Below are 55,587 nucleotides of genomic sequence, written 5' to 3' on the forward strand. Positions count from 1 at the left end.
GCTTCAGGGCGGCAAGGATACCGACGTTCCCCCCGCCCATGCGCTCAAGCTCGTGAGCCATCTGGTATCCGATCCGGTGACCTTCACCCTCATCCCCGATGGCGACCACCGCCTGTCGCGCGATGCCGATCTCGATCTGCTGCGCCGCACGATCCTGGCGCTGATCTAGGACGTCGGGCGATGAACATCCGTCCCGCCACCCAAGACGATCTTCCCCAGATTCTCGAAATCCACAACGATGCGATCCGCCGGCTCGATGCGATCTGGACCGAGACCGAAGAAACCCTCGCGGACCGCAAGGCCTGGCTCAACGAGCGCAACGCCAATGGCTTTGCGGTGCTTGTCGCCGAACAGGACGGCATGATCCTTGGCCATGCGAGCTACGGCACCTATCGCTCCAAGCCCGGCTATCGCAAGACGGTGGAGCATTCGGTCTATCTGCGCGAAGACGCGCAAGGAAAGGGCGCGGGCAAGGCGCTGATGGGTGCGCTCATCGACGACGCCAGGGCCAAGGGGTTCCATCTGATGGTGGCGGTGATCGACGCGCGGAACGAAAACTCGATCGCCCTGCATCAACGGCTCGGGTTTTCGCTCGCCGGGCGCCTGCCCCAGGCCGGGTTCAAACATGGCCGCTGGCTCGATCAGGTCAATATGGTACTGCTGCTCAACGACGACCCGGCGCCTCCGCGCGGCTATTGAATACTCTAAAGTTGACGGATGGATGCCGAACGCGCATCCAGAAACAGGGAGTGATTCAAAAGTCGAGGGGGAAGCCATGCGGCTCGGGAGCTGTCACAATTTCCAGGATTTTCGCCGCATGGCCAGGCAGCGCCTGCCCGGACCGGTGTTCAACTATATCGACGGTGCCGCCGATGACGAAGTGACCTACAGGCGCAACACGGCGGCTTTCGAGACTGTCGATCTCATCCCCAACGTCCTTCGCGGGGTCGATGAGGTCGATATGTCGGTGACCGTATTGGGGCAAAAGCTCGCCATGCCGGTCTATTGCTCGCCCACCGCGCTCCAGCGCCTGTTCCATCACCAGGGCGAGCGGGCCGTTGCCGCCGCCGCGCATAAATACGGGACGATGTTCGGGGTGTCCTCGCTGGGCACAGTCAGTCTCGAGGAAGCGCGCCGGATCGCGCCGGGGCCACAGGTCTATCAATTCTATTTCCACAAGGATCGCGGCCTCAACCGCGAGATGATGGCACGGGCCAAATCGGCCGGTGTCGATGTGATGATGCTGACCGTCGATTCGATCACCGGCGGCAATCGCGAGCGCGACAAGCGGACGGGATTTTCGATTCCCTTCAAGCTCAACCTCGCCGGGATCAGCCAGTTCGCCATGCGGCCGGCCTGGGCGCTCAACTATCTCACGCATGAAAAATTTTCGCTGCCCCAGCTCGACGGCCATGTGGACATGGGCGGGGGCACGATGTCGATTTCGAAATATTTCACCGAAATGCTCGACCCCAGCCTGTCCTGGACCGATGTGGAACAGATGGTTTCGCAGTGGGGCGGGCAATTCTGCCTCAAGGGCGTGATGTCAGTGGCCGACGCTCGCAAGGCCGCCGATATCGGCTGCACAGGCATCGTGCTCTCCAATCACGGCGGCCGGCAATTGGACGGCTCGCGCACAGCGTTCGAGCAGCTCGGCGAGATCGTCGATGCGGTCGGCGACCGGCTCGACGTGATGATGGATGGCGGCGTGCAACGCGGCACTCATGTGCTCAAGGCACTCTCGATGGGGGCCAAGGCCGTGGGACTGGGCCGCTACTATCTCTTTCCGCTCGCCGCGGCCGGTCAGGCCGGGGTCGAGCGCGCGCTGGGCAATATGCAAATCGAGATCGAACGCGCCATGCGCCTGATGGGCGTAAGCCGGATCGAAGAGCTCGGGCGGGACAATCTCAAGATCCGCTGACCGGCGCGCTTCATAATATGATTGCACTGGTCAACTTCAGCTATTATGACCGAACCTCGAACCCAGGGTGCGTCGGCATGGACGGAGGTTTTGCCTCACTGGCATGAGCCCGGCCGGCATTGGCAATGAGGACGACATCGCGGCATGAGTGATCGTCTCGATAGCGGCACGGCCGCCGCGCGGCTCCAGGCCCTGGCCATCACCTCCGGCTATGACGGCCCGCCCGTCCTCTCGGAGGTTTCCCTCAGCGTTGCTCCGGGCAAGATGACCATATTGGTCGGCCCCAACGGATCGGGCAAATCGACCCTGCTCAAGACCATGGGCCGCATTCTCACCCCGAGCGCTGGTTCCGTGCTGCTGGACGGCAAATCGATCCACGCCACCAAAAGCCGTGAGGTCGCCCGCGCGCTGGGCCTCTTGCCTCAAGGCCCCATCGCCCCCGAAGGGCTGACTGTGCGCGAGCTTGTCGCCCAGGGGCGATTTCCCCATCAGGGCCTCATGCGGCAATGGACGCGCGACGATGAGGACGTCGTGGAGGCTGCCATGGCCACCGCCGCGGTCACCAATTTTGCCGACCGGCCCATCGATTCGCTCTCGGGCGGCCAGCGGCAGCGCTGCTGGATCGCCATGGCGCTCGCCCAGCAGACCGATCTGCTCTTGCTCGACGAACCCACGACCTTCCTCGACCTCAAGGTGCAGGTGGATCTCATGGAGCTTTTGGCCGATCTTGCCCATAGCGGCGGACGCACACTGGTCGTCGTGCTGCACGAACTCAGCCTCGCGGCCGCCTATGCCGATCATCTGGTGATGATGAAGGAGGGGAGGATCGTCTGCGCGGGCGCGCCCGATGCGATCTTTACCTCCGAACGGCTCAAGGATGTCTTCGATCTCAACGCCCATGTGATGCGCGACAAGACGACCGGCCATCTGGTCTGCGTGCCGCTGGGCGCGCATGCGAGCCGCAAGGCGGCGGTGCGCGTCGCATGAGCGCCACCGCGCCGACAGCCGGTTCCCGGCGTTTTGCCGCGACCGCCTCGGGCATTCCGGTGCTGCTCGGTGCAACGCTGGTGCTGTTCGCCCTCCATATCGCTGTCGGCGCCAAGGCGCTGCCGCTAAAAACGGTTTTCGACGCCCTCGTCGCGCGGGACCCGACGGTCTTCGACCACATGATCATCTGGGATCTGCGTCTTCCCCGCGCGCTAATCGCGCTCACGGTGGGTGCGGCGCTTTCGGTGGCCGGGGCGCTGATGCAGGGGGTGACGCGCAATCCGCTGGCCGATCCCGGCCTGTTGGGCCTGATGGCCGGCGCCTCGTTTGCCGTGGTCATGGCGTCCTTCCTCTTCGGCCCGGCCTCGCTCTACTGGCTGCCCTGGATCGCGGCGCTCGGAGCGCTGGCGACCGCGCTGGTGGTCTATTGCATCGCCCATTGGGCGCCGGGCGGGCCGACGCCCTTGACCCTGACGCTTTCGGGCGCCGCCATTTCCGCGTTCCTGGGCGCCATCATCTCGATTGCCCATCTTCTCAACGAAGACAGTTTCGACAATCTGCGCGTCTGGCTGTCCGGCTCGCTGGCCGGCCGCGATATCGAAATGCTCTATATCACCGGCCCGTGGATCATGATCGCGCTGCTTTTGGGCCTGGCGCTGGCCCGGCAGGTCACCGCGCTCGCCATGGGCGACGAGGTCGCCAAGGGGCTGGGGGTGCGCACCGGGCCGCTCAAGCTGCAATTGCTCGGCGTCGTCGTGGTGCTCACCGCCTGTTCGGTGGCATTGGTCGGGCCGATGGGCTTCGTCGGCCTGGTCATTCCCCATGTGGCAAGGCTGCTGGTGGGGTCAGACTATCGCTGGATCGTGCCCTATAGCGCGGTGATCGGCTCGGCCTATCTGTTGGGCATCGACATCATCGCCCGCATCGCCATCCCGCCGCGCGAAATCTCGACCGGGATCATCACCGCCATGGTGGGCGCGCCGGTCTTTGTTCAATTGGTGCGGATGCGGGCGCGATGAGCACGACGACCTCCGCCGAACGCCATTGGGTGTTGCGCTCGGGCAATGAGCGGGTCGCCCTGCGGCTTCCCACGCGCGGGCTGGTCGCCATCGCCATCCTCCTGCTGCTGCAATTGGCGATCCTCGCGGTCAGCCTGACGCTGGGCAGCTACGATATCGATCTCTCGACCCTGCTCGCCACCCTTTCGGGCAACACCGTTTCAGCGGCCATCGACAATGTCGTCTGGCAGTTCCGCCTGCCGCGCGCGCTCGTCGCCGCGCTGGCCGGCGCGATGATGGCGCTTTCGGGGGCGGCGATGCAGAACGTCACTCGCAACGGGCTCGCCGATCCCTCGCTGATCGGCATCAGCCAGGGCGCCGCGCTGGCTGTGGTTTCGGCGATCGTCGTCTTCCCCCAGCTCGGCTACGGCCTGCGCCCGGTCATCGCCTTCGGCGGCGCGCTTCTGGTCGCCGCCCTCGTCCAGGCCCTGAGCTTCCAGAGACGCGGCAACAACACCATCCGCTTCATTCTGCTCGGCATCGGGGTCTCGGCCTTCATCTCCTCGATCACCTCGGCCATGCTCACCTATGGCGATATTGACAGGGCCATGTCGGCGCTCTCCTGGCTGGCCGGCTCGGTCAACGCCGCCACATGGACCGACGTTCACGTCGTCACGCTCTGGTGCGTGGTGCTGGGTCCGCTGATGCTGATGCTCAGCCGCGTCATGTCGGTGATGCGCATGGGCGAGGGCACGGCCATCGGGCTGGGCGCCCCGGTCAAATGGGCGCGTTACGGGCTGATCGCGGTGGGGGTCGGCTTTGCCGCCGCGGCCACCGCCATCGTCGGGCCCCTGGGTTTCGTCGGCCTCATCGCCCCCCACGCCGCGCGGCGCATCGCGCGGACCGGATTGGGGCTCGGCACCATCCTTACGGCGCTTTGCGGTGCCGTGCTGGTTTCGGTCGCCGACCTGATCGGGCGCGCCGCCTTCGCCCCCATCCAACTGCCTGCCGGCCTCATCACCTCCATCATCGGCGTTCCGGTCTTCATCTATCTCCTGCAAAGGGCCTCCGCCAAATCGCATCTGTGAGCAATGCCATGAAACCCACTGCCCTCGTTCTCGCCGCAACCGTGCTGGCCGCACCGGCCATGGCCATCGCGCAGGACTTTCCGGTGACCATCGAGACCAATTACGGCACGACGGTCATCGACGAACGCCCCGTGCGCGTCGCCACCATCGACGCTTCGGGCGCCGATGACCTTTTGGCCCTCGGCGTCCAGCCGGTGGTGATCAAATACTGGTTCGGCGATTATCCGCGCGTGGTCTGGCCCTGGGCCGACGCGCTGCTCGAAGACGTGCCCGATTACGTGGTGCGCGGCGATCTCGATTTCGAGGCGATCCTGGCCGCCGACCCGGACGTCATCATCGCGCTCTGGTCCAACATCACCCAGGCCGATTTCGATCGGCTGAGCCAGATCGCCCCGGTCGTCGCGGTGCCGCCGGGCGTGGGCAATTACGATATGAGCTGGGACGACCGGGCGCTACGTCTCGGGCTGGCCCTCGGGCTCGAACAGGAGGCCGAGGAAAAGGTCGAAGCCATCCGCGATCAGCTCGCCGAGGTCGCCCAAAACCATCCCGAATGGGACGGGCTCACCGTTTCAGTCGCCGCGATCCGTGCCCAGGGCGATCCGGGCGCCTATACCTCGGGCGATATCCGCGCCCAGCTGCTGGCCGATATGGGGTTTGAAACCCCCGAGCCCATCGAGGCCCTGGCCACCGAGGACAGCCCCTATTGGGCGTCGCTGTCGCTCGAAGACCTCTCGGCCCTCGATGGGGATTTGATCGTCTGGCTTTCGTCGAGCGGAGAATTCGACGACGTCCTGGCGCTCACCGACCGGCCCTATCTCTCGGCGGTCGAAGAGGGACGCGAAATTCTCGCCGGCAAGGAGATGACCGGCGCCTTCTCGCACGCCACGCTCCTGAGCCTGCCCTATGTCATCGAGAACATCGTTCCCATGATCGAAACCGCCCTCGATGGCGATCCCGAAACCCACGCCGATGACCGCTGAGGACCAACGAAAATGACGCTTTTGAAATCGCTTGGCCGGGCGCTGGCCCTGATTTTCGTATCGACCTTGGCAATCCTTCCCGCTCACGGTCAGGACACCCGCCAGTTCACGGCGGACAACGGCACATTCGACATTCCCGCCGCTCCGCAACGCATCGTTGCGCTCAACGACCAGATCCTCACCCTGCCGCTCTATGAAATGGGCGCGCCGGTGGTGGGCAGCGCCGGCCGGCTCGATGCGGACGGCACCGCGTTCCTGCGCGGCGGCATGGATACACTGGGGATCGATTTTTCCAATACCGACATTCGATTCGTCGGGCTCTTCAACGATCTCGACGTCGAGGCCATCGCCGCGCTCGAACCCGATCTGATCATCGGCGGACTTTATACCGACGCGGCGGTTATCGATCAGCTCCAGACTATCGCGCCCACTCTGGTGATCGACAATGGGCAATTGGGGCTCATCGAGACAATGCGGACCCTGGCCGATGCGAGCGGCACGGCGGCGGTTTTCGAAGCGCGTTACCAGCGCTATCTCGACCATGTGGACCAGCTCAAAACCTTCATTGGCGATCCCTCCCAAATCTCGGTGTCGCTGACGTTCATGTTCCCCGAGGGCGAGGAGCTCTGGGTCTATCGCTCGGGACTGGGCGCCATCAGCCAGGTCCTGGCCGATATCGGCTTCGCCCAGCCCGAAGCCATCGCTTCGCTCGAAGAGCCCCAGATCAGCTACAGCCCCGAGTTGATCCAGGATCTGGACGCCGATTTCATTTTCGGCTTCTACCGCCAGCAGCCCGACGCCACCCCCCAAACCATCATGGCGGCCTATGAGAAATTCGCCCCCGGCTGGTGCCAGGCCCTGACGGCCTGCCAGAACGGGCAATTCCTCCTCCTGCCCGGCCCGGCCTTCGGTTCGGCCATGGCCTCGCTCGATCTCGCCCTCGAACTTGTCGAGGCCCATGTGGTCGGCCGCCCCTTCGCCCCATTGGCGGAAGCGGGGCAATAATGGCCAGCCACGTCTTTTGCCGCGATCTGTGCCTGGAAAGGGGCGAGCCGCATCAGGGCACCGGCGATGCGCCCCATCGCGTTCTGATGCTCGCCTGGCCGCGCGGCAAATGGCGCACGCCACGCTGGGAATCGGCGGATATGAGCCCCGAGCTCGCCAAAGCCATCCATGAGGCGACCAAGAGCAAGCTGCACGTCGCGCTGGTCGATCGCGTGGGCGAAACCGAGACCCTGCCCCGCCTCACCGCGCTGCCGGAATCGATTTCCGCCGATTTCGACAGCGAGGCGGAGCTGATCGCCGCGATCTCGAACTATGCTTCCGGCGAGGTCTTTGCCGGCCAATTCGATCCGCGCATCACGGTTCTGGTCTGTACCGATTCCCGCCGGGACGCGTGTTGCGCGCGATACGGCTTTTCCACCTACAAGGCGCTGGTCGCAATCGCCGACCCGGCCGAGTTCAACATCGTTCAGGCCACCCATCTGGGCGGTTGCCGCTTCGCCGCCTCGCTCGTCGTCATGCCCCAGCGCCAGCGCTATGGGCGCATGACCGCCGGGCAGGCGCCTGCCTTTCTCGAAACCCTTTCGCGCGGCGGCATTTTCCTGCCCGCCTATAAGGGCCGCACCGACGAGCCCGAGCCCCTTCAGGTGGCCGAACTCGCGGCGCTGCAATGGGCGGCGGACAATGACGCGGGGGCGGCGACGGTCCGGCTCATTCACGACGGGTTGCCCCAGACCTCGTCCGAGGGCGACGAGCTTTCCCTTACCGCCGATCTGGGCACCGACAGGCTCGCCATCACCCTGCGCGCCAGAACCTTCCACATCCAGGGCAATTGCGGCGTCGTCGCCAAGGGCGGCGGCAACCACGAGATCCGCTGGTGTCTTAAACATTTGTCCAAGGCATCGTGAACCGGCGTTGCGGCAGCCCGCACCTGCCGAGCACCGATTCAACCAACGACATAAACAGTCAGGATTTTTCCATGATACCCAATCCCCTTTTGATCACCGCCGCGCTCGCCCTCTCGATCGCGCCCGCCATGGCGCAGGAGACGCGTGATTATACCGACGGCACCGGCACGGAAGTGGCGGAGCCCGCCGAGCCGCAACGCGTTGTTTCGCTCCATGACACGTCGCTCACCGTGGCGCTGCTCGAACTGGGCATCGTTCCGGTGGGCAGCCATGGCCGCACGGCGGAAAACGCCGAACCCAATATCCGCTCGGGCAAGCTGATCACCGGCTATGATTTCGACAATTCGGGCATCGCCTTCGTCGGAAACCTGCCGGCCGATGTGGAGGCAGTCGCCGCGCTCGAACCGGATCTGATCCTGACGACCGACTGGCAGACCGCCGATGTGGGTCAGCTCCGCTCCATAGCGCCCACCTATGTCTTTCCCATCTCCACGATGGACGATTTCGAGGTCTATAGCACCGTCGCGGAAGTGACGGGCACGACCGATGTGCTCGGCATGCTGGAGGCCCGCTATCAGACCCAGCTCGATATGATCGATGCCCTGGTCGATCCGGAGACTGTCACGGTCAGCGTGATCCAGGCCAGCAATGGCGAACTGCATGTGTGGAACACCTACGGTTCGCTGGGTAAGGTTCTGCGCGATGCTGGCTTTGTGTTTCCGGCGGCCATCGATGCGATAACCGGCAATGAGCGGCAGATTTTCTCGGGCGAATCCTATCCCGAATTCGATGCCGATTTCATTTTCGTGACCTACGCCGCCGAGCGCGGTGAAAGCCCGGCCATGGCCCGTGCGGCGCTCGATGACGTGCTGCCCGGCTGGTGCGAGGTGATGCACGCCTGCCGCAACGGCCAGATCGTTTACGTCCCGCGCGAGATCGCCTCCTCGGCCACCTATGATTCACTGACCGCCCTCACCCAGATCGTCGCTTCCCACGTGGCCGGCCGCGATTACGTCGCGCTCGAGCAGTAAATTGAGATTGGGAGAAAAATCATGACCCTATCGAAGGCACTCATTGCCGTCGGCATAGCCGTCGCAACCACGCTTGCGATGCCCGCGCTTGCCCAACAAACCCGCGAATTTGTCGACGATGCCGGGCGCACCGTCGAAATTCCTGCCGACCCGCAGCGCATCGCGTCCCTGCACGACCTCTCGATCACCATTCCGCTGATCGAGCTCGGCGTCTATCCCGTCGCCAGCCACGGTCGCACGACGGAGGCTGGCGAGGGTTTCATCCGCTCGTCCAAGGTTCTGACCGGGGTGGATTTCGACAATTCGGACATCGAATTTTTGGGCAACCTCCCCGTCGATATCGAGGCAGTGGCGGCGGCCGAACCCGATCTCATCATCACCACGCCCTGGCAAACGGCGTCCGTCGAACAGCTCGAAGCGATCGCCCCCACCATCGTCCTCGACGATACGGCGCGCGGCGATTTCGGGATGTACGAGGCCTTGGCCGAACTCACCGGCACGACCGACACCCTCGCCATTCTCGAGGGCCGTTATGACAGTCAGATCGAGCAGATCAGGCGCCTGATCGATACCGAATCGATTTCGGTCAACGTCATCCAGGGCGTCGATGGGGAAGTTCTCTCCTGGCATACCTATGGCGGTCTGGGCCGCGTACTGCGCGACGCCGGCTTTGCCTTTCCCGAGCGGGTCGAAGCGATCGCCGAGGGCGAATTCGAGCGCATGAGCGCCGAAACCCTGCCCGAACTCGACGCCGATTTCCTGTTCGTCACCTATCGCACCGACACGCTGGAAACCCCCGCAGACGCGCTCGGACACCTCGAACAGGTCGTGCCCAATTTCTGCGAGTTCCTGCACGCCTGCAGGCAGAACCAGATGATCATCATGCCCCGTGAAGAGGCCTCGGCCGCCTCCTATTACGCGCTGGGCGTCATGGCCTATACGGTCATCTCCCACATCAGCGGCCGGCGTTTCGAGCCGATCGCCCAATAAAAATCCCGGCTTTCCGGGCGGGACTCTCGCCCGGAGGCCAACAAAGAAATAGCGCGCCCAGGCCATGGACGATATCCTTCACTGAGAATGAAGGATTGGAGCGCATGGCCCCACACCCTGACGTTACCGGCTTTTTCGAGCCGCGAACCTTCTCGATCCAATATGTGGTGGCCGATCCCGAAACGGGCAAATGCGCCATCATCGACCCCGTCCTCGACTATGACGAGAAATCTGGCGCGACCGATACTGTCCAGGCCGATCGGCTTTTAACCTTCGTGCGCGAGAAGGGTTATACGGTCCAATGGATTCTCGACACCCATCCCCACGCCGACCATTTCTCGGCCGCGCAATATCTCAGGGCCAGGACCGGCGCCCCCACCGCGATCGGCGAAAAGATCGTCGAGGTGCAAAAGCTCTGGAGAGCCATCTACAACTGGACCGATCTGCCCGCCGACGGCAGCCAGTGGGACAAGCTCTTTGCCGATGACGAAAAATTCAATATCGGTAACATCGATGCCAGGGTGATGCTTTCGCCCGGCCATACGCTGGCGTCGATCACCTATGTCGTCGGCGATGCGGCCTTCGTCCACGATACGCTGTTCATGCCCGATGGCGGCACGGCGCGGGCCGATTTCCCCGGCGGCAGCGCCGCCACGCTCTGGACCTCGATCCAGGCGATCCTCGCCCTTCCCGACCGAACGCGGGTCTTTACCGGCCACGACTACCAGCCCGAAGGCCGCGAGCCCCGATGGGAATCCACCGTCGCCGAGCAGAAGGCGGCCAATATCCATCTGTCGGAACCGCGAACCAGAGAGGCGTTCGTGGCCTTGCGCGAGGCCCGCGACAAGACGCTGCCCATGCCAAAGCTGATCCTGCATGCCCTGCAGATCAACATCAATGCCGGGCGCCTGCCCGAGCCCGAAGCCAACGGAACCCGCTACCTCAAGCTTCCGCTCAATGCCTTGAACGGCGCCACGTGGTGATCCAGCGGACGTTTTCCGGTCAGGCCGCGGGCGAGTCGATGACCCAAGTGACGCCGAAGCGGTCCTCGGTCAGGCCGAAGCCCTGCGACCAGGATTGCGGCTCAAACGGCATGAGCACGTTGCCCCCTTCGGACAGCGCTTCAAAGATGCGGCGGGCGTCCTCGACGGAATCGGCCGAGACGGTGACGCTATAGCCCTTGCGGCCGGAAAAATCCTGAATGTCCTGGCCCATCAGCGCCTGATCGCCGATATCGATCCAGGCGTGCATGATGCGATCGAGGCGATCCTCGGGAACGTCCTCGGCCATTTCGGGCATGTCGCTATGGCTGATCATGCCGCGAATTTCGCCGCCCAGAATCCGCGCATAGGCGGTGAAGGCCTCACGGCAATCGCCGTCGAAATCGATGTTGGCAACGACTTTCATGAACATTCCTCCCTCAGTTCATTCAACAAACCTAGCAAGGTTTTTGAACGAGAATGTGACCGGTTCAGGCGCCGGTTCAGCGGGCTTCATCGATCCTTGGCAGGAACCAGGCCAGCAGCCCTGCCAAAGGCAGGAAGGAACACAGTTGATAGACGGCTTCCACTCCGTAACTGTCGGCCAGCCCGCCCAGGATGGCCGCCGCGATACCGCCCAGGCCGAAATTGAGGCCGTAGAACAATCCGCCGATCAGGCCGATGCGGTTGGGCAGAAGTTCCATCGCATAGATCAGGATCGAAGCGAAGGCGCTGGCCATGACGAGGTTGATCGATATGGTCAGAACGCCCGTCCAGAACAGATCGACATAGGGCAGGATCAGCGTCAGCGGCAACGGTCCCAGGACCGAAATCCAGATGACGCGCTGACGCCCGATCCTGTCGCCCACCAGACCGCCGATCAGCACGCCCACGGCGGCGGCCAGGAGAAAGACGAAGAGCATCATCTGGGCGGAGGGGATCGAGAGGCCGAACCGCTCCATCAGATAGAAGGTGTAAAAGGAGCGAAAGCTCTCATTGTAGGCGTTCTTGGAAAACATCAGCAGCGTGAGGACGACGAGACCGACGCCGATGGTGAGGGGCGCGTGCCGGACGGCCGTGTGGCGGTCGTCCTTGGCTTTGGATCGAGCCGCCGCGAACTGGGCGCCGATATCGCGCTGCTTGCTGCCGATCCAGGTCAGCAGCATCATCGCCACCAGGGCTGCGACCGCGAACCAGGCAAGGCTCGGCTGACCCCACGGCACGATGACCAGTGCCGCGAAAACCGGGCCGAGCGCACCGCCCGCCTGCCCGCCGATCTGGAAGATACCCTGCGCCAGCCCCTGCCGTCCTCCGGCCGCGTAGCGGGCGGTGCGCGTGGCCTCGGGGTGGAAGATCGACGAACCGATGCCGATCAGCGCCACCGACACGAGGATCGCGCCATAGCTGTCGGCAAAGGCGAGGCTGACCAGCCCCGAGAGCGTGAACATCATGCCCACGACCGGCGAATAGGGTGCGGGGTGCCGGTCCGTTACCATGCCGATCACCGGTTGGAGCAGCGAGCCGGCGATCTGGAAGGTCATGGTGATCATGCCGATCTGCACGAAATCGAGAGCATAGGCATCGCGCAGGATCGGATAGGCGGCCGGGATCAGCGACTGCATCAGGTCGTTGAGCAGGTGGGTGAAACCAAGAATGACCAGCACGGCCATATGGGTTCTGGGGCGGTCGGCGGATAGGGTCGTCGTTGTCATGGGGAAAATCGTGGCTGGAATGGATGGCTGCATCGAGCCACGAAATGCAGCCAACGACTGAGCGGAACGATTTGAAGGTAGCGCTTCGGCGCCCAGGGCGCCAGAGGAGAGAGCGCAATAGCAAATGGCCGCCCCGAAGGGACGGCCATCTTTATCGTCTGCCAGAGGGGACGAACTATTCCACGAGGCCTGCGGCCTGGCAATCTTCAAGGGTAATGGCCTCGAGGTCGAGGGCGGCGCCCGCATCGGCCCCGGCTGCCGCGTCGCCAGCCGCCGCTGCATCGTCTGCGGGGGCTTCCGCGCCTGCTGCAGCATCGCCAGCAGCATCTGCCGCCGCACCGGCGGCAGCATCACCCGCGGCGTCCGCGGGAGCGGCAGCGTCGCCCGCCGCGTCTGCGGGGGCAGCGGCATCACCGGCACCTTCCTCGGCGAGCATCGTGCAATGTTCAGTCACGGCGGGCAGATCTTCATCGCTGACCTGCTGGTCGCCAACCGTGGTCTGGGCGAAGGCCGGAAAGCTCAGGGCCAGGGTGGCGGCAGCCGCGAGAGCAATAGGCGAGACAAGAGATTTGATGGTCATTTCGTTCCTCCTCGAACGGTTTTGATGAGCGTCGCGCTCAATCGTTAACCTTTCGAGGGGAATCGCGTTCCGAGCCGGGGCGGGTCCAATAACCCGCGTTAGGCCAGGCGGTCGCCCAAGCACGCCTCCCGGAAACCCACGCGGACGATTATTCCGCAGGCGTCGGTTTGTTCTCCAAAGCGTCGAGTTCATCGACCAGCCGCGCTTCCTCTTCGATGCGCGGTTTGCTGAAGCGCGCCAGAAGCAGATAGGCGACGGGGGTAAGGTATAGCGTCGCGACGGCTGCAAATCCGAGCCCCCCGACGATGACCCAGCCGAGAGCGATGCGCGCTTCGGCACCGGCGCCCGCCGCCAGCACCAGCGGCATGCCGCCCAGAATTGTGGCGATCATCGTCATCAACACGGGACGCAGCCGAATATTGGACGCTTCCTCGATAGCCTGAGCCACCGGCATGCCGCGGTCGCGCAATTGATTGGCGAATTCGACGATCAGGATGCCGTTCTTGGCCATGATGCCGACCACCAGGACAAGGCCGATCTGGCTGTAGATATTGAGGCTGCCCCCTGTCAGCAGGATGGCATAGAGCCCCGCCGCCACCCCGAAGGGAACCGTGGTCATCACGATTATGGCGCTCCAGAAGCTCTCGAACTGGGCGGCCAGAACCAGCAGGATGATGACGAGGGCAAAGCCGAAGGTCACCAGCAGCGCGTTGTTGGCCTCGCCCAGCGTCTTGGCCTCGGCCAGCGGGATGATCGAGGTGCCTTCGGGCAGGAGCGGGCCGGCGATGGCGAGCATCTCGGCATAGGCGTCGCCCAGGGCCAGGCCATCCTCGAGGCTGGCGGTGACCGGCACAGAGCGGCGTTGCTCTTCACGGCGCAGCGACGGCGAAACCGGCGCCTCGGTCAGCGTTGCGATGGTCGACATGGGCACGTAGCGCCCGTCGCCGGTGCGCACGAAAAGGCTTTCGAGGTCGCGCGGATCGTTGATCGGGTTGCTGGTCGAGAGCATGCGCACGCTGTAGCTCTCGTCGTTGATAAAGACGGTGCCCACATCGCTGCCATCGATCATGGCCTGCATGGTGGCCGCCAGCCCATTGATGTCGATGCCCAATGTATTGGCGCGCTGCCTGTCGACGGTCAGCGTCAGTTGTGGCTGGGTTGCGTCATAGCTGACCGAAGCCCTGCCGAAATTGCCGTTCTCTTCGAGCGCCGCGGCGATCTCGTTGGCCGTTTGCGCAAGCACTGTGTAGTCGGAACCGACCACGGCGAACTGCAAGCCCGATCCGCCGCCGCGAATCCCCAGGCTGTTGCCCTGGCCCACCGATGCGCGTACCCCCGGTACATTGGCCATGAGCGCGCTGATTTCCGAGGCGATCTCCTGCTGACTGCGCTCACGCTCGCCCCATGGCGCCAGCGTGAGGGTGAGCGAGCCGCCCGAGCCCCAACCGGAAAGCACGAAGATCGATTGGGCCTCGCCGCTCTCGAGATAGGGCTGGAGCATGGCTTCGACCTGGGTGAGGCGCGTCCGCGTGAAATCGAGGCTGACCGTGTTGGGTGCCTGAATCCGCAGGGAAATCTGCGCCCGGTCCTCGGACGGCGTGATCTCCTGGCGCAGATCGCCATAGACGAAAAAGGCCGAGGCCGCAAAAAGCAGCGCGGCCAGGACGACGACCAGCGGATTGCGCAGGGCGAGATTGAGCGACCCGCGATAGGCGGTTGCGAAAACACGCCCGATCCCCCCGAGCGGCCCGCCGGAATGATCGGAGGAGTTCGATTTGAGGAAGCGCGAGGCCATCATCGGCCCCAGCGTGAGCGCCACCACCGCCGATAGCATGACCGCGATCGCCAGGGTAAAGCCGAACTCGCGGAACAGCCTGCCCGTCTGGCCGCCGAGAAAAGAGAGCGGCACGAACACGGCGACCAGCGTCAGAGTCGTCGCGACCACGGCGAAGAACACCTCCTGGGTGCCCAGCACCGCGGCGGCGCGGGGGCCGGCGCCCATGGCCTTGCGCCGCATGATGTTTTCAAGCACCACGATGGCGTCGTCGACGACCAGCCCGGTGGCGAGAACGAGCGCCAGAAGCGTGAGGATGTTGAGCGAGAAACCGGCCAGATACATTCCCGCCACCGCCCCCAGCAGCGCGATCGGCATGGCGACGGCCGGCACGATGGTGGCGCGCCAGTCGAGCAGGAACACGTAGATGATGGCGATGACCGCCACGAGGGCAACGCCGAGCGCGATCTCGACCTCGTGCAGCGCGCCTTCGATGAACACCGCCTCATCGGAGGAAATGGCGATGGAAACCCCTTGAGGCAGCACCTGGTTGAGCGTTTCGACGGCAGCGTGGACGGCCTGGGAAATGGAAACCGAATTGGACTGCGCCTGCCGCACGATGCCCAGCCCGATACCGGGCTGGCCGTTGGAGCGAATCGAGGACGTGCTGGCCGCCGCATCGAACACGACGCTGGCCACATCGCCGAGCCGGGTGCGGCCGTTGATGATGATTTCGGCGAAGTCCTGGGGGGTGGTGACTTCGGAAATGGCGCGCACGGAAATGTTCTGATTGGGCCCGTTGATCGACCCCGCCGGAGCGTCGAGTGCGATGGTCGAGAGCGCCGTGCGGATATCGGCGACCGTCAGCCCGTGACTGGCCAGCCGCACCGGATCGACGTCGATCTCGAAGGCCGTCTCGCGGGTGCCATAAACCTGTACTTCCGCCACGCCTTCGACGGCGGCCAGCCGCTCTGAAATTGTGGTCTCGACCAGATCGCTGAGCTGGGCCGTGCTGAGCGTATCGGACGTCACGGCGAGTTGGATAACGGGCTGGGCGTCGCTGTCCGCCTTGAAAATGGTCGGTGCTTCGACGTCGTCGGGCAGGTTGCGATTGACCCGGCTCAAGGCATCGCGCACGTCGGAGGTTGCGATATCGAGATTGGTTTCCTCGCCGAATTCGAGCGTCACGCGGCTCTGGCCCACCGACGAGCTCGACGAAATGGCCGAAACCCCCTGCACGCGCGCCACAGCGCCTTCGATAACGGCTGTGACCTCGCGGTCGACGGTTTCGGCCGCCGCGCCGGGGAAACTCGTCGAAACGGAAATGACCGGGCTTTCCACCCGTGGCAGCTCGCGCACTTCGATGCCGAGCAGGGCGGCAAGCCCCGCCACCACGATCAGGGCGTTGATGACGATGGCCATCACGGGCCGGCGCACGAAAAGGGTGGCGATGGCCCCGCCCTGCTCGTTCTTTTTTGCAATCGACATCGCGGCCTCTTTTCTCAAGGAAAGCGAAAACGGGTTAGAGCATTTTCGCTTTTCTTCGAATCGCTCAATTGCTCCAAGTCTTTGTGGTCGCGCTTCCGAACCGCAAAAGTGGTATCCACTTCTGCTGGAAGCGCTCTAGTTCTGCACCTGCGCACTTTCGGCGCCCGATCCGTCGGGACCTTCAAGCAAATTGACCCGCGCGCCTTCGCTCAGTTGCAATATGCCCTCGGTGATGACAGCGTCGCCGCGGTCCAGATCGGCGCGCACCAGCACCCCGTCGCTGTTGCGCTGCACGATTTCGGCCATGACGCGGGTTGCGATGCCATCGTCGTATTTCCACACATAGGACCCTTCCGCCGACCACAGGATCGCCAGCGGATTGACGGCGGGATAGTCCTCACCGAGGAAATTCATCGTCACCGTGAAACTCATGCCGGCGCGCAGCGCCCTCTCCGGATTGGGAATTTCGGCCTGGACCTGCAGCGTGCGGCTGGCCGGGTCGATGCGGGAGTCGATCGCGGTGATATCCCCGGAAAAAGTCTGTCCCGGCAGCGCCACCGCCGCCACCGTAAGCGGCATGCCCAGCCGGATCTGCGCTGCATAGCGTTCGGGCACCCAGAAATCGATGAGGATCGAAGACGTGTCGTCGATGGTGGTGATGGTCGTCTGTGCCGGGAGGTAATTGCCCGGCGTAACGCGGATCAGCCCGACCGTCCCGGCAATCGGACTGGTGACGGTGCGGCGTGACAAAGCCACGGCTGCGTCGCGCAGGGCCAGTTCGGCATTGTCCGCCGCCAGCTGCGCCGCGGTCAGCGTCGTAGCGGGCACGAGGTTGCCGCCCGCGAGACTCTCGGTACGGGTGAGCGTGCTGCGCGCATCGCTTACCGCCAGTTCGGCGACATCGTATTCGATCTGCTCGGCGGCGCTGTCGAAACGGGCAATGGTCGCCCCCCGTTCAACCTCCTGGCCGGGCCGTACGGCGACGTCCGCGAGTTCACCCGCCGCAATCGCCGTGACTGTCACCGAACGGACGGGCGTCCCCTCCCCGATGGCGGTCAGCGTGTCGTTGATCCTCACGACGCTGACGTCAGTGGTGATGACATTGGTCGTCCTGCCACCGCCGCCGCCCGGACGTCCATTTCCCCCAACCGGACCGGTGGCCGTAACCGCCGCGGTTTCTGGCCCGAACGGCAGCGTAATACCCACTCGGGCAAGCGTTTCCGGCGCGCCGGGCGCCCAATAGAGCCAGGCGAAGAAGGCTGCAGCCAGGAGGACAATTGAAACGGTAATTTGCCTGAGCAAGCCGGACCTCACAGCCATTGGACGGTTCTGGTCAATACCAGCAGCAGTCGATCAGGATAAATTACAAACTCGTAATGCGAGCCGCCTCCCGATCGACAGTCAGCTTTTGCATGCCCAGTCATTTTTTAAAATGGTTACGAACCGCACTCAACACGTCTTTTCCCACCGGTCCCGCGACCATGAGCAACACATTTGAGTTACCGGGCCGTGGGCGGCACACCACCTTGTGGAATGCCCCCGGCTTTCGATAAGGTTGGCTGTAGGAGGAACGGCATTGTCCTGCATTGAAATATCGGCGAACGCGAGACGGGCTGGCGGTCGTCTCCTCGCGGCCCTTTTGATTCTCTTTGCGCTCATGGCGCCGGCGTATGCGCAGGATGAACCGACCCTGGTTCGGGGCACGATCAATTTCGCGCGGGACGGCGGCATGATAGGGCTCGTCATGGAAGTGACGACCGACCAACAGCAGACGGTCCATATCTATCTGGAGCGCGCTTTCAAAGTCATTCGGATCGAACCCGCCTCGCTCGACGGCATCGCCATTGGAGAGCGGGTTGCCGTATCGCCCCTCGACGGACAAGCCGGCGTCGTCTGGCGCCTCGCCGGGGGAGACCTGGCGGAAAATCAGGTACCGTGGCGCCTGCCCGATGGGGTTGAACTGGTCGCTGGCGAGGTCACGGCCCGCGCCGACAACACGTTTACGATTTCCACTTCGGCTGGCGAATTGACGGCGGAGATCGGCGCGGACACCGCCATTGTCGCCAGCGCAGAGGAAAGCAGTACCATGTCGTGGTTGCACGAGGGCCTGCCGGTCGTCGTTATGGCCGAAATCGGACAGGACGGCACGCTCAGCACCAGTCGCATATATGTTAGTCAATCGGCGCAATTGCCTCTTTAGGCAGGCCATCCCCAAAATCCATCACCGGCGAACTGCGGGGGATTCTATTGCAAGCCCCTCGGCGCGGGCTTTCAGAAACAGCTCCAGATCGACATAGTCTTGCGAGCCGGCCTCGAAGGGTTCGGCACGGACTGCCTCGTTGCACCAGGCGAACATGCGATGGGTGGAGGCCGGGCTGTTCCAAAGCAGACGGTATATGGGAAATCCGTTGATCTGACCTTGGCTGATCGGTTCGCCTCGCAGCCGATTACCCACATTTTCCACATGGCAGTTCCGGCACGACATATTGAGCTGGCCGATGCGCTGGTCGAACTGCGCTGCACCGCGTTCGTAGCTTTCGCGGGCCGGGCCATCGATATCGACGTCAACCGGCATGCCGTCCGACTGGGCGGTGACGTAAAGGGTCAGCGCCAGCAGAGCGTCGGACTCATAGGGGAGCGGCTCGAGCCCCTGGCGCTCTGAGCGGCATTGGTTGATCTGCTGTTCGAGATTGATGACATGGCCGATCTCGGGATCGAAGGCGGGGTAACGCGCCGCGACGCCGGCCATCGAAGCTTCGGCATCGTCATGGCACGAAGCACAGGACGGCTGGCTCTGAGGCCCGGCCGCGGACCAGAGCTCTTCGCCCTGCCCCAGCCACAAGGTGCCGGGATTGGAAAACTCATCGTCTTGCAAGGCCTGCAATTCGGGGCCCAGGAAAGTGTAGCCCGAACGCGGCGGCTGCTCGGACCCCAGCTCCTGGGCGGCCCAGGCGGAGCTGAAGACGGCGAGGAGGCCAAAGAGGGGGATGAGAACCGGTTTCATGGCGCCTCGTCCGTCAGGGTTTGCAGGAAGGCGACGAGATCTTCCACCTGTTGGGCCGAAAGAATGGGCTGTCCGGCGAAGCGATCCGCGACGCGCTCGAGCCCTTCGGTGCGGTGATAGGGCGGCATGACCGTGGCCGGATTGATGGCGCTGGAATCAACGATCCGCAACCGCAGCTGGCCTTCATCGAGCCGGTTGCCCACGCCTGCCAGCGACGGGCCGACACTGCCGAAGGCGCCGGCGGGAACGCCGGGCAGGGGGATTTGATGGCAGATGATGCAATTGCCCATTTCGGTGTTGGCGGCCACCGTCATGCCCCGCCGTATATCGCCGGGTTCATCTGTGAGAGGGGCCGGCAGGGCATCCTCCCTCACCTCCTGACCGGATGCGCTGGCGAGCGGGAAAACAGCGGCGCCCAGCGCGATCGCGAAGATGGATAGGATCCGCACGCCATCCTCCGTAAAGGAGCGGCGGGTTGACCGCCGCTCCGAAGACTTGGTTACGACCAGGTCAGGTCCGCCGTGCGGAACGGCAGGCTGCGGATGCGTTTGCCGATGGCCGCGTAGATGGCGTTGCCGATGGCGGGACCCACGGGGCCGACCGGTGGCTCGCCGATCTCGTTGATGCGTTCATGGCCCGAGGTGCCGTCCAGATGGACGCGGATGTTGGTGGGCACATCAGCCATGCGCAGCATCGGGTAGCGATGGAAATTGTCGCTGACCACGGCGCCGTTCTCGATCTCGAGCTCTTCCATCAGGGACATGTTGAGCCCGAAGATGGTGCCGCCCTGAATCTGTGCGAGAACCGCATCGGGATTGACGATGGTGCCCACATCGCAGGTGGCGTCGATCTGCAGGATCTCGAGCTGGCCTTCGGGGCTGACTTCGACGCGCACGACGGCCGCGGCCGTGGTGCCGTAGAACGGACGCCCGCCGCCGCCCCAGTTGGAGACGGCAAGCCCCATGCCCTGCCCGCGCGGCAGGCTTTCGCCCCAGCCGGCACGCTCTGCGACGGTTTCAAGCGCCTTGACCCAGCCCTTGTCTTCCCAGGGCTCCATGAGCTTGATGCGGTATTCGAGCGGGTCGATGCCGGCTTCATGGGCCAATTCGTCCACAAAGGATTCCATGATGAACGAATTGACGTTGTAGCTGGGGCCGCGATAGGGGCCGGTCATGAAGTTGAGCGGCAGGATGTGCTCTTCGATCTGCACGGCGGGGATGCCCTTGCCCGCCACATAGGCGGTATCGGAAAACACGTTGATGCCCTGCCCGCGTCCCGCGTGACGAACCACCATTGCTGTCGGATAGCCATCCTCGCCCAGGCTTGCCTTGAGCTTGGCCCCGATCATCGCCCGGAAGCGGCCCTGGCGCATGGATTCTTCGCGCGACCACATCACATGGACCGGCTTGCCGGGATATTTCTTGGCGACAGCCACCACCATGCGGGTATCGTCGCCGAAGACGCGACGGCCGAAACCGCCACCCACGAAGGTCTGGTGCACATAGACGTTTTCGGGCGGAAGGCCGGCTTCCTCGGCAGCGACCATATGGCTCTGCTGGGTATGCTGGGTCGGCATCCAGACATCGGCCCGCTCGTCGGTGACGAGAGCCGTGCCGTTCAGCGGTTCCATGTTCACATGATCGGCGTAGCCGGTGAAATAATCAGCTTCCACGACACGATCGGCATTGGCGACGATTTCGCCGGCATCACCTTCCGAAACGGTGATATCGCCTTCGTTCTGGACGGCGTCCATGACGGTCTGGCGAATCTGGGCATTGTCGGTCCACTGCACGCCGTCGCCCAGATCCCATTCGATGGGGAGAGCTTCGAGTGCGGTCTTGGCCTGCCAATAATGCTCGGCGATGACCGCCACCGCCGCCTGGGGCGCCGCGGCGCCGATCGGGAACGGCGGAGGAGAGGGCAGGGGCTCGCGCGGTTCGTCGGGATCGACGACCACGACATCGAGCACGCCGGGCATGCCCATGACCGCCTCACGATCGACATTGGCCAGACGGCCGCCCTGCACCGGCACCTGCCGGAGCGCGGCATAGACCTTGCCGGGGAGCTGGACGTCGATACCGAAAATCGCCTGCCCGTTGACGAGCATGGGATTTTGCAGCTTGGGGCGGGAAACCTTGCCCAGCGTCGTCCATTCGGAACGTGGCTTGAGCGTTACGTCGCCGTCGAGTTCGACGGTTGCCGCCGCTTCCGCGACTTCGCCATAGGTGAGCGTTTCATCGCTTCCCGTGCGTGAAAGGACGCTGTTTTCGGCGGTAACCTCGCTGACCGGCACGCCCCAGCGTTCGGCTGCGGCCTTTTTGAGCCGTTCGCGCGCCGTCGCCCCGACCATGAGCGCGGTTTCCATGCGCTCGGGACCCGTCGACCGTCCGCTGAAATAGGCCAGAGGACCGCCGACATTGCCGTAGATATTGTCTTCGCGATAATTGCGGTTGGTATCGGCGAATTCGGCCCGAACCATCGACCAATCGGCTTGGAGTTCCTCGTTGAGGTTCATGGCGATCTGGGTCATCACGCCATTGCCGATATCGGGGGGCGTGACGCGGACGATGATTTCGCCATTGGCCAGAATCGACAGCCAGGGGCTGAATTCCGGCCCGGCGATCTCACCGGCCCAGGGTTCGGGGTTTAGCGCGGCAGCCGCCATGGCCGGGCGCGAAATACCGATGGCCATGCCACCGGCAAGCGCCATCGCGCCGATGACGAAGCCGCGGCGTGTGATCATCAACTCGTTCATGTCATCCTCCCTCAGGCGCTCTGCGCCTCGGCTGCCGCGTGAATGGCTTCGCGCACCCGCAGATAGGTGCCGCAGCGGCAGATGTTGCTGACGCGGGCGTCGATGTCCGCATCGGTGGGGTTGGGATTTTCCTCGAGCAGCGCCGCCGCCGCCATCAGCATGCCGGACTGGCAATAGCCGCACTGGGGCACGGCCTTTTCGAGCCAGGCGACCTGCAGGGGGTGGGAGTTGTCGTCCGACAGCCCTTCGATGGTCGTCACTTGCCCTTCGCCCACCGACTGGATGGGGAACGAGCAGGACCGGGTGGCACGGCCATCCACCATGACGGTGCAGGCGCCGCACTGGGCGATGCCGCAACCGAATTTGGTGCCGGTCATGCCGAGATAATCGCGGATGACCCAAAGCAGCGGGGTCGTACCGTCGACATCGACGGTTTTCGACTCGCCATTGATCGTGAGGTTGAATTCAGCCATGCCCCTCCTCCTCGAGTGGGTGTGTTCAAGAATACAGCGTCCCGATTTTGCGCACCCGCTCCAGATCTCCGAGCGGCAAAGAGGACAATGATCGCCAAAGTTGAATACCCCCCGACGATGGCACCTCAGATTCACCGCGTCAATTATTTTGGAGTGCCCCTTTATCTTTCCGACCGGGCTCGGCTAGTCTGCCGGTGGCGAGGAGTGAGACAATGCATATGAAACTGGCAGCGCTTGTCCTTTTGGCCTGTGCGGCGCCGACAGGCGCATTTGCCCAGGTCTCCTGCTCTGTGGCGATCGATGCGCAGGCCTGTTCGAGTTGCCATGGCACTGACGATCAATCGAGCATCCCCCGGCTGATGGGCATGGATCGCGATGCTTTCGTCGCGGCGATGGAAGCCTTCCAATCGGGTGAGCGGGACAGCACGATCATGGGCCGGCTGGCGGCCGCCTATTCGGCCGAGGATGTGGAGGCGCTGGCGGATTATTTCGCTGCGGACGGACAATGCCTATGATCGAGATGACGCGCCGGACGGCGATCAAGCTCACCGCCGCGGCCCTTGTTTCCGCTCCGGCCGTACTGCGCGCGCAGGAAACGGGACGCGTGGTGATCGTGGGCGGGGGATTTGGCGGGGCGAGCCTGGCGCGCCGGCTCCGTGCGATTGCGCCCGATATCTCGGTTACGCTGATCGAAAAACAGCCCAAATTCGTCACCTGCCCGTTCAGCAATGCCGTCCTGGGCGGGCTGCGCGACCTCGCGAGCATCAGCTTTGGATATGACACGCTGATTGCCGAGGGCGTGGAATTGATCGCCGGCGAGGCTGTCGAAATCGACCCCGAGGCGCGGAGCGTCACGCTGGCCGATGGCGAAAGCGTAAGCTACGACCGGCTGGTGCTTTCGCCGGGCGTACAGATGATCTGGGACGCAATCGAGGGCTATGACGCCGCAGCGGCCGAGATCATGCCCCATGCGTGGGAAGCCGGACCCCAGACCCAGTTGCTGTCGGACCAATTGCAGGCGATGGACGATGGGGGCGTGGTGCTGATCGCCTCTCCGCCCAATCCGTTCCGCTGCCCTCCCGGCCCCTATGAGCGCGCATCGCTCATTGCGCACTATCTGAGCACGCACAAGCCGCGCTCCAAAATCCTCATCGTCGATGCCAAGGACAGTTTTTCCAAGCAGCCCCAGTTCGAGGAGGCCTGGGCCGAGCTCTACCCTGACATGATCGAATGGATACCGGCGGGAATGACCGGACGCATCGCGAGCGTCGATCCGCAGGCCATGACCCTTTCGACCGATTTCGACAAATTCACCGCCGATGTCGCCAACGTCATCCCCCCGCAAAAAGCCGGCGCCATAGCGCTGGCGCTGGGGCTGGACGAAGGGCGTGGCTATTGCAGCGTGGACCCGCTGACGTTCGAATCAACTGTGGTTCCAAACATTCATATTCTGGGCGATGCCGCCATCATGGGCGCCATGCCCAAATCGGGGTTCAGCGCCAACAGTCAGGCCAAGGCCTGCGCCCATGCTCTCGTCGCCTTGCTCAAAAACGAGGACATCGCCAATCCGGTTTTGCTCAACACCTGCTATTCGCTGGTCGGCCCCGACTACGGGATTTCGGTTTCGGGCGCCTATCGCGGGTTGGCGGAGATCGAGGGAACCGGCGGGGCGAGCCCCTTGGGCGCGGGCGGCGAAATGCACGAGCAGGAAGCCCGGGATGCCGTAAGCTGGTATGCGACCATAACGCGGGAAATGTTCGGGGCTTGAGAAATTCGCTAGAAAACGAGGCCCGGCCATGAACCCGTTGCTCTTTACGCGGCGACATTTTCTCGCGACAGGCGGCGCCCTGGCGCTGACGGCCGCAACGCCGGGCTTGGCGAGCGCAGCGATCGCGCCGCTCGATGCTGGGGCGATTGCCGAGCTTATAGCGGAGCGGCTTGGGGACGTTTCACCGGTTTCGGGCGCATTGAACCTCACTCTCCCCGCTCTAGCGGAAAGCGGCAATTCGGTGCCCATGAGCGTCGGCATCGATACCGAGCAATTGGGCGGCGATCGCGTGCGGCGCATTCTGGTCATCGCGACGCGCAATCCGCGCCCCATGGTGCTCGACGCCCATTTCGGCCCGCGCTCGGCGCTGCCGGAAATCACCACCAATGTGCGGCTGGCGGAGACCCAGACCATCCGCGCCCTGGCACAACTTGAATCGGGCACCATCTGGGAGGCGCAGGCCGATATCGAAGTGACGATCGGCGCCTGTCAGATTCTCGATTTCCGGTATTGAGGCCCGGCGATGGCAACCACCCGCATCAATGTCCCCTCACCCGTCGCGCGCGGCGAGATCATCGAGATCAAGACCATCATCATGCATCCCATGGAAAGCGGATTCCGCTATGATTCCATGGGCAGCCGCTACCCCAAGCGGATCATCCATACGTTCGAGTGTCTGTATAACGGCGAAGAGGTGATCACCATCGACCTCAACACCGGCGTCGCTTCCAATCCGCTGATCACTTTTTTTACCGAGGCGACGGAGTCCGGAACGTTCACCTTTCGCTGGCATGACGACGACGGCAGTATCTATGAGGAAACGGCCGATATCGAAGTGACCGACGCCTAGTTCGTTCCAGCGCGTCGGAAATCATCCATCGTATCGAAATCGGCGAGACTTTCCGGTGCCGCCTCAACCGTTTCGGCGTCGACCAGCAGCGCACGTGCGCCCGTGTCGCCTGACATCATGAGAAGTTCGGGAAAGACCGCCGCGCTGAAAACCGCAGGCGGGGTGATCCAGCCTTCGAGGCCGGATGCCCGTGATGCCATGACGGGGGGGCAACCAGCGTCCAACCATCTGCCACAGAGCCGTTCCAGATGCACGAGAGGCACGAAGGGCATATCGGCAAGACAGATGACAAGACCGTCCAAACCGGCGTTGACCGCGTGGCGGACAGCGAGCTTGACGGAACCGGACAGCCCTTCATCGGGATGGCGGTTATCGATTACCTGGAGACCACGAGCGGCAAAAATGGCTGCCGCCCCACTGTTGGGCCCACATATGGCAAATTTCAAGTTCGCAGCAAAGGTTGCGGCTGTTTGAGCGATATGATCGCACAGGGGGCGCTCGGCCAGCGGTGCCATCAGTTTGTCGTCCGGTCCGAACCGACGCGATAGGCCTGCAGCAAGTATGGCCAAGCCGATATTTGCGGTCATCAGAGTCCCGGCAGGAGGGCGCGCTCCTGAGCGATTTCAGCAAGGATCGAGATGGCGAGGGTTCCCGGATCACGGGCCGGCGAAATGAGGCCGACCGGTCCTTTGATCCGATTTAGGTCGGCCTCCGTCACGCCATGCGCCAAAAGCTTTTCGCGGCGCTGGCGGTGGGTCTTGGGACTGCCCAAGGCGCCGATATAAAAGCCATCGGCGGCCAAGGCCTTCTGGAGAACGCGGAACTCCCAATCATGGTCGTGGAACAGAAGGACAGTCGCCGTCCATCGGTCGATCGGCAATGACCAGTTCTGTTCGGGGCTGGTCAGGGCAATCGTTGGAATGGGCAAGGACGCGAGGACAGCCAGGCTCTCGGACGAAGGGCTGCCGACATGCAGATCGAGCCCAGCCGCATGAGCGGTTCGCGCCGTCGCCTCGAGTTCCTGGCCGCGACCGATCAGAAGCGCTCGGGTTCGAGGGGCGAAGCGGCGCATAAAAACGCCGTCATGCCATCCGGTCATGGTGCCGGGCTCCAGCGTGATCCCGGTCCGGCCATTGGGGTGCTGCGCGAGGGCGAACAAGCGCCGCTCGGCGATAAGTCCAAGTGCCTGCTCAAGAACGGAAGGCTCGGGCGCGACATGGACCAGAACCTCGACGCCCCCTCCACACGGAAACTGAATGTCTATGGCCTTCGCGCCGCGTCCAAGCCGCAATATGGCATCCCGACCGCCGGCAATGACGCCCATGACTTCGGCGGCGATCGCCGGTTCGACACAGCCGCCCGATATCTGTCCCTCGAACCTTCCGTCGGCCAGCACCGCCATCTGGGTTCCCACCGGCCGCGGAGCACCACCCTCGATGCCGACGATGGTGACCAGGGCGCGGGGATGCCGCGACGCATGTGATCGAGCAACCAGGCGAGTGGCGCTTCCTCAATATCGGCGAGCCCTGTCGAATGGAACGGCGCGGACGGCAGTTCGAGCGATGCAGTCACAGATTTCCTCCCCTGTGCTCATCGAATTAGTAAATGCATCGAGACGATCGTCAAGGGCACCCTTCCGGTATCGGACGGTCGGGTTCGGGCAACGCCTTCGCATGGCAGCCACATCGAGGCGTCCAGCAATGCGCTTGACTCGATTGTCCAATTTGTACATTTGTACAAATAAATCGTACGAGTGTACGTGTGGAGGATCCCTTGTCTCGAGCCAATGTGCGTGAAGCGCTGCTTTCCGCTGCGGTCAGGCTGTTTTCGTCGAACGGCTACAATGCCGTTTCCATGCGCGAGATCGCCAAGACCGCCGGCGCCAATGTCGGCAGTCTCACCTATCATTTCGGCTCCAAGGCCGTGCTGCTGCGCGAGATCTATCAGCGCCACACCGAGCCCATGAACCATCGGCGTATGGAATTGCTGGGGGAAGCCCGCCGCATCCAGGATGCCGACGAGCGCCTCATGGCCATTCTTCGCGCCTATGTGATCCCGGCGTTTTCCTCGTCATCGGATTTCGACGGCGGCGGGGCCGAGTTCACCCGCATGCGGGCCGTTCTTTCGGCCGAAGGCAATGGGGATGCCCGTGCGATCATCGCCGGCGCCTTCGATGCCACCAGCCGCGCCTTTCTCGATGCCATCGCCGAATGCCTTCCCGATGCCGATCGCGAGGGCCTTGTCTGGCGCAGCCAGTTTTTGCTCGGAGCGCTCTACTACGCTCTGATCAACCCCGAACGCGTCACCCGCCTTTCGGACGGCGCGGTTGACGGAAACGACCGCGACGCGGCGGTCAACCAGATTGTGGAAGCCAGTTTTGCCAGTTTTCGCGCTCTGGCCAAGCACGGCCACGACAAGAAGTCTGGCCACGCGGCATAGTGCCGCCAACCCTGAACTTGGGAGGTTCAAACAAAATGCAGCTAGTCAAAATGCTCGCGGGTGTCGGGCTCACGCTTGGCCTCATGGCCACGCCAACCCTCGCCCAGGAGCGTATTTCCATCGGCACCGGGGGCACCGGCGGCCTGTTCTACATCATCGGAGCCGGTATGGCCGAAGTGATCAACCAGAACATGGAAAACGCCACGGCACGCGCCGAGGTGACCGGGGCATCGGTGGAAAATATCCGCCGCGTCGCCGCCGACCAGATGACCTTCGGTTTCTCCTCGTCCTCGACGCTCTATGAAGCAAGCGTGGGCGAAGGCCCGTTCGAAGAGCCCTTGCCCGTCGCGGCCATGGCCTATCTCTACCCGGCCGTGCTCCAGATCGCGACGACCGCCGATACCGGCATCGCCACAATGGCGGACCTGGCCGGCAAGCGCATCAATATGGGCCCTCCGGGTTCCAACTCGGCCGTTCTGATGCAGCGCCTGATGGAAGCCTATGGCGTTTTCGATCCGGCCAATGCGCAGTTCCTTTCCTACAATGAAGGCACGGCCGCGCTGATGAACGGCCAGCTCGATGCGACAGTGGTGCTGGCCGGCGCGCCGACCGCCGCCCTGATCGACCTGGGCGCCCAGCGCGAGCTGGAGCTTATCCCGGTCGACGAGGAGACCGTCGGGCCACTGCTCGCCGATTATCCGTTCTACCAGCTCTATACGATGCCGGCCGGCACCTATGAGGGCCAGGAAGAGGACGTGTTGGTGATCAACGATCCGGCCACGATCTTTACCAGCCAGTTCGCGACCGACGAGACGGTCTATGCCATCACCAAGGCGCTGTTCGACAATCTCGACCAGCTCGCCCAGGTCCATCCCGAAGCGGGCAATATCGCCGTCGAAACCGCTGTCAACGCGCCGATCCCGCTCCATCAGGGTGCTCAGCTCTATTTCGACGAGCTGGCGCGCTGACACCCAAAACCTCTCCGCTCACGGCCAGGCGCCGTGAGCGGTTCCGGTATTTTGATTTCGCGCTTGGGCCAGCCTCTGCCCCAAGCGCTTCGGGAGAACTCATCCGATGTCGTTTCTGACCGACCTCACGAGCAAACTCGCGCTGCCTAACGAGCATGCTACGCATAAGGAAACGATCGCCGTTTCCATGCTTTATGCCGTGCTCGCTGTCGGCGTTACCGCCATCGTCATCCACGGCGCTTATTTCGGCTCCATAACCGCGCTGATCCTGCGCTCGACCTTCTTTTCGATGGCCGCTTCAGCCGGCCTTCTGGCCATAGCGTTGCAGACGCGCGCCACATGGGCGCGGCTGGTGCTTTATCTTCTGGCGCTCGTCGCGCTGGTCCCCGGTCCGCATCTGTGGACCTCCTACTACGACATCATCATGCGCGGCGCGCTTTCGACCGGGATCGACCAGGTGATCTTCGTCGGGCTGGTCGCCGTCACACTGGTGCTGGTGCGCAAATCGCTGGGCTGGGCCCTGCTGATCCTGGCCGTGCTGTCGCTGCTTTATGCCTATTTCGGCTATCTCATTCCCGGCAAATACGGCCATGGCGGCTATGATCTCGCCCGCCTGACTTCGACCCTTTTCCTGTCGACCGAAGGCTTCTTCGGCGTGCCGATGGGCGTTGCGGTCGAATACATCTTCCTTTTCGCCCTTCTGGGCACGATCCTGATGAAAATGGGCACGGGCGAGGTGTTCGTGGACATCGCGCGCGGGCTGACCGGGCGCGTGCAGGGCGGGCCCGGCCTTTCGGCCGCCGTGTCGAGCGCGTTGATGGGCACCATCAACGGCAGTGCTGTCGCCAATGTGGTGACCACGGGCACCTTCACCATTCCGCTCATGAAACGGGTAGGGTATTCGGCCAAGCTGGCCGGCGCGATTGAAGCGGCAGCCTCCTCGGCGGGACAAATCCTGCCGCCGGTGATGGGCGCCGCGGCGTTTCTGATGGCCGAGATCATCGGCGTGCCCTATTCGACCATCGCGCTGGCCGCGCTGGCGCCGGGGCTGCTCTACGTCTTCGCGCTGATGATCGCGGTGCGGTTGGAGGCAGGCAAACTGAACCTCGCACGCGATACGGCCGGGGGCATGGCGTTCCTGTGGGAAACGCTCAAGACCCGCGGCTACCTCCTGATCCCGCTAATCGGCATCATCGTGCTGATGAGCTTCGGCATGACCCCAACCCGGGCCGCAGTGTTCTGTATCGTCCTGGCGCTGTTGATCAGCCCCTGGCGCAAGGATACGCGGCTGGGCCCGATCAGCCTCGTGCTCGTGTGCCGTGACACGCTGATCTCGACGGTTCCCATCATCGCCGCCGTGGCGGCGGCGGGGATCGTGATCGGGGTGCTCAATCTGACCGGCCTGGGGCTGATGCTCTCGAGCCTGATCCTCGAGGTTGGTGCGGGCAATATCTGGCTGATCCTGATCCTGACCGCACTGGCCTCTTTCGTGCTCGGAATGGGCCTGCCGACATCGGCAGCCTATCTGCTGCTCGCCGTGCTGATCGCACCGGCGCTCACCCAGCTCGGCCTGCCGGCTATCTCCGCCCATATGTTCATCTTCTATTTTGGGCTCGTTTCGGCCATCACCCCGCCCGTGGCGCTGGCAGCCTATGCCGCCGCCTCGATCTCGGGGGCCGACGCCAACGAAACGGCCGTGGAATCGATCAGGCTGGGGTTCGTCAAACTCCTCGTGCCGTTCCTGTTCGTCACCATGCCGGGCATATTGATGATCGGCACGCCGATCCAGATCGCGCTCGGCATCGTGTTCGCGACGATTGCCGTGGGCGTGCTTTCGGTGGCGTTCGCGGGCTGGCTGGTGCGGCCGATGAGCTGGCTCGAACGCGGCCTGCTGATCGTGGGCGCGCTGCTGGTGTGCTGGCCGACCCCGGTCGATGCCTTCGATCCGGTGACGCTGGGCGCGCGGGTCATCGGGATCGCGCTTGCGGCAGTAACGATGTTCCGCATGGTCACCGCCACTCCCCGCCCGGCCATCGAAGCCCAGACAAACTAAGCCACTTCCAGTCGCGTTTATAGAGCGGCAAGGCGGTTCCCGGTCCATGTGGCCGGGAACCGGCCTGCCAGACTATCGAGAAAGACCCCTATATGTCGCACAATCTTCCTCCCCATCCCAATCCCAAAAAGCCCGACCTGGTTCTTCCCGAGGGCGCATGCGACGCCCATTGCCATGTGTTCGGGCCGGGCGAAGTATTCCCCTATTCGGCTTCGGCGACCTATCGGCCGGAAGACGCGCCCAAGGAAAAGCTGTTCGCGCTGCATCGGCATCTGGGCCTGTCGCGCTCGGTAATCGTGCAGGCAAGCTGCCACGGCACCGACAATCGCGCCATGGTCGATGCGCTCCAGGCGGGCGGCGGCGCCTATCGCGGCATTGCCATGGTCGAGCGGGACGTGAACGACGAGCAATTGCAGGCGCTCCATGAGGCCGGCGTGCGTGGGGTCCGGTTCAACTTCGTAGCCCATCTGGGCGAAGCTGCCGACAAGGACGCGGTTCGCACGATTGTCGAGAAGATCAAACCGCTCGGCTGGCACATCGTCGTCCACTTCGATTCTCACTGGCTCGAAGATCTCGCCCCGTTCCTCAAGGACCTCGATATCGTCACCGTCATCGACCACATGGGGCGGGTCGATGCGAGCGCAGGCGTGGAGCAGCAGGCTTTCCAATTGCTGCTCCAGCTCATGGAAGACGCGCGCTTCTGGGTAAAGGTTTGCGGCTCCGAACGCATCTCCCGTGCGGGCCCGCCATTCCATGATGCAGCCGAATATGGGCGCCTGCTTGTCGAGAAATTTCCCGACCGGGTCCTTTGGGGCACCGATTGGCCGCATCCCAATATCAAGAAGAACATGCCCGACGATGGCGAGCTGGTCGACCTGCTCAAGATCATCGCTCCCGGCGCCGACCAGCTCGAAGCGCTGCTCGTCACCAACCCGACGCGACTTTACTGGCCGGAAACTCTGTGAAAGCGTGAAGGGGCGGGTGCGGTCGGCCCGCCCCTTTTTTCAAGAAAGGCCTGGCAAACAGATTGGTCATCCCGGAGCTGAACCTGCGGCATCTGCGGCTGATGCTGGCCGTTACCCAAACCGGTTCGATCACCACGGCCGCCGCGCGATGCAACATCAGCCAACCGGCCGCGACCCAAGCGCTCAAGAAGCTGGAGGCGACTTTCGCCCAGCCGCTTTTCGAGCGCACCACCAAAGGCATTTTCCCGACCTCGAGCGGCGCTGCGCTCGCCGCCCGCATCGAACGTGCGCTCGGCCTGCTCGACGCGGCTGCAAATCCGTTCGGGTCCCGCCTGCACCTCACGGCAAGCACCGCCCGTCTCAAGGCCCTGATCGAAGTGGCCCATAGCCAGAACTTCAGCCTGGCAGCGCGCAGTCTGGGCATTGCGCAACCCACCGTGCATCGCGCCATAACCCAGCTCGAACAGGACCTCGGCCGCCCGTTGTTTCGTCGCACGCAGTTTGGGATTGTTCCCACGCGTGTGGGGCACCAACTCGCGCAAGCCGCACAGCTGGCCTTCGCCGAGCTCGCCCAGGGGCAAATGGAGCTTGAGGAGACAGGCGGAAACGCCCGTTTGACCATCACAATCGGCGGCATGCCGCTCTCGCGAGCCTTTCTGCTGCCCAAGGCCATGGCCCAGTTCCAGCGCCGATACCCCCAGGTCAACTTCAGGATCGTCGAAGGGCCATATGAAACACTCCTCGCGGGGCTGTTGCGGGCCGAGATCGATCTTCTGCTCGGCGCCTTGCGGACGCCGCCGCCCGTCGCCGACATCGTCCAGGAATACCTCTTTGAGGACGAGGTGGTCATCGTCTCCGCGTCGGGTCATCAACTGGCCAGGGAGATCCGGCCCGATCTGCGTCGGGCGCTGGATTTTCCATGGGTGATCCCCTTTTCGGGCACTCCGGCCCGCCGGCACTTCGATGCCGAGATCGAGCGGGCCGGCCTTCCGCCGCCCTTCACCGTGGTCGAAACCAGTTCGATGATCCTGATGCGAGAGCTGCTGCATCAGGGGCCGTATCTCGGTGTCGTTTCGCGCCTTCAGGCGATCGGTGAAATCGAAAACGGTTTAATGACCGCGCTGCCCATCCCGATCGAGGATAGCCGGCGCGCCATCGGGCTTACAATGCGCAGCAACTGGCGCCCGACGCCCATGCAGAAGCAATTCCTCGATTCCGTGCGCGGAGAGTTCGGCCACCGGGCATCACCCGCAATCGAAAACAGCTAGAACGCGGTCCCATCCATGAGCTTGCGCGCCGTGCGCAGAACGCCGGCCGATGCGAGCTCACCGTTTGCGTCGAGCCGCGCAATCACCGTGAACTCTCCTGTGGGATGCTCCACGGAGATTGTCTTGTTCATCCCCGCTTCGATCTTGCCATATCGGGCGGCAGGTCCTTGGGGCAAAAGGCACGCACTGGCGACGCTGACGGCGGCCAAAACGCCGATCGCATCATGGCATTTGTGGGGAATAAAGCTGCGGGTCGAAAGCGCGCCGCCATTGGCCGCCGGGCTCACCAGGGTCATCTTGGGAACCGATTTTTCCGAAACATCGCCCAGATTCATCATCGGTCCTACGGCCAGGCGAATCTCTTCCAGTCGCGCCTTCAACATCTGGTCGGCATCGAGCTCGGCCGGCGTCTCGGTCCCGGTGATGCCGAAATCGGCCGCATCGAGAACGACGCAGGGCATGCCATTGTCGATCAGCGTCAGCTCGACGCCGTTGACGGTATCGACGGCATTGCCGGTGGGCAGCAGCGCGCCACAACTCGAACCCGCCGTATCCTCAAAGACGATCGGAACAGGTGCCGCCGTGCCGGGCACGCCGTCGATCCTGGCCTCACCGGCATATTCGACGACGCCGCCGGGCGTCGAAACACTGGCCGTGGCGATCTGTCCGGTGTTTTCCATGAAAATGCGAACATCGGTCGAGCCGGCCTTGGCCGCAACCAGGCCGCGTTCGATGGCGAATGGCCCGACCCCGGCAAGAATATTGCCGCAGTTCTGCGCATCGGTGACAATCGCCTTGTCGACGAAAACCTGCAGGAACAGGTAATCGATATCGACTCCCTCCCGCGTCGATGGCTTGACCACCGCAATTTTGGAGGTAAGCGGATTGGCTCCGCCCATGCCGTCGATCTGGCGCGGATCGGGCGAGCCCATGATCCCGAGCAGCAACGCATCGCGCGCGGCGGTATCGGTGGGCAGGTCCGAGGCGAGGAAATAGCCGCCCTTGGACGTCCCGCCCCGCATCCACATAACGCGCGTACCGGCCTCAGACATATTTGAGGCCTTTTTCCTTCAGCCGCTCGCGCATGGCGTAGATATCGAGGCCCAGCTCGCCGGCGGCCAGGCGTTTGCGCTTGGCCTCCTCGTTCTCGACGCGCTTGCGGGAGGCTTCGAGCACTTGCGCCGCTTCCTCGCGGCGCACCACGCAAACCCCGTCGTCGTCAGCGACGATGATATCGCCGGGATTGACCAGCTCATTGGCGCACACGATCGGCACATTGACCGACCCCAGCGTCTCCTTGACCGTGCCTTGCGCAAAGATCGCCTTGGACCAGACGGGAAACTTCATATCCGTCAAATCCGCCACGTCGCGCACGCCGGCATCGATGATCAATCCCTTGCACCCTCTCGCCAACGCGGAAGTCGCCAGAAGATCGCCGAAATAGCCGGCATCGGAGGGCGAGGTCGGCGCAAGCACCAGAATGTCGCCGTCCTTGATCTGCTCGATAGCCACGTGAACCATCCAGTTGTCGCAAGGCGGCGCGGAAATGGTAATCGCGGACGCCGCAAGGCGGGCACCCGAATAGATCGGCCGCATATAGGCTGCCAAAAGCCCCTTGCGCCCTTGCGCTTCATGCACTGTGGCAACGCCGCATTCGGCCAATCCGGCGATGATCGCGGGATCGGCCCGCTCGATGTTCTGGACGACGACGCCCATCAGAGTTCGTCCACTGTACGCGGGAAGATCGACTGGAAGCCTTCGGCATATTGGGCCTTGCGGCCGCCCGACTGACCGCCCGAGTTGCGCATGAAATGATTGGCGCGGTTCTGTGCCACGTTCTCATAATAGTGCCAGAGATGTTCCTGGCCCTGCATGCACTGGATCGCCGCCCATTTCTTGTCCCAGACAGGGGTGATGTCGAGGAAGGTATCGGGCTTCCACTCCATCTGCTCGGTCTGATGGGGCTCGAAAAGATAGACCTGGGGCGCGCCCAGGACCTTTTCGCCCGGATTGTGTCCCCAGGCCTGGGCAATGGCGCGGCATTCCAGTGTCCACTGCGACACATACATATGGTCGGTGTTGTAGGGATCGTATTTGGAATGCGTCATCATGAAGGACGGCTGCACCGAGCGCATGACGCCGACCAGCCGATCCTTGGCCTCGCGCGTCATCTCCAGCGGATAATCGCCCAGGTCGAAGAACTCGATATTGTGGACGTCGAGCGCCTTGGCCGCCTTCTCCGCTTCCTTGCGGCGCTCCGACTTCACAACATCGAGCGTCATGCCCTCGTTCTTCCAAAGCTTGGCGCTCTCTCCGCGTTCGCCGTAGGAAAGGCAAACAACCGTAACGTCATAGCCAAGCGAAGCATGCAGCGCGATCGCCCCACCGCAGCGCCACACGAAATCGGCCGAATGCGCGGAAACAACTAAAGCAGTTTTGTTCATCTCGTCTCGTACCTCGTACCTGCACAGATCAGCAGGCGAGCCGAGCGCCTGCGCAAAAATTCAGACACACGCTAGGGAAAGAGGCCAGGATGGGGAAATAGAATAGCGTCCCGCCCCCATAAACCCAAGCTATAGCGGGCTGGCGCAACGTGCCGAGGTCGCTAGATTCGCATCATGAGATTGAAGCCGGGAATAGCCGCAAATGCCGGTCCGCCGCTTGCGGCATAGAAATGGCGCGCCGGTCAGAATAAAACTGCGAACTTATATCTTATTGAAATAACAAGATAATTTAGTCGCTATCAGGATAAATGTCCGCTTTGCGCCCCATCTCGGTCGTTCAGGCTGGGCTTCACATTTCCCACAAGCTGCCGTTCACTTGCTGTCACGACGTAGCGAAAAAATACGTCTGATTTGTATCGACCAAAAAGCACTTGATCTTCGAAGTCGTTGGTTTGCATCCTCATCGTGTCAGCCAATGCCGCCGCCATCCTACCCGGCCCTTGATGCAATTCGCTGTTCCGACCGCGCCAACTCTCTTGCCAGAAACGGCGCGGTCTGACTGTGTTTGACCTCTGCGATGTCTTGGGGAGTGCCAGTCGCAACGATGCGGCCACCGGCCTCGCCCGCACCCGGCCCCACATCGATCACCCAGTCCGCTTGCGCCACCGCGCGCATGTCGTGCTCGATCATCACCACTGTGTTCCCGGCATCGACCAGACGTTGCAACTGCACCAGCAACCGATCGGCGTCCGCCGCGTGCAATCCAGTGGTGGGCTCGTCCAGGACATAGAGCGTGCGACCGCGCTGGTTACGCTGCAATTCGGTGGCCAGCTTGATGCGCTGTGCTTCACCGCCCGAAAGCTCGGTCGCCGGCTGGCCAAGACGCAGGTAGCCGAGCCCGATCTCGCGCAACACTTGCAGCGGCCGCGCCACCGCGTCCTCGCCGTCAAAGAAGCCGTGGGCCTCATCGACTGTCATCGAGAGCACCTCGGCGATGTTGCGGTCCTTCCAGCGCACTTTCAGCGTCGCCTCGTTATAGCGCGCCCCGTAACAGGTCGGGCATGGGGCGTAGACGCTGGGCATGAACAGCAGTTCCACGCTCACAAATCCCTCGCCCTCACACGTCTCGCACCGTCCCTTTGGCACATTGAACGAAAATTGCCCGACGTCGTAACGGCGGCGCCGGGCTTCGGGGGTGGCAGCGAACAGCTTGCGCACATGGTCGAAAAGGCCCGTATAGGTGGCGAGGTTCGAACGGGGTGTCCGCCCGATCGGCTTCTGGTCGACCTGTATCAGGCGCCGCACCGCATCCACGTCACCGGCCAGATGGCCGCGGGTCGTTTCGATGGGTTCTGCCCCCTCGCCAGGTTCGCTTTCGGAGCCATTATCTTCAGGCTCGTGGCCCAGATGCAGCAGCACGAGTTCAGGCAGGGCCTGACCCACGAGGCTAGATTTGCCGGACCCGGAAATGCCGGTGACCGCCGTCAAAACGCCAAGGGGTATGCGCGCATCCACGCCGTGAAGGTTATGGCGATGGATGCCTTCCAGCTCCAGCCACCCGGACGGATCGCGCCCCCGGCCCGTTGGTGTAGGCGTTTGGTCGAACAGGTATCGCGCCGTCTGCGACGCCTCGACCGCGCGTAAGCCCTCCGGCTCACCGCTATAGAGCACGTGGCCGCCATACTCGCCGGCATCGGGCCCCACATCCACCAGCCATTGCGCGCGGCGCATCAGGTCCAAATCGTGTTCGACGACGAATACCGAATTGCCCGCGTCCCGCAGCCGATCAAGCGCATCGTAGAGGGAATGACTGTCGGCGGGGTGGAGACCCGCCGAGGGCTCATCGAGCACATAGACGACGCCGAACAACAACGAACTCAGTTGTGTGGCCAGCCGCAGCCGTTGCAGCTCGCCAGCCGAAAGGGTCGGTGTGGCGCGGTCAAGAGTGAGATAACCCAGCCCCAGGCCAAGCAATTGGGTGAGCCGCGCCATCACGCTGCCCGCGAGGCGCTGCGCTGCAAGGCGCTTTTCTTCCGAGAGCGCCGAGGTGCGCCGGACATCGGGAGAGACTGCATGGGTGGCACGCCCGGTTGCGGCCCGTTCGACCCGATCGCGCTCGGTCGCCCCCCGATCGGTCACTGTTCCTGCCGCTTGCGCGGTGAAGTCGCCGCGAACGATGGGTTCAAGAACAGACGCCAGTTGATCGAGCGGCATTTGCATGAAGTCGCCGATATCCAGGCCAGCAAAGGTCACGGCCAGCGCTTCAGGCTTGAGACGCTTGCCGTGGCAGGTGGGACAAGGCAGGCCTTCCATAAAGCGCGACACACGTTTGCGCATCAGTGCACTCTGAGTGTTGGCAAAGGTATGCAAAACGTAGCGCCTGGCCCCAGTGAACGTGCCCATATAGCTTGGCTGCAGCTTGCGTTTGAGCGCCGCCTGAGTTTCCGCAGGGGAGAAACCGGCATAGACCGGTACCGTGGGCGTGTCTTCTGTATAGAGAATCCAGTCGCGGTCCTTTTGCGGCAGGTCTTTCCACGGCCTGTCGACGTCGTATCCCATGCTGACAAGAATATCGCGCAGGTTTTGGCCTTGCCAGGCCGGCGGCCAGGAGGCGATTGCCTTTTCGCGGATGGTCAAACTGGGATCGGGCACCATGATGGCCTCAGTCACTTCATAGACGCGTCCCAGCCCGTGGCAGGTCGGACATGCCCCTTGCGGGGTGTTGGGTGAAAAATCCTCGGCGTAAAGCATCGGTTGGTCGGCTGGATAGGCTCCGGAGCGCGAATACATCATGCGCACGAGGCTCGAAAGTGTTGTGACGCTGCCCACTGACGAGCGCGCATTGCTGGCCCCGCGCTGCTGTTTCAAGGCAATTGCCGGCGGCAATCCATCGATCGCATCGACATCGGGCACGCCTGCCTGGTCGATCAGGCGCCGTGCGTAGGGCGCCACGGACTCGAAATAACGCCGCTGCGCTTCGGCATATAAGGTGCCAAACGCGAGGGACGACTTGCCCGAGCCCGAAATGCCCGAGAACACGACCAGCGCGTTCCGAGGAATGGAAAGAGACACGTCCTTCAGATTGTGCTCACGGGCACCGCGCACCTCCACAAAGCCGCGGCCGGCACGGGAAGTTTCGCCGACAGGAGTGTGCGGCATCGTTTCGTTCTTCTTCCGTCGTCGTTAGGAGGGGAGGCCGTTTGCAGCCCTAGTATTTAGCGAGCGCAGCCAGACCGCTTGATTGCCGAGATTTCTCCGCGCGATACCTCGTTAACTTCGTTTCGACAGCTTCGTTCCGAAATTTGGGATATCGGGGCCGACTGGGCTCGCAAAGGCGGCTAGAGCAGCAATTCGAACAGACGATAGGCTCTGTCCCAATCCTGAGTCGTCGGATTCTTTAGCTTCGGGTCCAGGAGCTTGAAGGATTCCGCAAGAGCAAGGCACAACCCCCCGGCAATTTCAGAAAACCGGGCCAGCGTTTCATCGCCGATCGCCAGATCGCTCGGGGGCAACCCGATGAGCCTGCTGAAGTAATCCGTGAGCTGAAGGTCCGCGTTGACCTGGCGGAACCGGTGGATCGTTTCCTGGAGCCCTTTGGTGATCGGCAGGTCCCAAGGCTGGATCACGTCCCGGTTGTTGGCCTTGGCGTTCGCTTCACCGCGAACAACAAGGTCCTCGACCTTTCCATTGAGAAAATCCTCAAGCCTTTTTAGATCGCTCTTGTCGAGAACGAGATCGCCCGTCCGGCGAAACAACTTCTCCAACCTATGAATCGTCGCCATTGCGCACCTCTCCTGCAGAGCGGTCAAAATGATTCAACCCCTGCGGTCGCGCCTTGACGTTTGTCAGGGCGGGCCTCTTTGGGGCGGTGCCGCGCTCCATGCAACGCCCTCTTGGGTGCCCTTCTTCTGCTTGGCACTCAATCTCTCGGCGCTGACGGACGTCAGTTGAGACCGATCGCTGCGGTCCTAAGGTCGTTTGAGGGCGGTCCAGGCGGCCTGGCCATTCCTCCATGAGGCTGAAAAATGAACGAGGCAACGACGATTACACGCTCCCCAGTTGCTGAACAGACGCTGGATACGGAGATGCTGTTTAAGCCATACCGGCTTGGCCCGTTCAACCTGCCGCATCGTATCGTCATGGCGCCGCTGACGCGCTCGCGGGCGCGCCAACCGGGCAATGTGCCCAATTCCCTCGCCGCCTGTTACTACGCGCAGCGCGCATCTGCGGCTTTGATCGTGAGCGAGGCAACACAGGTTTCGATGCAGGGGCAGGGCTATGCATGGACGCCCGGCATTCACAGCCGAGAGCAGGTCCAGTCCTGGCACCGGGTGACCCAAGCGGTGCATCAGTCTGGTGGGCTGATGTTCAACCAGCTTTGGCATGTCGGGCGCATTTCTCATCCCGCGCTGCAGCCCGATAACATGCTTCCGGTTGCGCCTTCCGCCATCGTGCCTGAGGGACAGGCTTTCATCGAGAACGAGCGTGGCGAAGGCCAACTTGTTCCTTTTGTGCGACCGCGCGCGCTCGATATCGAGGAGATGCCCTATATTGTGGCGCAATATGAGCGCGCCGCCAGAAACGCCCAGGCAGCCGGTTTCGATGGCGTCGAAATTCACGCCGCCAACGGCTATCTGCTCGATCAGTTCTTGGAGACCGGCACCAACCGCCGCACAGATTCTTACGGCGGTCCGGTCGAGAACCGAACTCGCTTGTTGATGGAGGTCGCGGAGGCCGTGATGCGGATTTGGGGTCCGGATCGCATCGGCGTGCGGGTGTCGCCCATGTCCAAGGCGAACGATATCCACGATGACCAGCCCGAAGCGACTTTTGGCTATGTCGCGGAGCGCCTCAACGACTTCCGCTTTGCCTATCTGCACATCGTCAACCCCGCGATTGAGCAGATGCAACAGGGCAAAGAGCCAGATTCCGCAGCGCTGAAAATGGTCGATACGATCCGGACCAAATTCCAGGGCACCCTGGTCGTGGCAGGCGGCTTCCAGCCTGGAACGGCGGCGCAGTGGATCCGCGATGGCAAGGCGGATCTGATCGCTTTCGGCCGCAACTTCCTCGCCAATCCCGATCTGCCCGAACGGTTCCGCACGGGCGCTCCGCTCAATGCGGACGATCCAACGACGTATTACGGCGGCGGCCAGAAGGGGTACACCGACTATCCGTCCCTGGCACAGGAGCGCGGCGAACAATCGAGGGCCTGCGTCGACCAACGCTGGCGGTAGGCCCAACGCCCGCACCTAAACGCGCGTGCTCACATCGCACCGACGGCAAACGGCTCCAAGCCGTTGGCGCAGCTTCATTCTTCCGGCCTTAAATTTCCTCGACGACGCGCCCGCATCTGCCATCGAGGCCGGCCTGCAGTGGCGGAAGCGGCCATCTCAAAAATCACGAACAGATATCTTGACGACCGAAGGACGAAGGCGTAATTAATGACAAACTGAAGCGCTTCAGATTGTATTTTTGGCGGTAATATAGGCAAAATTACTGGAGGAGCGAAGCGTTTCAGATTGGAGGAAAATCATGCATGAAGTTGACGTCGCCCCCGCGGCAACGAAGTCTGCTGGCTCACTTCGCCGCGTCGTCTCGGCGCATACCGAAGAGTTTCTGCTGGCCGGCGTTATAGTCGCGCTTATCGCGGTGGGTGGGTTTCTCTCGCCGGTCTTTCTCAGCCAATACAACATCACCTCAGTCGCCCGGCAGGTGTCGTTCGACGTGATGCCTGCGTTGGGGCAGCTGCTCGCCGTGCTGGCGGCAGGAATCGACCTCTCGATCGGGGCGGTGATCCGGCTGGCGCAGATGGTTTCGATCCTTCTTGTCGAGCGCGTTCCTCTCCCGGTCGCCTTTCTGCTCGTCATGACCTGTGGCGCAGCGGTCGGGCTCGTCAACGGATTGCTGGTGGTAAAGGGGCGGCTCGAGCCGTTCATCGTGACCCTCGGAACATGGACCATCCTTGACGGCCTTAGCCTTCTGGTGACCGGCGGTCGTGGCATCGCCGCCAATGTGCCGGACGCCTTTGCCTATCTGGGACGGGGCACGGTGGTGGGCATTCCGGTACCGACCCTGATCGCCGCACTCGTCGTCATTATCATGAGCGTCGTTATTCATCGCTCCTCGTTCGGACGTCAGTTGTTCAGCGTCGGCAGCAACGACCTTGCCGCCCATTACGCCGGTATCAAGGTGGCGCGCGTCCGGGTAACCGTCTTCATGCTGGCCAGCAGCCTTGCGGCGCTCACCGGTTTCATCATGGCGGCGCGCACAGGCGCCTTCCAGCCGACCACGATTTCGAGTGGCGGGGCAGGGACCGAGCTGGCGACCATCGCGGCCGTCGTGGTCGGTGGTGCTCGCCTTTCCGGTGGGCGGGGCACTGTCATCGGCGCCTTGCTCGGTGCGACCCTCACTGGTGTCTTGTTCAGCATTCTCGTTCTCGCCGGCATCGACCCCTACGTCCAGTCGCTGATCCTTGGGCTGATCATCCTTGGCGCCCTGCTGCTGTCCGCATCCCGTCGGAGTAAATCATGATGTCCACGGCCATTGAGCTTCAGGCGCTGACCAAGCGCTTCGGTATCACCAAGGCGCTGTCGGACGTCTCGTTCTCCATCCGGCAGGGATCGGTCCATGCTCTCGTCGGAGAGAACGGTGCAGGCAAGTCCAGCCTCATCAAGATCCTCTCCGGTGTCCACCAGCCCGATGGCGGTGCCGTGCGGCTGTTCGGACAGGATTTTGCACCCAAGGACCCCGCGGCAGCACAGCTTTCGGGTGTGTCCACGATGTTTCAGGAGAGCCAGCAGGTTTCCAACCTCTCGGTCGCCGAAAACATCTATCTGGGCATGGAGCCGCGCATCGGTCCATTCCTCGATTGGTCTAGATTGATGAAACAGGCGGGCGACCTGCTCGACCGCCTGGGCATCGAGATCGAGCCTGGCCGACCGATGGCCACACTGAGCCCGTCCGAGGCCAAGCTGATTGAAATGGGACGGGCGGTAAGCCGCAACGCGAAGGTGCTCATCATGGATGAGCCGACCGCCAACCTCAATCAGGCGGAGCAACAGATCCTGTTTCGCGTGCTCAAGCAGCTCAACGAGAAGGAAGGCGTCACCGTCATCTACATCTCGCATCACATGCAGGAAGTCTTCGATCTGTGCGATCATGTCACTGTCTTGCGTGACGGCCAGCATGTCGCAACGCTTGATGTTGCCGACACCGAGACCGACGGGCTTGTGCGGCTGATGATCGGGCGGCAGATGGAGGCCTATTTTCCAACCATTGCAGCGCCTGCCCAAGGAGAGCCGCGCCTCGTGGTGTCTGATCTCGCCCATCCCGCCCGTGGACTGGACGGAGCCTCGTTCGAGGTGGCACGCGGCGAAATCTTCGGCATCTACGGGCTCGCCGACAGCGGTCGCACGGCGCTGGTCAATGCTCTGTTCGGAATTCAGACCGGTTTTGCCGGCGCTGTAAGGCTTGATGGTGCTCCCTTCGCGCCGACCAGTCCCACTGCTGCGATCGAGGCCGGGGTCGTTCTCGTTCCCGAGGATCGCAAGCTGCAAGGCCTGATGCTCGAGCTCGATCTGCTACACAATTTCAGCGTGGGAAATTTGGGCCGTTTCGTCAGCAACGGCCTGTTCGAGAAAAAGACGGCTCTCGAGGCCGCAAACGCCCATATCCAGCGCCTCCGGGTCAAGCCCAACAATGCCTATGCCCTCGTTAAGGGGTTGAGCGGCGGCAACCAGCAGAAGGTGGCCATCGGTAAATGGCTGAACCGGGATTTCCGGCTCGCCATCTTCCAGGAGCCGACGCGTGGCATCGATGTCAGCGCCAAGATGGAAGTCTATGAAGTCATCAAATCGCTGAGCGAAGCCGGCGTCGCGATCCTCGTTCTCTCATCCGAGGTGCTCGAACTCATGGGGCTCTGTCACCGCGTCGGCGTTCTGTCCGGTGGCAGGATGACGGCGACAATCGAGCGCGCCGATTTCTCCGAACACGCGATCGTATCTGCGGCCCTGCCGCGAAGGAGGGCCTGATGAACGGTCTCAGCACATTGCGCAACAACCTGCCGATCCTGATCCTGGCGGCTCTGGTTGTCGTCGCTTCACTTCTCTCGCCATCGTTCCTGACCTGGAACAACATCATCAATCTCGTGCAGTATAATGCCGAATTGGCGCTGGTTTGCCTGGGGCTCACGCTGGTCATCATTTCCGGCAATGGCGGAATCGATCTCTCGGTCGGCGCGACCTTGGGGCTCTCTGGCGTCGTCGTGGCCATGTATGGCGAGTTTCTGGGGCTACCGGGCTCGCTCATAGTGGCCCTGGCGGTCGGCGCTCTTGTGGGGTTGGCCAATGGCCTGGCCGTCACCAAGGGCAAGCTCGAACCCTTTATCGCCACCTTCATCATGGCCAGCATTGTCACGGCCATCACGCTCCTGTTCACAGGCGGCGGGCCGGTGCTGCGGTCCATACCGGACGCCGTTGAGGCCATTGCCGGCACCCGTCTGTCCGGCATTCCGCTGCCAGCGATCTATTTCGTCCTCACCTTTCTGGTCGGCGTCGTCATTCTGCGCATGACCCCCTATGGCCGCCATCTCTATGCCATGGGCGCCAGCAGCGAGACGGTGCGCTTTGCGGGTATCCGCACCGACCGTCTGCGGATTGCGACCTATATGCTCTGCGGAGCCCTTGCCGGCCTTGCGGGCCTTCTGACCACCGCGCGGCTGGGAATGGGTGAGCCCCGGTCCGGCATCGGCATGGAGTTGACCGCGATCTCCGCCGTGGTGGTCGGAGGGGTCAGTCTCTATGGCGGCCGCGGCACGATGACAGGCGCCTTCGTCGGCATTCTCATCTTCGCCGTGGTGCTCAATTTGATGAACATCCTCAATCTCTCGGCCTTCTATCAGCCGATCGCTCAGGGCAGCATCGTCATCCTGGCCGGACTGCTGCTGAGCCGCCGAAAGTCGATGTTCCTCAAGGTCGCCTAGGGTCAACAAACGATCAGGAGGATCACCGTAGACCAAGCCAAATCAACGCAACGATTATTGACCTGAACCATCCCCACTTGATCCGTGACGAATGACAGTCTGCCAACAGTGTTGGGCGGGCAGCGGGGATCCTTTTGTCTGAGCGTACAACCAGATGCGCTAGGGAGTGAGAAATGACTAAAGTGTTCAAGATGTCTGCCGTAGTCGCCGCAATGCTCATGACGACAACCGCAGTCCATGCGCAAACCTACCAATACAACACCGTCCCCGAGGGAGACATCACGCTGTGCTTCTCGCAGGTGGTGATGAACCATCCGTTCCGTGTCGCGATGGTGGAGTCTTTTGAGCAGGTCGTGGCCGGCATGGAAGGCGTCACCGGCGTGGTGACCGACGCGCAGGGCGACGCCACCCGCGAGATCGCCAATATCGAGAGCCTCATCGCTCGGGGCTGCAACGCGATCATCGTCTCCAGCCTCTCCGGGCGTGCCATCTACCCCGCTTACCGCGAAGTCGCCGATGCTGGCATCCCGCTGATCATCGCCGCCTCCGGTGTGCCCGAAGAAGAAGGCATCCCCTACGTCTCGTTCGTTTCGACCGAAGAAGTGTCGATGGGCGAGCGTGCATTCGACTACATCGCCGCCCGTCTCGGCGGCGAGGGCAACATCGTCCAGCTGCAGGGTGTTCCGGAATCGACCAACTCGATCCTTCGTCGCGAAGGGTTCAACGCGCAGGCTCAATATTGGCCCAACATCGTGACGGTCGCCGACCAGAGCGGACAGTGGCTGCGGCTCCCCGCACGCCAGGTCATGGCCAACATCCTTCAGGCCAATTCCGATATCGATGCCGTGTTCGCCTACAACGACGAGATGGCATTGGGCGCGATCCAGGCGCTTGAGGACGCTGGCCGCACCGACGTCTTCGTGGTCGGCATGGACGGCCAGAAGGAGTCGCTCGAGGTCATCCAGAGCGGCGATCTGTTCGCCATGACCATCGCCAATGAATGGCGCATGGACACGGCCATCGAAACCGCAGTGGCAGCCGTACGCGGTGAAGCCGTGCCCCAGCGGGTCGTGCTGCGCGTGCCCATGATCACCGATGACAACATCGACGCGCACTACGACCCGGAAGCGGTTTTTTAAGGGACGGCACTCGTCTCCACTCCAATATACACAAGAGGAAAATATGATTAAACGTGGTGTCTACGATGTGCTCCAGGACATTCCGGTTTCGGAGTACCAGGATCGCGTCGCCCGTACGCGGGAAGAAATGAAAAAGGCGGGGTATGATGCCCTGATCCTGTTCAGCGATCCTGCCCGCATGGTCAACGTTCGCTGGATTGCCAATTACCGGTCCTTCGACGGTGTCTATCCCAACCCGGCGCTCGTCTTCCTTCCGCTTGAAGGTGATTTGGTCCTGTTCGCCGGGTCCGACCTGCTCCCTTACGCCAAGGACGAGAGCTGGATCGGCGACGTTCGCGGCGCCCGGCAGGAGCTGGGCAAGGTGCTGCGCGACTTCGAAACGACCAAGAAGCCTAGCAAGATCGGCATCGTTGGCTACCAGTACCTCGATCTTGAATTCTACCTGATCATCAAGGACGCGCTGCAATCGACCCCCATCGAGAAGACGACGATTGTGGATCGTTTGAAGTCGATCAAGTCCGAGACCGAGATTGGCCTTATGAAGATCGCCGGCCGCCTGGCCGACGGTGGGCTTGCGGACCTGCGCGACAATCTCAAGGAAGGCATGACCGAGCGTGAAGCCGTTCGGATCTGCTACACCTCGATGTTCTCGAACGGTGCCGACAGCCAGGCCTTTGACATGATGGTCCAGTCTGGCGAGAATTCCGCCAAGTACTTCCTGGCCCGGCCGCGCGACAAGGTTATCCGCAAGGGCGAACTCCTCCTCGTGGACATCGGTTGCCGGTTTAACGGTTACGCATCGGACATGGCGCGTGGCGTGGCCTTCGGTGAAGTCAGCGCCAAGCAGCAGGAACTGCTCGATGTGACGCTGGAAGCATGGCTGGCCGGCACAAAGCACCTCAAGGCCGGCAACAAAGCCTCCGCACCGGACAAGTATATCAATGAAGTCCTCGAACAGCGCGGATATCTGCATGGCAATGGCGAGGGCCGCTCATGCGGCCATGGCACCGGCATGGATCCCGAGGAAGAAATCCCGTCCATGGGTTCGGATGTGATCCTCGAGGAAAACATGAGCGTGTCGTACGAAGTGACGGTCCAGATCCCGGGCGTCGGCGGTAGCCGCGTCGAGGACGATGTGATCATCCGCAAGGACGGTCCGGAGTTCCTCACTCACTTCGCCCACTCGTGCCAGTGGGGCGTCTGACAACCCGGGGGTGGCCGGCGCTTTAGGGGCCGGCCACCCCATCGTGGAAGATGTCATGATCGTAGACTTCTGTAGCACCAACCTGCGCCTGCTCGAATCGGCGAAGGCCTTGCACGACACGGCGACCGACCAACTGCGCCCGGGCGACCGCGTGCGGGTCCTGCGGTGCATCACGCGTTGCCATACCTGCGGCTACACGCCCAATGTGAGAATCGATTTTCAAACCTTTGACGATGTGAGCCCGCTCACGCTCAAGAACTTGCTTGCGCAGGAAGGTCGATTCCACGATGTCTCTGAATGACTATGACTTCAGAGATGGAGAACGCAGGAGAATGTCTACCCTCAAAGAAGTTGCTGCATTGGCCGGTGTATCGATGGCCACGGCGTCCGCCGCCATAAACAACGGACCGGTCGGCAAGGCGTCGCGCGAAAGAGTTCTCGCTGCCGCAAAGCAGCTCAATTACGTCCCGAGCAAGGCCGGACGGATGCTGATGACGGGAAAGAGCAACGTCATCGAAATGGTGATCATGACCATTGATGGCCACCCGGACATCGTCCGGCGCACGGCCTTGTTCTATTACTTGATGTTGGGTGTCTCCGAAGTCGCCGAGGCCAATGGTTTTGGCGTACGCTACACCACGAAATCTCATGATGCGCCTGACGTCACGGAATATTTCGATCAAGTTGTCGGCGATCGATCGGCCGACGGCATTATCATCGTTCCCCAGTTCGCCCGTGACTATTCATTTCTCAGCGCGCTGCACCGGGCCAGGTACCCCCATGTGATGTTGCGCCCGAGCCGCAATGCAGAAGATAGCAATTACGTCGACCTCGGCGACTACGAGGGGGGGCAGATGGTGGGGCAGGAACTCGTCGGGGTCGGCGCCAGCAGCATAGCGCTGATCAACGGCCCACAGTCACACCTCTGCGCCATAGAGCGCGAGCGTGGTCTGTCGGACGCTCTGCTCGACCTGGGTGGGACGATCGTCGCAAAGTCTTACAGCGACTATACGATTTCGGGCGGATACGACGCCATGGCCAGGATATTCAAAAGCGGCAAGCTGCCGGAAGCCGTGTTCTGCACCAATGACTATATGGCCGCCGGTGCGATGAACTTCCTGCGGGAAAAAGGCGTGTCCGTGCCAAGGGATATCGCCGTTATCGGTTATGACGACAGCGATCTGGCCACGGTGGTCTATCCCGCGCTCACGACCTTGGATAACCGCTTCTTCGAGATCGGCCAGGCGCTTGCTGAAGAACTGATTTCCGTCATCAGAGGCGAAACAACCACTATCGCCCGCTCGCTCATCCCGATCTTTCGGGAGCGCGCCAGCCACAGTTATGGCAAAACGGGGTGGGCAGAGTAGTTGGAACACGCTGTTCTTCAATCGACCAGGGTCTGGCTGTTGATTTCCATTGAGAAGAGACCCGGTTTTTTCACCGAGAATTGACCCGCTTCATTGATATGATTTGGGTTCGGTCACGTGGTCAAGTTCGGTGTTTTCTCCTTTTTGGTTTTGTCGGTTTTCGCCGAGCTGTTTTTGAACCGGAAGCTGTCATTGCCGGTTTCGAGGATGTGGCAATGATGGGTGAGCCTGTCGAGCAATGCCGTTGTCATTTTGGGATCCCCGAACACGCTGGCCCATTCGGCAAAGCTCAGATTGGTGGTGATGATGACGCTGGTGCGCTCGTAAAGCCTTGAGAGCAGATGGAAGAGCAAGGCGCCTCCAGACGCGCTGAACGGCAGGTATCCGAGCTCATCGAGAATGACCAGGTCGGAATGAATGAGCCTGTTGGCGATCTGACCGGCCTTGCCCTGGGCTTTTTCCTGTTCGAGCGCATTGACCAGCTCAACGGTTGAGAAGAAGCGCACCCGTTTGCGATGATGCTCGATGGCTTGAATGCCCAGGGCCGTTGCGATGTGGGTCTTGCCTGTTCCCGGACCACCCAGGAGGACGACGTTGTCGGCTTTCTCGATGAAGGCGCCGATATGGAGCTGACGCACCAGAGTTTCATTGACCTCGCTGCTGGTAAACTCAAAGCCCGAGAGATCCTTATAGGTGGGAAAGCGGGCGACCTTGAGCTGATAGGCAATCGACTTCGTCTCGCGTTCGGCCATCTCAGCCTTGAGCAATTGCGAGAGGATGGGCACAGCCGCCTCAAAGGCTGGAGAACCCTGCTCGGTGAATTCACTGACCGCCTGAGCCATGCCTGCCATTTTGAGGCTCTTGAGCATGATGACCAGAGCTGCACTTGCCGGATCATGACGCATGGCGCACCTCCCGATCAGTGCGAAGGGTGTCGTAGCGTTCGACATTGGCCTGCGGCTCCTTGCTCAGGGCAAGCGCCTGCGGCGCCTGGACCGGAGGAACGGTTCCCGGTTTGGCATCGATGAGCCTGTGCAGCAGATTGAGAATATGGGTCTTTGTGGGCACCCCGGCGTCGAGCGCCATCTCGACAGCTGCGAGCACTGCCTGTTCATCATGATGAAGAACGAGGGCCAGAATCTCGACCATCTCCCGATCACCACCGGGTTTGCCCAAAAGATGGGTCTGGAGGTGACGGAACGCTGCCGGCAGTTCGGCAAAGGGTGCACCATTGCGCAATGCACCGGGCTTGCGCTGGATCACGGCCAGGTAATGACGCCAATCATAAACAGTTTGCCCGGCCCCATGATGCCGCTCGATGATCCGCGTGTGCTCGCAAACAATTTGCCCTTCGGCGACAACAACGATGCGGTCTGGATAGACCCTGACGCTGACGGGTCTGTTGGCAAACGAGGCGGGTACGCTATAGCGCACGCGCTCGAGGTGAACCAGGCAGGTGGGCGAGACGCGCTTGGTGTGCTCAACAAACCCATCGAAGGCCCGCGGCACGGCCATCAGATATTGGGCTTCAACCCTCCATGCATCGGCAACCGTTCCCGGTTCGGTGCCATGAGCCATCTCTTCCCATAGGGCCACGCAGCGCTGCTCGAGCCAGAGGTTCAACTCATTGAGCGAGTTTGCACGCGGCAGGGGTTGGAAGAGCCGGTGACGAACATCCTGCACGTTCTTTTCCACCATTCCCTTTTCCCAGCCGGCTGCGGGATTGCAGAACTCGGGCTCGAACAAAAAGTGGCTAGCCATGGCCGAGAACCGGGCATTGACCTGACGCACCTTGCCGCGCTCGACCTTGTCGACCGCACTTCGCATATTGTCGTAGATCCCCCGACGCGGAACGCCGCCCAAGGCCCTGAAGGCTTGGTTATGGGCATCAAACAGCATCTCGTGGGTCTGGAGCACATAGGCTCTCACGACAAAGGCTCGGCTGTAGCAGAGCTTGGTGTGGGCCACCTGAAGCTTGATGCGCTCCCCTCCAATCTGCGCCCAGTCCTCGCTCCAGTCGAACTGGAAGGCCTCTCCGGGATCAAAGGCCAGAGGAACGAACACGCCCCTTCCGGTCGTGTTCTGTTCGTGCAGGCGCTCCTCTTTCCAACGGCGGGCAAAGGCTGCCACACGGCCGTAAGAGCCATCGAAGCCCAAAGCCACGAGATCAGCGTGGATCTGCTTGATGGTGCGCTTCTGTTTGCGCGGCTTGCGGCTCTCAGACCGCAGCCAAGCGGAAAGCTTCTCGGCGAAAAGATCGATCTTGCTCGGTCGATCGGGAACACGAAACTTCGGCTCGACAGCCTCAGCCCTGAGGTATTTGCGGATGGTATTCCGGGACAAACCCGTGCGCCGTGCAATCTCCCGGATCGATAGGCCGTCTCGGAAATGCCAGCGCCGGATAACGCTCAAAAACGCCATGTCCAACACTCCATAAACTCCCGCCCGAAACGAGCAGGATAGCGTTCAAACATGGGTCAGTTCTCAGTGAAAATACCCCCCAAAACCGGGTCACTTCTCAGTGGAAATCAACAGGCATCGGGTGTGTTCGAGCGTGGCGGGCGCAAAAAGCCTGAGATTGACGATGAACAGGTCAAGGATCTGCACGCCAAGATCGGAGAGCTGGCTGTCGCCAACGATTTTTTGTCCAAAAAGCTCAAGCCCTGGGGCGGGAAGTGAGACGGGGGATGATTGAACCTGATCACCCCGTTCTCTCGATTGGCAAACAGTGCGCGCTGTTGTCGCTGTCGCGTTCCTCGTTCTACTACACGCCGAAAGGCGAGACCGAGATCAACCTTGCCCTGATGCGCAGGATCGACGAGCAATTCCTGGAGACGCCCTTCTTCGGGGTGCGACAGATGACCTGGCACCTGCGCAATGAAGGTCACCTGGTGAACGAGAAGCGCGTGCGTCGGCTGATGCGGCTCATGGGTCTGATGCCGATCTACCAGAAGCCCAATACCTCAAGACCGGCCAAAGGGCACAAGATCTGGCCCTATCTTCTGAAGGGGTTGAGGGTGGATCGTCCGAGCCAGGCTTGGGCCGCGGATATCACCTATCTGCCGATGCGCCGAGGCTTTCTCTATCTGGTGGCCATTATGGACTGGCACACCCGCAAGGTGCTGGCATGGCGCATCTCAAACACCCTGGAGGCCGACTTCTGCATCGAGGCGTTGAACGAGGCGGTCCACAAGTTCGGTCCGCCCGAGATCATGAACACCGACCAGGGCAGCCAGTTCACGTCCTTTGCCTGGACCGATCGGTTGCGGCGAATGGGAGTGCGCATCTCCATGGATGGCAAGGGCCGGTTTCTCGACAACATCTTCGTCGAGCGGCTCTGGCGCACCCTCAAATATGAATGCGTCTATCTGCACGCTTGGGAGACCGGATCACAGGCTCGCGCCGGCGTCCGCGACTGGATGGAATTCTACAATCATCGACGCCCCCATTCCGCCCTTGGCGGCAAACCGCCTGCCGTGATCTATTGGCAGCGCATTGAGCAAAACCAACTCGACCAGCAGGTGCAACGAGTAGCTTAAATTACGCCGAAATCTGTCCAGCGATTGGGGAGTAGCTCATAATGCACTCCGTGTCCGATTTTGGTTCCATTGCACGCTTCTGAGCTCCAGCCCGGAGTCGGCTTTCATTTCCGCGTTCCTCCAGCCAGTCAGCCTGCTCTTTATCGGCAAATCCGCTCATGCCCATCCTCCCAAACCAACGTCATGAGAGCTTCTCCCGGGCTCTTGCCAAGGGCAAGACGTATCCGGCCGAAACCGGCTTGCTACCGGGCTCTGCTAAGTGATTGGATAATTTGGCTCTGAATGCCTACCTTGGACGGATATGTTCCTAGGAGGGCATTATGAGCCGCGCATTCGTCAAGGAGACCGATGATCTTCCGGAGATACCCGCACCTGAGCGGGCGATAAGCAGTGCCCCAAACTACGTGACTAGACGGGGTGCTGCACTTATCGAAGCCGAGGTGGATCGCCTTATGGATTTGTTCAACGCGTCGTCGGATGCGGATGGCGAGTTGCTCCAACCCGAGCTTCGGTATTGGGAAAGCCGCCGCGCGTCGATGGAACTCATCGAGCGAGAGCCGGACGACGATACAGTGGGCTTTGGCATGGAGGTCACCATCGAGCGCAATGCAAGGCGGCAGACGATCCGCATTGTCGGAGAAGACGAGGCTGACCCGAAGGAGGGCTATATCTCATGGACCTCGCCACTTGCCAGGGCGATCGAGGACAGTGGTCCTGGTGAGAGCGTCGAATTTGAAGCAGGGGGACGCATCCACGAAATCGAGATATTGGCTGTGAGGCCGATCTAGCTCACGGCTAGTCGGACCTTTAGCCGAACTGGCTCCTGAACGTGTCCGCTATCGTCTGGATCATTCCTGGATTGCTCCAGAGCAACCACGCACAAATAACGATTGCCGCGAGCAGCACGAGGCCGAATAGCTTCCGGAACAGCAAGAACACAAGCCAAAGAACAAGAGCTGAAACGGCGATGGAGATCAGGGGATAGGTATCGCTTGGAATCGTCGGCCTCGGAAATCAAGGTTCACTTCGCGCATATTTCGCCGCCTCGGGGCGGCTTTTTCATGTCCGCAATCTAGATGGTCCGGCATTCAGTGACGCGGATCAAAACCTCTTCTTGCTCGAACTCCCGTTCGAGCTTGTTGCGATAGTCTTTCCACCATGCCTGATCCAGGTCGCTCACCATCACTTCGATGATGAGGATGCGATCCTTTTCCATGGTGGAGCCTTGCTTCCAAAGCCCATCGGCCGGCGCGCGAGTGAACGCGGTTGCGCCGCCGAACCGGTCAGCCAAGCCGCCCACGATACCTTCGATGACTTCCGCATCGATTGCGATGCCGCTCCCGGTATCGAGCGGCAAGAAGACTTCTACGATCTGCATGCTTTCACCTCCCTTAGATGCAAACAACAACCCGCAATAGCGCGTTTCAGTTCACGACGTGATCAAAAACCCAAGGAGACGGCCGATGGCACTCAAGACTATTCTTGACACTCTGGACGACGTTCCGGAGGTGCTGCACGCCGAATACAAGGAGGTGGATGGCAAGTTCGTCCTCGATCTGGAGGGCATCGACGCCTATCCAACGGTCGTAAACCTCAAAACCGCTCATGAGCGGTAGAACCAGACCAACCGCAGGGAGATAACGCCGGCGCTTCCCCTGAACCTTTTATCTCAAACGATCGTTTTGCGTCGTGGGCGCGGTGCCCGGAAAGTGATTCAATGTCCGATGCTGTTCGATCTAGTGGCGACCGTGCCGACAACTCCGATGGGCCCTTGGCCAAACTAGTCGACGAGTTGAAAGATCGTACCGAGAATGGGGAAGAAGTCTCTATAGGGCTTGTACAGGAGATTGCAGGCACCCGCGCCGCCGGTCCAATACTCCTGCTGCCGGCCCTGATAGTGATTTCGCCGCTGAGTATTATACCGGGCCTCCCCTCGGTAGTCGGGGTTAGCACAATTCTGGTAGCGGGGCAGGTGGCCTTGGGCCGCGACCGTTTATGGCTCCCACAATGGCTGACAAAGCGTTGCATTCCGGCCAAGCACGGTAAAACGCTCCTGCGCTTTCTGACACCCGTCGGGGAGACGGTGGACAAGCTCGTCAAGCCTCGCGCCGAAGCAACAGCAGGGCCGTTGTTCGGACGGATCGGCGCGCTTGTCTGCGTTCTGGTCGGCGCTATCATGCCGGTCTTGGAGCTGATCCCATTTACCTCAACCTGGGCAGCGAGCATTATTTTCGTTTATGCGCTCGCCATAACGGTCAAGGACGGCTTCCTTGCATTGGCTTGGTCGGGGATGGTCCTTGGTATGCTGTTGGCGGCCTGGGCCATCCTTTCTTGACCGTTACGGTGCGCGGACAACCCCCGGCGCATAGCCGGGGGTAGGGTGCGAAGATCAGGCGGCCTTCGGATTAACTTCCGCTTCAGCGAGCCGCGATAGTTTCTCGTCGGTGGCTTTTTCTTCGTCAAGGGTTTGTTCGAGAAGCCGTGCAGCATCGGCCATGCCCAATTGATTTGCCCACACGATGAGCGTGCCGTAACGAGCTATTTCGTAGTGCTCGACGGCCTGCGCGGCAGCAGCGAGCCCCGCATCGAGGGCGATGGCGTCCTTGTACTCATCCATAATCTCCTTACCTTCCTCGATAATGCCGAGGATGGCGTCGCAGGTCTTGCCGCGCGGACGCTTGTCGAGCATCTCGAAGACCTTTTCGAGCCGTTCCACATGCGTCTCGGTTTCTTCGCGATGCTGCTCGAAACCGGCGGCCAACTTCGCGGAATTCGCCGCCTTGGCCATCTTGGGTAAGGCTTTAAGGATTTGCCGCTCCGCATAATAGATGTCGCGGAGTGTATCTTCGAACAGGTTTTCCAGCGTCTTTTCAGCCATTTCAGTCTCCAGAGAATGCGAAGGGCGTCCCGTCGTCCTCAACGAGGCGAGCAACATACCGTTCCGGAGAGTGTTCGAGCATTGGCATTTGATGGGAACGCTCAGGCTAGGCACCCGCCAAGCCTCAAAGCCAAAAGTTTTTAATCTATGGTGGCGAGCATTTGGGAAATGCGTTTGCGTTCGGCTCGCGAACGAATCTGCTCGGTCTCCGGGCTTTCTTCGGCCAACCTCCAATGGTCATGTTGCCACTCGGCTCGAAAAGAGCGTTTGGCGCCGATCAGTAGATCCTCGGACGCATAGTCCGCGATAATCGTGATTTGGATGGTGATTGCGTCGCCGGCTGATTTCAGGCGCTCATGGTCTATCTCTTTCCGCCGCGCGACCATCGCAACGAGATCATCGAATTTGCCGAGCGAAGTGTATTGGGAGGGCGGGAGTGGCCCCTGATAGGTGCGGAGCTTGGGATCGGCGTTTTCATCGTGTTCATCAAATGCATCGAAATCGGTGATCCGACACATGATGGTCTCGGTGCTGTTGACGATCTTGACGATAACGCTTTCGATATAGATCGCGTCCGAACTCATATTGCTCACAAAGCACGAGGCTCTGAGAGAGCTTCCCGCCGCGCGGTTGATGACAATTTTGGGTAATGTTTGGCGTCGAAAGCTGCGCAGGAATATCTGTAGGTAGGCGATCCAGATTATCACCATTGCCCAGTTCGCGACGAGATTGAGCATTTCGCTGTTGGCGGCAAACCATTCGAGCATGACTGGCATTCATTACGTTGCAGGAGCTTGGCCCAACGCATCGAGGCCAACAAGGTTGCCCGGAGGGCACCTCATTCCATATTGGGCACCGGCTCCAAGCTGAACAGCACTTTGGGCTCGCCGTATTCGCCAAGGTTGGTGTCAGCTGTTGGCGACCGGTTGGATGCCTTCGACGCCAAGCCGACAAATGAAGTCATGCCCACAATTAATGGGATCAAGCGCTGGAAGGTCACCGGTGCGATAGTTCTCGCCATGGTGGGGATGGCCGTGCCAGCCTTGGGCTA

The 55,587-nt window shown here is 62.0% G+C and carries 55 protein-coding genes and 2 pseudogenes (1 of these 57 only partly in view); 34 read left to right on the forward strand and 23 right to left on the reverse strand.

Annotated elements, in window-relative coordinates:
- From V4T21_RS17210 to V4T21_RS17265, 12 genes are all read left to right on the forward strand, one after another.
- On the forward strand, positions 1–169 hold the 3' portion of the coding sequence (locus V4T21_RS17210) for an alpha/beta hydrolase (RefSeq protein ID WP_332719146.1). 596 nt of this gene lie to the left of the window's left edge; only the last 169 of its 765 coding nucleotides appear in the window; its start codon lies off the left edge, out of view; the stop codon is at positions 167–169.
- A gap of 11 nt (positions 170–180) precedes the next feature.
- Complete coding sequence (locus tag V4T21_RS17215; RefSeq protein WP_332719148.1) at positions 181–699, forward strand: GNAT family N-acetyltransferase; 519 nt, start codon at positions 181–183, stop codon at positions 697–699.
- A gap of 76 nt (positions 700–775) precedes the next feature.
- Entirely contained in the window at positions 776–1,921 is a 1,146-nt protein-coding gene (locus V4T21_RS17220; protein ID WP_332719150.1) for an alpha-hydroxy acid oxidase, read from the forward strand.
- 144 nt (positions 1,922–2,065) lie between these two features.
- The gene (locus V4T21_RS17225; protein ID WP_332719152.1) at positions 2,066–2,908 is read left to right on the forward strand and encodes an ABC transporter ATP-binding protein; all 843 of its coding nucleotides are present in this window, start codon (positions 2,066–2,068) and stop codon (positions 2,906–2,908) included.
- Complete coding sequence (locus V4T21_RS17230; protein WP_332719154.1) at positions 2,905–3,927, forward strand: FecCD family ABC transporter permease; 1,023 nt, start codon at positions 2,905–2,907, stop codon at positions 3,925–3,927. The genes V4T21_RS17225 and V4T21_RS17230 overlap by 4 nt, the downstream gene beginning before the upstream one ends.
- Entirely contained in the window at positions 3,924–4,994 is a 1,071-nt protein-coding gene (locus V4T21_RS17235) for a FecCD family ABC transporter permease (protein WP_332719156.1), read from the forward strand. The genes V4T21_RS17230 and V4T21_RS17235 overlap by 4 nt, the downstream gene beginning before the upstream one ends.
- An 8-nt stretch (positions 4,995–5,002) precedes the next feature.
- Entirely contained in the window at positions 5,003–5,974 is a 972-nt protein-coding gene (locus V4T21_RS17240; protein WP_332719159.1) for an ABC transporter substrate-binding protein, read from the forward strand.
- Between the two features lie 12 nt (positions 5,975–5,986).
- On the forward strand, positions 5,987–6,979 hold the full coding sequence (locus V4T21_RS17245; protein WP_332719161.1) for an ABC transporter substrate-binding protein: 993 nt from the start codon (positions 5,987–5,989) through the stop codon (positions 6,977–6,979).
- A complete protein-coding gene (locus tag V4T21_RS17250) occupies positions 6,979–7,884 on the forward strand; it encodes a sucrase ferredoxin (protein ID WP_332719163.1) in 906 nt (301 codons plus the stop codon). Before V4T21_RS17245 ends, V4T21_RS17250 begins: the two co-directional genes overlap by 1 nt.
- A 71-nt stretch (positions 7,885–7,955) precedes the next feature.
- Positions 7,956–8,915, forward strand: coding sequence for an ABC transporter substrate-binding protein (locus V4T21_RS17255; protein ID WP_332719165.1), 960 nt, complete (start codon positions 7,956–7,958; stop codon positions 8,913–8,915).
- Between the two features lie 21 nt (positions 8,916–8,936).
- Entirely contained in the window at positions 8,937–9,905 is a 969-nt protein-coding gene (locus V4T21_RS17260; protein WP_332719167.1) for an ABC transporter substrate-binding protein, read from the forward strand.
- Between the two features lie 104 nt (positions 9,906–10,009).
- Positions 10,010–10,888 (forward strand): MBL fold metallo-hydrolase, encoded by an 879-nt coding sequence (locus V4T21_RS17265; RefSeq protein ID WP_332719169.1) that lies wholly within the window; start codon positions 10,010–10,012, stop codon positions 10,886–10,888.
- Positions 10,889–10,907: 19 nt separating this feature from the next.
- On the opposite strand, the gene V4T21_RS17270 is transcribed toward V4T21_RS17265, so the two are convergent.
- The 5 genes from V4T21_RS17270 to V4T21_RS17290 all read right to left on the reverse strand — a co-directional run bounded on the left by V4T21_RS17270 (position 10,908) and on the right by V4T21_RS17290 (position 17,759).
- Entirely contained in the window at positions 10,908–11,312 is a 405-nt protein-coding gene (locus V4T21_RS17270; protein ID WP_332719171.1) for a VOC family protein, read from the reverse strand.
- A 76-nt stretch (positions 11,313–11,388) separates the two neighbouring features.
- Positions 11,389–12,597 (reverse strand): MFS transporter, encoded by a 1,209-nt coding sequence (locus V4T21_RS17275; RefSeq protein ID WP_332719173.1) that lies wholly within the window; start codon positions 12,595–12,597, stop codon positions 11,389–11,391.
- A gap of 175 nt (positions 12,598–12,772) precedes the next feature.
- Positions 12,773–13,177, reverse strand: a complete 405-nt coding sequence (locus tag V4T21_RS17280) for a hypothetical protein (protein ID WP_332719175.1) — start codon at positions 13,175–13,177, stop codon at positions 12,773–12,775.
- Positions 13,178–13,325: 148 nt separating this feature from the next.
- Positions 13,326–16,439: an efflux RND transporter permease subunit gene (locus tag V4T21_RS17285; RefSeq protein ID WP_332719177.1), complete on the reverse strand. Its 3,114-nt coding sequence runs from the start codon at positions 16,437–16,439 to the stop codon at positions 13,326–13,328.
- Between the two features lie 135 nt (positions 16,440–16,574).
- Positions 16,575–17,759, reverse strand: coding sequence for an efflux RND transporter periplasmic adaptor subunit (locus V4T21_RS17290; RefSeq protein ID WP_332719179.1), 1,185 nt, complete (start codon positions 17,757–17,759; stop codon positions 16,575–16,577).
- Positions 17,760–18,015: 256 nt separating this feature from the next.
- Here V4T21_RS17290 and V4T21_RS17295 point away from each other — a divergent pair, with 256 nt between their 5' ends.
- Positions 18,016–18,639: a hypothetical protein gene (locus tag V4T21_RS17295; protein WP_332719181.1), complete on the forward strand. Its 624-nt coding sequence runs from the start codon at positions 18,016–18,018 to the stop codon at positions 18,637–18,639.
- 21 nt (positions 18,640–18,660) lie between these two features.
- Here V4T21_RS17295 and soxA read toward each other — a convergent pair whose 3' ends face one another.
- From soxA to V4T21_RS17315, 4 genes are read right to left on the reverse strand one after another with little or no spacing between them, the layout of a single operon-like run.
- Complete coding sequence (gene soxA, locus V4T21_RS17300; RefSeq protein WP_332719183.1) at positions 18,661–19,443, reverse strand: sulfur oxidation c-type cytochrome SoxA; 783 nt, start codon at positions 19,441–19,443, stop codon at positions 18,661–18,663.
- A complete protein-coding gene (gene soxX, locus V4T21_RS17305) occupies positions 19,440–19,892 on the reverse strand; it encodes a sulfur oxidation c-type cytochrome SoxX (RefSeq protein WP_332719184.1) in 453 nt (150 codons plus the stop codon). The genes soxA and soxX overlap by 4 nt, the downstream gene beginning before the upstream one ends.
- Before the next feature lie 50 nt (positions 19,893–19,942).
- Entirely contained in the window at positions 19,943–22,198 is a 2,256-nt protein-coding gene (locus tag V4T21_RS17310) for a xanthine dehydrogenase family protein molybdopterin-binding subunit (protein ID WP_332719186.1), read from the reverse strand.
- An 11-nt stretch (positions 22,199–22,209) separates the two neighbouring features.
- Complete coding sequence (locus V4T21_RS17315) at positions 22,210–22,671, reverse strand: (2Fe-2S)-binding protein (RefSeq protein ID WP_332719190.1); 462 nt, start codon at positions 22,669–22,671, stop codon at positions 22,210–22,212.
- Between the two features lie 212 nt (positions 22,672–22,883).
- On the opposite strand from V4T21_RS17315, the gene V4T21_RS17320 reads away from it, so the two are divergent.
- Genes V4T21_RS17320 through soxZ form a run of 4 tightly spaced genes read left to right on the forward strand, consistent with a single transcriptional unit; the run spans position 22,884 to position 25,289 of the window.
- Positions 22,884–23,186, forward strand: coding sequence for a c-type cytochrome (locus V4T21_RS17320; RefSeq protein WP_332719193.1), 303 nt, complete (start codon positions 22,884–22,886; stop codon positions 23,184–23,186).
- Positions 23,183–24,439, forward strand: coding sequence for an FCSD flavin-binding domain-containing protein (locus tag V4T21_RS17325; protein WP_332719195.1), 1,257 nt, complete (start codon positions 23,183–23,185; stop codon positions 24,437–24,439). The genes V4T21_RS17320 and V4T21_RS17325 overlap by 4 nt, the downstream gene beginning before the upstream one ends.
- Positions 24,440–24,467: 28 nt before the next feature.
- Complete coding sequence (locus tag V4T21_RS17330) at positions 24,468–24,953, forward strand: thiosulfate oxidation carrier protein SoxY (protein WP_332719197.1); 486 nt, start codon at positions 24,468–24,470, stop codon at positions 24,951–24,953.
- Between the two features lie 9 nt (positions 24,954–24,962).
- Positions 24,963–25,289 (forward strand): thiosulfate oxidation carrier complex protein SoxZ, encoded by a 327-nt coding sequence (soxZ, locus tag V4T21_RS17335; RefSeq protein WP_332719199.1) that lies wholly within the window; start codon positions 24,963–24,965, stop codon positions 25,287–25,289.
- On the opposite strand, the gene V4T21_RS17340 is transcribed toward soxZ, so the two are convergent.
- The 3 genes and pseudogenes from V4T21_RS17340 to V4T21_RS19215 form a co-directional block, all read right to left on the reverse strand.
- Positions 25,286–25,876: a nucleotidyltransferase family protein gene (locus V4T21_RS17340; protein ID WP_332719201.1), complete on the reverse strand. Its 591-nt coding sequence runs from the start codon at positions 25,874–25,876 to the stop codon at positions 25,286–25,288. The genes soxZ and V4T21_RS17340 overlap by 4 nt on opposite strands.
- Positions 25,876–26,388 (reverse strand): XdhC family protein, encoded by a 513-nt coding sequence (locus V4T21_RS17345; protein ID WP_332719203.1) that lies wholly within the window; start codon positions 26,386–26,388, stop codon positions 25,876–25,878. The genes V4T21_RS17340 and V4T21_RS17345 overlap by 1 nt, the downstream gene beginning before the upstream one ends.
- A gap of 243 nt (positions 26,389–26,631) precedes the next feature.
- Positions 26,632–26,784: pseudogene (locus V4T21_RS19215) on the reverse strand (XdhC family protein); the annotation flags it as partial.
- Positions 26,785–27,062: 278 nt separating this feature from the next.
- Between V4T21_RS19215 and V4T21_RS17355 the strand changes: the two are divergent.
- The 5 genes from V4T21_RS17355 to V4T21_RS17375 all read left to right on the forward strand — a co-directional run bounded on the left by V4T21_RS17355 (position 27,063) and on the right by V4T21_RS17375 (position 32,982).
- Positions 27,063–27,728 (forward strand): TetR/AcrR family transcriptional regulator, encoded by a 666-nt coding sequence (locus V4T21_RS17355; protein WP_332719208.1) that lies wholly within the window; start codon positions 27,063–27,065, stop codon positions 27,726–27,728.
- Between the two features lie 35 nt (positions 27,729–27,763).
- Positions 27,764–28,696 carry a TAXI family TRAP transporter solute-binding subunit gene (locus V4T21_RS17360; RefSeq protein WP_332719210.1) on the forward strand — a complete coding sequence of 311 codons (933 nt, stop codon included), beginning with the start codon at positions 27,764–27,766 and terminating at the stop codon, positions 28,694–28,696.
- A gap of 106 nt (positions 28,697–28,802) precedes the next feature.
- The gene (locus V4T21_RS17365) at positions 28,803–30,749 is read left to right on the forward strand and encodes a TRAP transporter permease (RefSeq protein WP_332719212.1); all 1,947 of its coding nucleotides are present in this window, start codon (positions 28,803–28,805) and stop codon (positions 30,747–30,749) included.
- A gap of 92 nt (positions 30,750–30,841) precedes the next feature.
- Complete coding sequence (locus tag V4T21_RS17370) at positions 30,842–31,714, forward strand: amidohydrolase family protein (protein ID WP_332719214.1); 873 nt, start codon at positions 30,842–30,844, stop codon at positions 31,712–31,714.
- Positions 31,715–31,776: 62 nt separating this feature from the next.
- A complete protein-coding gene (locus V4T21_RS17375) occupies positions 31,777–32,982 on the forward strand; it encodes a LysR family transcriptional regulator (protein WP_332719216.1) in 1,206 nt (401 codons plus the stop codon).
- Here V4T21_RS17375 and V4T21_RS17380 read toward each other — a convergent pair.
- From V4T21_RS17380 to V4T21_RS17400, 5 genes are all read right to left on the reverse strand, one after another.
- On the reverse strand, positions 32,979–34,034 hold the full coding sequence (locus V4T21_RS17380; protein ID WP_332719218.1) for a 4-oxalomesaconate tautomerase: 1,056 nt from the start codon (positions 34,032–34,034) through the stop codon (positions 32,979–32,981). The genes V4T21_RS17375 and V4T21_RS17380 overlap by 4 nt on opposite strands.
- On the reverse strand, positions 34,027–34,698 hold the full coding sequence (locus tag V4T21_RS17385; RefSeq protein WP_332719220.1) for a 4-carboxy-4-hydroxy-2-oxoadipate aldolase/oxaloacetate decarboxylase: 672 nt from the start codon (positions 34,696–34,698) through the stop codon (positions 34,027–34,029). Before V4T21_RS17385 ends, V4T21_RS17380 begins: the two co-directional genes overlap by 8 nt.
- On the reverse strand, positions 34,698–35,426 hold the full coding sequence (locus V4T21_RS17390) for a PIG-L deacetylase family protein (RefSeq protein WP_332719222.1): 729 nt from the start codon (positions 35,424–35,426) through the stop codon (positions 34,698–34,700). Before V4T21_RS17390 ends, V4T21_RS17385 begins: the two co-directional genes overlap by 1 nt.
- Positions 35,427–35,915: 489 nt before the next feature.
- Positions 35,916–38,585 (reverse strand): excinuclease ABC subunit UvrA, encoded by a 2,670-nt coding sequence (locus V4T21_RS17395; RefSeq protein WP_332719224.1) that lies wholly within the window; start codon positions 38,583–38,585, stop codon positions 35,916–35,918.
- Between the two features lie 179 nt (positions 38,586–38,764).
- The gene (locus V4T21_RS17400; protein ID WP_332719226.1) at positions 38,765–39,208 is read right to left on the reverse strand and encodes a DUF1931 family protein; all 444 of its coding nucleotides are present in this window, start codon (positions 39,206–39,208) and stop codon (positions 38,765–38,767) included.
- A gap of 243 nt (positions 39,209–39,451) precedes the next feature.
- On the opposite strand from V4T21_RS17400, the gene V4T21_RS17405 reads away from it, so the two are divergent.
- The 8 genes from V4T21_RS17405 (at position 39,452) to V4T21_RS17440 (ending at position 48,119) form a co-directional block, all read left to right on the forward strand.
- Positions 39,452–40,663 (forward strand): alkene reductase, encoded by a 1,212-nt coding sequence (locus tag V4T21_RS17405; RefSeq protein ID WP_332719228.1) that lies wholly within the window; start codon positions 39,452–39,454, stop codon positions 40,661–40,663.
- 298 nt (positions 40,664–40,961) lie between these two features.
- Positions 40,962–41,960, forward strand: coding sequence for an ABC transporter permease (locus V4T21_RS17410; protein ID WP_332719231.1), 999 nt, complete (start codon positions 40,962–40,964; stop codon positions 41,958–41,960).
- Positions 41,957–43,459, forward strand: a complete 1,503-nt coding sequence (locus V4T21_RS17415; RefSeq protein WP_332719233.1) for a sugar ABC transporter ATP-binding protein — start codon at positions 41,957–41,959, stop codon at positions 43,457–43,459. The genes V4T21_RS17410 and V4T21_RS17415 overlap by 4 nt, the downstream gene beginning before the upstream one ends.
- On the forward strand, positions 43,459–44,409 hold the full coding sequence (locus tag V4T21_RS17420; protein ID WP_332719235.1) for an ABC transporter permease: 951 nt from the start codon (positions 43,459–43,461) through the stop codon (positions 44,407–44,409). The genes V4T21_RS17415 and V4T21_RS17420 overlap by 1 nt, the downstream gene beginning before the upstream one ends.
- A 173-nt stretch (positions 44,410–44,582) precedes the next feature.
- Entirely contained in the window at positions 44,583–45,548 is a 966-nt protein-coding gene (locus V4T21_RS17425) for a substrate-binding domain-containing protein (RefSeq protein ID WP_332719237.1), read from the forward strand.
- A gap of 43 nt (positions 45,549–45,591) precedes the next feature.
- The gene (locus tag V4T21_RS17430) at positions 45,592–46,752 is read left to right on the forward strand and encodes a M24 family metallopeptidase (protein ID WP_189427474.1); all 1,161 of its coding nucleotides are present in this window, start codon (positions 45,592–45,594) and stop codon (positions 46,750–46,752) included.
- A gap of 55 nt (positions 46,753–46,807) precedes the next feature.
- A complete protein-coding gene (locus V4T21_RS17435) occupies positions 46,808–47,053 on the forward strand; it encodes a hypothetical protein (protein ID WP_332719243.1) in 246 nt (81 codons plus the stop codon).
- A 31-nt stretch (positions 47,054–47,084) separates the two neighbouring features.
- Entirely contained in the window at positions 47,085–48,119 is a 1,035-nt protein-coding gene (locus tag V4T21_RS17440; RefSeq protein WP_332719245.1) for a LacI family DNA-binding transcriptional regulator, read from the forward strand.
- A gap of 113 nt (positions 48,120–48,232) precedes the next feature.
- Here V4T21_RS17440 and istB read toward each other — a convergent pair whose 3' ends face one another.
- Together istB and istA are read right to left on the reverse strand one after the other, a co-directional pair.
- On the reverse strand, positions 48,233–49,024 hold the full coding sequence (istB, locus tag V4T21_RS17445) for an IS21-like element helper ATPase IstB (RefSeq protein WP_332719247.1): 792 nt from the start codon (positions 49,022–49,024) through the stop codon (positions 48,233–48,235).
- Positions 49,014–50,540 carry an IS21 family transposase gene (gene istA / locus V4T21_RS17450; RefSeq protein ID WP_332719249.1) on the reverse strand — a complete coding sequence of 509 codons (1,527 nt, stop codon included), beginning with the start codon at positions 50,538–50,540 and terminating at the stop codon, positions 49,014–49,016. The genes istB and istA overlap by 11 nt, the downstream gene beginning before the upstream one ends.
- Before the next feature lie 156 nt (positions 50,541–50,696).
- Here istA and V4T21_RS17455 point away from each other — a divergent pair.
- Positions 50,697–51,658, forward strand: a pseudogene (locus tag V4T21_RS17455) (IS3 family transposase); the annotation flags it as partial.
- A 1-nt stretch (position 51,659) separates the two neighbouring features.
- On the opposite strand, the gene V4T21_RS17460 reads toward V4T21_RS17455, so the two are convergent.
- Positions 51,660–51,818 carry a hypothetical protein gene (locus V4T21_RS17460; RefSeq protein ID WP_332719251.1) on the reverse strand — a complete coding sequence of 53 codons (159 nt, stop codon included), beginning with the start codon at positions 51,816–51,818 and terminating at the stop codon, positions 51,660–51,662.
- Between the two features lie 160 nt (positions 51,819–51,978).
- Here V4T21_RS17460 and V4T21_RS17465 point away from each other — a divergent pair, with 160 nt between their 5' ends.
- Complete coding sequence (locus V4T21_RS17465) at positions 51,979–52,446, forward strand: GreA/GreB family elongation factor (protein ID WP_332719253.1); 468 nt, start codon at positions 51,979–51,981, stop codon at positions 52,444–52,446.
- 284 nt (positions 52,447–52,730) lie between these two features.
- Here the strand turns inward: V4T21_RS17465 and V4T21_RS17470 are convergent, their stop codons facing one another.
- Positions 52,731–53,036 carry a hypothetical protein gene (locus tag V4T21_RS17470; protein ID WP_332719255.1) on the reverse strand — a complete coding sequence of 102 codons (306 nt, stop codon included), beginning with the start codon at positions 53,034–53,036 and terminating at the stop codon, positions 52,731–52,733.
- 85 nt (positions 53,037–53,121) lie between these two features.
- Here V4T21_RS17470 and V4T21_RS17475 point away from each other — a divergent pair, with 85 nt between their 5' ends.
- Both V4T21_RS17475 and V4T21_RS17480 read left to right on the forward strand, forming a co-directional pair.
- Complete coding sequence (locus V4T21_RS17475) at positions 53,122–53,274, forward strand: hypothetical protein (RefSeq protein WP_332719257.1); 153 nt, start codon at positions 53,122–53,124, stop codon at positions 53,272–53,274.
- 101 nt (positions 53,275–53,375) lie between these two features.
- A complete protein-coding gene (locus tag V4T21_RS17480) occupies positions 53,376–53,993 on the forward strand; it encodes an exopolysaccharide biosynthesis protein (protein WP_332719259.1) in 618 nt (205 codons plus the stop codon).
- Between the two features lie 54 nt (positions 53,994–54,047).
- On the opposite strand, the gene V4T21_RS17485 is transcribed toward V4T21_RS17480, so the two are convergent.
- Together V4T21_RS17485 and V4T21_RS17490 are read right to left on the reverse strand one after the other, a co-directional pair.
- On the reverse strand, positions 54,048–54,536 hold the full coding sequence (locus tag V4T21_RS17485; RefSeq protein ID WP_332719261.1) for a YciE/YciF ferroxidase family protein: 489 nt from the start codon (positions 54,534–54,536) through the stop codon (positions 54,048–54,050).
- Between the two features lie 140 nt (positions 54,537–54,676).
- Positions 54,677–55,303: a hypothetical protein gene (locus V4T21_RS17490; protein ID WP_332719263.1), complete on the reverse strand. Its 627-nt coding sequence runs from the start codon at positions 55,301–55,303 to the stop codon at positions 54,677–54,679.
- Positions 55,304–55,587 lie beyond the last annotated feature (284 nt).

It is taken from the genome of Pelagibacterium mangrovi (assembly GCF_036662815.1).
Lineage (GTDB): Bacteria > Pseudomonadota > Alphaproteobacteria > Rhizobiales > Devosiaceae > Pelagibacterium > Pelagibacterium mangrovi.

What these genes read in the sequence shown, in the direction of transcription:
- soxZ (WP_332719199.1), top strand. Translation starts at nt 24,963, where the DNA reads ATGGCAACCACCCGCATCAATGTCCCCTCACCCGTCGCGCGCGGCGAG.
- V4T21_RS17475 (WP_332719257.1), top strand. Translation starts at nt 53,122, where the DNA reads ATGGCACTCAAGACTATTCTTGACACTCTGGACGACGTTCCGGAGGTG.
- istA (WP_332719249.1), bottom strand. Translation starts at nt 50,540, where the DNA reads ATGGCGTTTTTGAGCGTTATCCGGCGCTGGCATTTCCGAGACGGCCTA.
- V4T21_RS17415 (WP_332719233.1), top strand. Translation starts at nt 41,957, where the DNA reads ATGATGTCCACGGCCATTGAGCTTCAGGCGCTGACCAAGCGCTTCGGT.
- V4T21_RS17340 (WP_332719201.1), bottom strand. Translation starts at nt 25,876, where the DNA reads ATGACCGCAAATATCGGCTTGGCCATACTTGCTGCAGGCCTATCGCGT.
- V4T21_RS17235 (WP_332719156.1), top strand. Translation starts at nt 3,924, where the DNA reads ATGAGCACGACGACCTCCGCCGAACGCCATTGGGTGTTGCGCTCGGGC.
- V4T21_RS17365 (WP_332719212.1), top strand. Translation starts at nt 28,803, where the DNA reads ATGTCGTTTCTGACCGACCTCACGAGCAAACTCGCGCTGCCTAACGAG.
- V4T21_RS17385 (WP_332719220.1), bottom strand. Translation starts at nt 34,698, where the DNA reads ATGGGCGTCGTCGTCCAGAACATCGAGCGGGCCGATCCCGCGATCATC.
- V4T21_RS17410 (WP_332719231.1), top strand. Translation starts at nt 40,962, where the DNA reads ATGCATGAAGTTGACGTCGCCCCCGCGGCAACGAAGTCTGCTGGCTCA.
- V4T21_RS17420 (WP_332719235.1), top strand. Translation starts at nt 43,459, where the DNA reads ATGAACGGTCTCAGCACATTGCGCAACAACCTGCCGATCCTGATCCTG.
- V4T21_RS17485 (WP_332719261.1), bottom strand. Translation starts at nt 54,536, where the DNA reads ATGGCTGAAAAGACGCTGGAAAACCTGTTCGAAGATACACTCCGCGAC.
- V4T21_RS17230 (WP_332719154.1), top strand. Translation starts at nt 2,905, where the DNA reads ATGAGCGCCACCGCGCCGACAGCCGGTTCCCGGCGTTTTGCCGCGACC.
- V4T21_RS17480 (WP_332719259.1), top strand. Translation starts at nt 53,376, where the DNA reads ATGTCCGATGCTGTTCGATCTAGTGGCGACCGTGCCGACAACTCCGAT.
- V4T21_RS17320 (WP_332719193.1), top strand. Translation starts at nt 22,884, where the DNA reads ATGCATATGAAACTGGCAGCGCTTGTCCTTTTGGCCTGTGCGGCGCCG.
- V4T21_RS17360 (WP_332719210.1), top strand. Translation starts at nt 27,764, where the DNA reads ATGCAGCTAGTCAAAATGCTCGCGGGTGTCGGGCTCACGCTTGGCCTC.
- V4T21_RS17405 (WP_332719228.1), top strand. Translation starts at nt 39,452, where the DNA reads ATGAACGAGGCAACGACGATTACACGCTCCCCAGTTGCTGAACAGACG.
- V4T21_RS17435 (WP_332719243.1), top strand. Translation starts at nt 46,808, where the DNA reads ATGATCGTAGACTTCTGTAGCACCAACCTGCGCCTGCTCGAATCGGCG.
- V4T21_RS17280 (WP_332719175.1), bottom strand. Translation starts at nt 13,177, where the DNA reads ATGACCATCAAATCTCTTGTCTCGCCTATTGCTCTCGCGGCTGCCGCC.
- V4T21_RS17270 (WP_332719171.1), bottom strand. Translation starts at nt 11,312, where the DNA reads ATGAAAGTCGTTGCCAACATCGATTTCGACGGCGATTGCCGTGAGGCC.
- V4T21_RS17370 (WP_332719214.1), top strand. Translation starts at nt 30,842, where the DNA reads ATGTCGCACAATCTTCCTCCCCATCCCAATCCCAAAAAGCCCGACCTG.
- V4T21_RS17470 (WP_332719255.1), bottom strand. Translation starts at nt 53,036, where the DNA reads ATGCAGATCGTAGAAGTCTTCTTGCCGCTCGATACCGGGAGCGGCATC.
- V4T21_RS17430 (WP_189427474.1), top strand. Translation starts at nt 45,592, where the DNA reads ATGATTAAACGTGGTGTCTACGATGTGCTCCAGGACATTCCGGTTTCG.
- V4T21_RS17215 (WP_332719148.1), top strand. Translation starts at nt 181, where the DNA reads ATGAACATCCGTCCCGCCACCCAAGACGATCTTCCCCAGATTCTCGAA.
- V4T21_RS17315 (WP_332719190.1), bottom strand. Translation starts at nt 22,671, where the DNA reads ATGGCTGAATTCAACCTCACGATCAATGGCGAGTCGAAAACCGTCGAT.
- V4T21_RS17240 (WP_332719159.1), top strand. Translation starts at nt 5,003, where the DNA reads ATGAAACCCACTGCCCTCGTTCTCGCCGCAACCGTGCTGGCCGCACCG.
- V4T21_RS17395 (WP_332719224.1), bottom strand. Translation starts at nt 38,585, where the DNA reads ATGCCGCACACTCCTGTCGGCGAAACTTCCCGTGCCGGCCGCGGCTTT.
- istB (WP_332719247.1), bottom strand. Translation starts at nt 49,024, where the DNA reads ATGCGTCATGATCCGGCAAGTGCAGCTCTGGTCATCATGCTCAAGAGC.
- V4T21_RS17260 (WP_332719167.1), top strand. Translation starts at nt 8,937, where the DNA reads ATGACCCTATCGAAGGCACTCATTGCCGTCGGCATAGCCGTCGCAACC.
- V4T21_RS17490 (WP_332719263.1), bottom strand. Translation starts at nt 55,303, where the DNA reads ATGCTCGAATGGTTTGCCGCCAACAGCGAAATGCTCAATCTCGTCGCG.
- V4T21_RS17275 (WP_332719173.1), bottom strand. Translation starts at nt 12,597, where the DNA reads ATGACAACGACGACCCTATCCGCCGACCGCCCCAGAACCCATATGGCC.
- V4T21_RS17465 (WP_332719253.1), top strand. Translation starts at nt 51,979, where the DNA reads ATGAGCCGCGCATTCGTCAAGGAGACCGATGATCTTCCGGAGATACCC.
- V4T21_RS17345 (WP_332719203.1), bottom strand. Translation starts at nt 26,388, where the DNA reads ATGACCGGATGGCATGACGGCGTTTTTATGCGCCGCTTCGCCCCTCGA.
- V4T21_RS17285 (WP_332719177.1), bottom strand. Translation starts at nt 16,439, where the DNA reads ATGTCGATTGCAAAAAAGAACGAGCAGGGCGGGGCCATCGCCACCCTT.
- V4T21_RS17290 (WP_332719179.1), bottom strand. Translation starts at nt 17,759, where the DNA reads ATGGCTGTGAGGTCCGGCTTGCTCAGGCAAATTACCGTTTCAATTGTC.
- V4T21_RS17325 (WP_332719195.1), top strand. Translation starts at nt 23,183, where the DNA reads ATGATCGAGATGACGCGCCGGACGGCGATCAAGCTCACCGCCGCGGCC.
- V4T21_RS17390 (WP_332719222.1), bottom strand. Translation starts at nt 35,426, where the DNA reads ATGAACAAAACTGCTTTAGTTGTTTCCGCGCATTCGGCCGATTTCGTG.
- V4T21_RS17250 (WP_332719163.1), top strand. Translation starts at nt 6,979, where the DNA reads ATGGCCAGCCACGTCTTTTGCCGCGATCTGTGCCTGGAAAGGGGCGAG.
- V4T21_RS17380 (WP_332719218.1), bottom strand. Translation starts at nt 34,034, where the DNA reads ATGTCTGAGGCCGGTACGCGCGTTATGTGGATGCGGGGCGGGACGTCC.
- V4T21_RS17310 (WP_332719186.1), bottom strand. Translation starts at nt 22,198, where the DNA reads ATGAACGAGTTGATGATCACACGCCGCGGCTTCGTCATCGGCGCGATG.
- V4T21_RS17220 (WP_332719150.1), top strand. Translation starts at nt 776, where the DNA reads ATGCGGCTCGGGAGCTGTCACAATTTCCAGGATTTTCGCCGCATGGCC.
- V4T21_RS17440 (WP_332719245.1), top strand. Translation starts at nt 47,085, where the DNA reads ATGTCTACCCTCAAAGAAGTTGCTGCATTGGCCGGTGTATCGATGGCC.
- V4T21_RS17245 (WP_332719161.1), top strand. Translation starts at nt 5,987, where the DNA reads ATGACGCTTTTGAAATCGCTTGGCCGGGCGCTGGCCCTGATTTTCGTA.
- V4T21_RS17330 (WP_332719197.1), top strand. Translation starts at nt 24,468, where the DNA reads ATGAACCCGTTGCTCTTTACGCGGCGACATTTTCTCGCGACAGGCGGC.
- soxA (WP_332719183.1), bottom strand. Translation starts at nt 19,443, where the DNA reads ATGAAACCGGTTCTCATCCCCCTCTTTGGCCTCCTCGCCGTCTTCAGC.
- V4T21_RS17425 (WP_332719237.1), top strand. Translation starts at nt 44,583, where the DNA reads ATGACTAAAGTGTTCAAGATGTCTGCCGTAGTCGCCGCAATGCTCATG.
- V4T21_RS17225 (WP_332719152.1), top strand. Translation starts at nt 2,066, where the DNA reads ATGAGTGATCGTCTCGATAGCGGCACGGCCGCCGCGCGGCTCCAGGCC.
- V4T21_RS17460 (WP_332719251.1), bottom strand. Translation starts at nt 51,818, where the DNA reads ATGAGCGGATTTGCCGATAAAGAGCAGGCTGACTGGCTGGAGGAACGC.
- V4T21_RS17265 (WP_332719169.1), top strand. Translation starts at nt 10,010, where the DNA reads ATGGCCCCACACCCTGACGTTACCGGCTTTTTCGAGCCGCGAACCTTC.
- V4T21_RS17400 (WP_332719226.1), bottom strand. Translation starts at nt 39,208, where the DNA reads ATGGCGACGATTCATAGGTTGGAGAAGTTGTTTCGCCGGACGGGCGAT.
- V4T21_RS17255 (WP_332719165.1), top strand. Translation starts at nt 7,956, where the DNA reads ATGATACCCAATCCCCTTTTGATCACCGCCGCGCTCGCCCTCTCGATC.